Source organism: Moorena sp. SIO3I6 (assembly GCF_010672095.1).
Genome location: NZ_JAAHHU010000026.1, coordinates 1 through 57,671 on the forward strand (window position 1 = coordinate 1; position 57,671 = coordinate 57,671).

Annotated in this window: 52 protein-coding genes, 1 pseudogene and 1 riboswitch (1 of these 54 running past the window's edge); of the genes and pseudogenes, 34 read left to right on the top strand and 19 right to left on the bottom strand. The window is 44.0% G+C overall.

The window, feature by feature from the left end; translation table 11 throughout:
• Together F6K49_RS09625 and F6K49_RS09630 are read right to left on the bottom strand one after the other, a co-directional pair.
• Positions 1 to 116: pseudogene (locus F6K49_RS09625) on the bottom strand (tRNA guanosine(34) transglycosylase Tgt); the annotation flags it as partial.
• Between the two features lie 201 nt (positions 117 to 317).
• Positions 318 to 770, bottom strand: a complete 453-nt coding sequence (locus F6K49_RS09630; RefSeq protein ID WP_293024356.1) for a hypothetical protein — start codon at positions 768 to 770, stop codon at positions 318 to 320.
• Positions 771 to 1,384: 614 nt separating this feature from the next.
• Here F6K49_RS09630 and cobS point away from each other — a divergent pair.
• Complete coding sequence (cobS, locus tag F6K49_RS09635; RefSeq protein WP_293096134.1) at positions 1,385 to 2,179, top strand: adenosylcobinamide-GDP ribazoletransferase; 795 nt, start codon at positions 1,385 to 1,387, stop codon at positions 2,177 to 2,179.
• A 73-nt stretch (positions 2,180 to 2,252) separates the two neighbouring features.
• Here the strand turns inward: cobS and F6K49_RS09640 are convergent, their stop codons facing one another.
• Complete coding sequence (locus F6K49_RS09640) at positions 2,253 to 2,702, bottom strand: PPC domain-containing protein (RefSeq protein WP_293024360.1); 450 nt, start codon at positions 2,700 to 2,702, stop codon at positions 2,253 to 2,255.
• A 650-nt stretch (positions 2,703 to 3,352) separates the two neighbouring features.
• Between F6K49_RS09640 and F6K49_RS09645 the strand changes: the two genes are divergently transcribed.
• Positions 3,353 to 3,802, top strand: a complete 450-nt coding sequence (locus tag F6K49_RS09645; RefSeq protein WP_293037266.1) for a helix-turn-helix domain-containing protein — start codon at positions 3,353 to 3,355, stop codon at positions 3,800 to 3,802.
• Here F6K49_RS09645 and F6K49_RS09650 read toward each other — a convergent pair.
• The 3 genes from F6K49_RS09650 to F6K49_RS09660 form a co-directional block, all read right to left on the bottom strand.
• Positions 3,743 to 6,583 carry a family 10 glycosylhydrolase gene (locus F6K49_RS09650; RefSeq protein ID WP_293096139.1) on the bottom strand — a complete coding sequence of 947 codons (2,841 nt, stop codon included), beginning with the start codon at positions 6,581 to 6,583 and terminating at the stop codon, positions 3,743 to 3,745. The two genes, F6K49_RS09645 and F6K49_RS09650, sit on opposite strands and share 60 nt — an antisense overlap.
• Before the next feature lie 450 nt (positions 6,584 to 7,033).
• Complete coding sequence (locus tag F6K49_RS09655) at positions 7,034 to 7,294, bottom strand: BrnA antitoxin family protein (RefSeq protein ID WP_293024366.1); 261 nt, start codon at positions 7,292 to 7,294, stop codon at positions 7,034 to 7,036.
• Entirely contained in the window at positions 7,269 to 7,553 is a 285-nt protein-coding gene (locus F6K49_RS09660; protein ID WP_071106423.1) for a BrnT family toxin, read from the bottom strand. The genes F6K49_RS09655 and F6K49_RS09660 overlap by 26 nt, the downstream gene beginning before the upstream one ends.
• Before the next feature lie 434 nt (positions 7,554 to 7,987).
• Between F6K49_RS09660 and F6K49_RS09665 the strand changes: the two genes are divergently transcribed.
• The 3 genes from F6K49_RS09665 (at position 7,988) to F6K49_RS53270 (ending at position 14,917) form a co-directional block, all read left to right on the top strand.
• Complete coding sequence (locus F6K49_RS09665) at positions 7,988 to 10,042, top strand: AAA-like domain-containing protein (RefSeq protein ID WP_293096144.1); 2,055 nt, start codon at positions 7,988 to 7,990, stop codon at positions 10,040 to 10,042.
• Between the two features lie 98 nt (positions 10,043 to 10,140).
• Positions 10,141 to 10,320 (top strand): hypothetical protein, encoded by a 180-nt coding sequence (locus F6K49_RS09670; RefSeq protein ID WP_293096149.1) that lies wholly within the window; start codon positions 10,141 to 10,143, stop codon positions 10,318 to 10,320.
• Positions 10,274 to 14,917, top strand: coding sequence for an AAA-like domain-containing protein (locus tag F6K49_RS53270; RefSeq protein ID WP_366514155.1), 4,644 nt, complete (start codon positions 10,274 to 10,276; stop codon positions 14,915 to 14,917). Before F6K49_RS09670 ends, F6K49_RS53270 begins: the two co-directional genes overlap by 47 nt.
• On the opposite strand, the gene F6K49_RS09685 is transcribed toward F6K49_RS53270, so the two are convergent.
• Positions 14,903 to 15,052: a hypothetical protein gene (locus F6K49_RS09685; RefSeq protein WP_293096155.1), complete on the bottom strand. Its 150-nt coding sequence runs from the start codon at positions 15,050 to 15,052 to the stop codon at positions 14,903 to 14,905. The genes F6K49_RS53270 and F6K49_RS09685 overlap by 15 nt on opposite strands.
• A 178-nt stretch (positions 15,053 to 15,230) precedes the next feature.
• Between F6K49_RS09685 and F6K49_RS09690 the strand changes: the two genes are divergently transcribed.
• A complete protein-coding gene (locus F6K49_RS09690; protein WP_293029034.1) occupies positions 15,231 to 15,425 on the top strand; it encodes a hypothetical protein in 195 nt (64 codons plus the stop codon).
• A gap of 148 nt (positions 15,426 to 15,573) precedes the next feature.
• On the opposite strand, the gene F6K49_RS09695 is transcribed toward F6K49_RS09690, so the two are convergent.
• On the bottom strand, positions 15,574 to 18,321 hold the full coding sequence (locus F6K49_RS09695) for a DEAD/DEAH box helicase (protein WP_293096162.1): 2,748 nt from the start codon (positions 18,319 to 18,321) through the stop codon (positions 15,574 to 15,576).
• A 257-nt stretch (positions 18,322 to 18,578) separates the two neighbouring features.
• On the bottom strand, positions 18,579 to 18,914 hold the full coding sequence (locus tag F6K49_RS09700; protein WP_293029039.1) for a hypothetical protein: 336 nt from the start codon (positions 18,912 to 18,914) through the stop codon (positions 18,579 to 18,581).
• Between the two features lie 162 nt (positions 18,915 to 19,076).
• Between F6K49_RS09700 and F6K49_RS09705 the strand changes: the two genes are divergently transcribed.
• The 5 genes from F6K49_RS09705 to F6K49_RS09720 all read left to right on the top strand — a co-directional run bounded on the left by F6K49_RS09705 (position 19,077) and on the right by F6K49_RS09720 (position 23,954).
• Positions 19,077 to 19,268, top strand: a complete 192-nt coding sequence (locus F6K49_RS09705; RefSeq protein WP_293096170.1) for a hypothetical protein — start codon at positions 19,077 to 19,079, stop codon at positions 19,266 to 19,268.
• 1,472 nt (positions 19,269 to 20,740) lie between these two features.
• On the top strand, positions 20,741 to 20,980 hold the full coding sequence (locus F6K49_RS09710) for a hypothetical protein (RefSeq protein ID WP_293067711.1): 240 nt from the start codon (positions 20,741 to 20,743) through the stop codon (positions 20,978 to 20,980).
• Positions 20,981 to 21,023: 43 nt separating this feature from the next.
• A complete protein-coding gene (locus F6K49_RS53275) occupies positions 21,024 to 21,263 on the top strand; it encodes a hypothetical protein (protein ID WP_364302461.1) in 240 nt (79 codons plus the stop codon).
• A gap of 8 nt (positions 21,264 to 21,271) precedes the next feature.
• The gene (locus tag F6K49_RS53280; protein WP_364302408.1) at positions 21,272 to 21,829 is read left to right on the top strand and encodes an ISAs1 family transposase; all 558 of its coding nucleotides are present in this window, start codon (positions 21,272 to 21,274) and stop codon (positions 21,827 to 21,829) included.
• Positions 21,830 to 22,217: 388 nt separating this feature from the next.
• Positions 22,218 to 23,954, top strand: a complete 1,737-nt coding sequence (locus F6K49_RS09720; protein ID WP_293029379.1) for an EAL domain-containing response regulator — start codon at positions 22,218 to 22,220, stop codon at positions 23,952 to 23,954.
• Positions 23,955 to 24,259: 305 nt separating this feature from the next.
• Here the strand turns inward: F6K49_RS09720 and F6K49_RS09725 are convergent, their stop codons facing one another.
• Positions 24,260 to 24,490: a NifU family protein gene (locus tag F6K49_RS09725; RefSeq protein WP_075903514.1), complete on the bottom strand. Its 231-nt coding sequence runs from the start codon at positions 24,488 to 24,490 to the stop codon at positions 24,260 to 24,262.
• Between the two features lie 144 nt (positions 24,491 to 24,634).
• Here F6K49_RS09725 and F6K49_RS09730 point away from each other — a divergent pair, with 144 nt between their 5' ends.
• The 3 genes from F6K49_RS09730 (at position 24,635) to F6K49_RS09740 (ending at position 27,548) form a co-directional block, all read left to right on the top strand.
• Positions 24,635 to 26,344, top strand: a complete 1,710-nt coding sequence (locus F6K49_RS09730) for a glycoside hydrolase (protein ID WP_364302412.1) — start codon at positions 24,635 to 24,637, stop codon at positions 26,342 to 26,344.
• 151 nt (positions 26,345 to 26,495) lie between these two features.
• Entirely contained in the window at positions 26,496 to 27,242 is a 747-nt protein-coding gene (locus tag F6K49_RS09735; protein ID WP_293096266.1) for a 2-phosphosulfolactate phosphatase family protein, read from the top strand.
• 90 nt (positions 27,243 to 27,332) lie between these two features.
• Entirely contained in the window at positions 27,333 to 27,548 is a 216-nt protein-coding gene (locus F6K49_RS09740) for a hypothetical protein (protein WP_293096177.1), read from the top strand.
• Between the two features lie 74 nt (positions 27,549 to 27,622).
• Here the strand turns inward: F6K49_RS09740 and pheS are convergent, their stop codons facing one another.
• Positions 27,623 to 28,624: a phenylalanine--tRNA ligase subunit alpha gene (gene pheS, locus F6K49_RS09745; protein ID WP_366514156.1), complete on the bottom strand. Its 1,002-nt coding sequence runs from the start codon at positions 28,622 to 28,624 to the stop codon at positions 27,623 to 27,625.
• Between the two features lie 171 nt (positions 28,625 to 28,795).
• Here pheS and surE point away from each other — a divergent pair, with 171 nt between their 5' ends.
• Positions 28,796 to 29,608: a 5'/3'-nucleotidase SurE gene (surE, locus tag F6K49_RS09750; protein ID WP_293096184.1), complete on the top strand. Its 813-nt coding sequence runs from the start codon at positions 28,796 to 28,798 to the stop codon at positions 29,606 to 29,608.
• 430 nt (positions 29,609 to 30,038) lie between these two features.
• Here the strand turns inward: surE and F6K49_RS09755 are convergent, their stop codons facing one another.
• From F6K49_RS09755 to glp, 3 genes are all read right to left on the bottom strand, one after another.
• Entirely contained in the window at positions 30,039 to 30,644 is a 606-nt protein-coding gene (locus F6K49_RS09755; RefSeq protein WP_293029945.1) for an HD domain-containing phosphohydrolase, read from the bottom strand.
• Between the two features lie 245 nt (positions 30,645 to 30,889).
• Positions 30,890 to 32,518 (bottom strand): GTPase HflX, encoded by a 1,629-nt coding sequence (gene hflX / locus F6K49_RS09760; RefSeq protein WP_364302420.1) that lies wholly within the window; start codon positions 32,516 to 32,518, stop codon positions 30,890 to 30,892.
• A 511-nt stretch (positions 32,519 to 33,029) separates the two neighbouring features.
• Entirely contained in the window at positions 33,030 to 34,364 is a 1,335-nt protein-coding gene (gene glp, locus F6K49_RS09765) for a gephyrin-like molybdotransferase Glp (RefSeq protein ID WP_293079545.1), read from the bottom strand.
• Positions 34,365 to 34,573: 209 nt separating this feature from the next.
• Between glp and F6K49_RS09770 the strand changes: the two genes are divergently transcribed.
• From F6K49_RS09770 to F6K49_RS09815, 10 genes are all read left to right on the top strand, one after another.
• Complete coding sequence (locus F6K49_RS09770; RefSeq protein ID WP_293067628.1) at positions 34,574 to 35,929, top strand: Mur ligase family protein; 1,356 nt, start codon at positions 34,574 to 34,576, stop codon at positions 35,927 to 35,929.
• 101 nt (positions 35,930 to 36,030) lie between these two features.
• Positions 36,031 to 36,858, top strand: coding sequence for a Uma2 family endonuclease (locus F6K49_RS09775; RefSeq protein ID WP_293037222.1), 828 nt, complete (start codon positions 36,031 to 36,033; stop codon positions 36,856 to 36,858).
• A 16-nt stretch (positions 36,859 to 36,874) separates the two neighbouring features.
• Positions 36,875 to 38,044 carry a DUF58 domain-containing protein gene (locus F6K49_RS09780; protein WP_293096198.1) on the top strand — a complete coding sequence of 390 codons (1,170 nt, stop codon included), beginning with the start codon at positions 36,875 to 36,877 and terminating at the stop codon, positions 38,042 to 38,044.
• 240 nt (positions 38,045 to 38,284) lie between these two features.
• Positions 38,285 to 38,650 carry a ferredoxin-thioredoxin reductase catalytic domain-containing protein gene (locus F6K49_RS09785; RefSeq protein WP_070395220.1) on the top strand — a complete coding sequence of 122 codons (366 nt, stop codon included), beginning with the start codon at positions 38,285 to 38,287 and terminating at the stop codon, positions 38,648 to 38,650.
• Positions 38,647 to 39,078, top strand: coding sequence for a DUF309 domain-containing protein (locus tag F6K49_RS09790; protein WP_293037216.1), 432 nt, complete (start codon positions 38,647 to 38,649; stop codon positions 39,076 to 39,078). The genes F6K49_RS09785 and F6K49_RS09790 overlap by 4 nt, the downstream gene beginning before the upstream one ends.
• Before the next feature lie 198 nt (positions 39,079 to 39,276).
• The gene (locus tag F6K49_RS09795; protein ID WP_070395222.1) at positions 39,277 to 39,759 is read left to right on the top strand and encodes an LptA/OstA family protein; all 483 of its coding nucleotides are present in this window, start codon (positions 39,277 to 39,279) and stop codon (positions 39,757 to 39,759) included.
• Positions 39,760 to 39,918: 159 nt separating this feature from the next.
• A complete protein-coding gene (gene lptB / locus F6K49_RS09800) occupies positions 39,919 to 40,647 on the top strand; it encodes an LPS export ABC transporter ATP-binding protein (RefSeq protein WP_293028094.1) in 729 nt (242 codons plus the stop codon).
• 38 nt (positions 40,648 to 40,685) lie between these two features.
• Positions 40,686 to 41,852 (top strand): LptF/LptG family permease, encoded by a 1,167-nt coding sequence (locus F6K49_RS09805; protein ID WP_293028091.1) that lies wholly within the window; start codon positions 40,686 to 40,688, stop codon positions 41,850 to 41,852.
• Positions 41,853 to 42,008: 156 nt separating this feature from the next.
• Entirely contained in the window at positions 42,009 to 43,253 is a 1,245-nt protein-coding gene (locus F6K49_RS09810) for a hypothetical protein (protein ID WP_293096203.1), read from the top strand.
• Between the two features lie 34 nt (positions 43,254 to 43,287).
• Positions 43,288 to 43,440: a hypothetical protein gene (locus F6K49_RS09815; protein ID WP_293096206.1), complete on the top strand. Its 153-nt coding sequence runs from the start codon at positions 43,288 to 43,290 to the stop codon at positions 43,438 to 43,440.
• Between the two features lie 124 nt (positions 43,441 to 43,564).
• Here the strand turns inward: F6K49_RS09815 and F6K49_RS09820 are convergent, their stop codons facing one another.
• The gene (locus tag F6K49_RS09820) at positions 43,565 to 44,989 is read right to left on the bottom strand and encodes an NADP-dependent isocitrate dehydrogenase (RefSeq protein ID WP_293028086.1); all 1,425 of its coding nucleotides are present in this window, start codon (positions 44,987 to 44,989) and stop codon (positions 43,565 to 43,567) included.
• A 681-nt stretch (positions 44,990 to 45,670) separates the two neighbouring features.
• Between F6K49_RS09820 and F6K49_RS09825 the strand changes: the two genes are divergently transcribed.
• The 6 genes from F6K49_RS09825 to F6K49_RS09850 all read left to right on the top strand — a co-directional run bounded on the left by F6K49_RS09825 (position 45,671) and on the right by F6K49_RS09850 (position 52,229).
• On the top strand, positions 45,671 to 46,378 hold the full coding sequence (locus F6K49_RS09825) for a response regulator transcription factor (protein ID WP_293028083.1): 708 nt from the start codon (positions 45,671 to 45,673) through the stop codon (positions 46,376 to 46,378).
• A gap of 380 nt (positions 46,379 to 46,758) precedes the next feature.
• Complete coding sequence (locus F6K49_RS09830; RefSeq protein ID WP_071106454.1) at positions 46,759 to 47,247, top strand: adenylyltransferase/cytidyltransferase family protein; 489 nt, start codon at positions 46,759 to 46,761, stop codon at positions 47,245 to 47,247.
• A 523-nt stretch (positions 47,248 to 47,770) separates the two neighbouring features.
• Complete coding sequence (locus F6K49_RS09835) at positions 47,771 to 48,508, top strand: GUN4 domain-containing protein (protein ID WP_293028079.1); 738 nt, start codon at positions 47,771 to 47,773, stop codon at positions 48,506 to 48,508.
• 171 nt (positions 48,509 to 48,679) lie between these two features.
• Entirely contained in the window at positions 48,680 to 50,284 is a 1,605-nt protein-coding gene (locus tag F6K49_RS09840) for a GAF domain-containing sensor histidine kinase (protein WP_293067647.1), read from the top strand.
• A gap of 320 nt (positions 50,285 to 50,604) precedes the next feature.
• The gene (locus F6K49_RS09845; RefSeq protein WP_293037572.1) at positions 50,605 to 51,987 is read left to right on the top strand and encodes an IctB family putative bicarbonate transporter; all 1,383 of its coding nucleotides are present in this window, start codon (positions 50,605 to 50,607) and stop codon (positions 51,985 to 51,987) included.
• A gap of 71 nt (positions 51,988 to 52,058) precedes the next feature.
• A complete protein-coding gene (locus tag F6K49_RS09850) occupies positions 52,059 to 52,229 on the top strand; it encodes a hypothetical protein (RefSeq protein ID WP_293037574.1) in 171 nt (56 codons plus the stop codon).
• Here the strand turns inward: F6K49_RS09850 and smpB are convergent.
• Positions 52,216 to 52,683: an SsrA-binding protein SmpB gene (gene smpB, locus F6K49_RS09855; protein WP_075903642.1), complete on the bottom strand. Its 468-nt coding sequence runs from the start codon at positions 52,681 to 52,683 to the stop codon at positions 52,216 to 52,218. The genes F6K49_RS09850 and smpB overlap by 14 nt on opposite strands.
• Positions 52,684 to 52,823: 140 nt before the next feature.
• A riboswitch (Glutamine riboswitch) is annotated at positions 52,824 to 52,908 on the top strand.
• A 35-nt stretch (positions 52,909 to 52,943) separates the two neighbouring features.
• Between smpB and F6K49_RS09860 the strand changes: the two genes are divergently transcribed.
• Positions 52,944 to 53,117, top strand: a complete 174-nt coding sequence (locus F6K49_RS09860; protein WP_293026007.1) for a DUF4278 domain-containing protein — start codon at positions 52,944 to 52,946, stop codon at positions 53,115 to 53,117.
• Between the two features lie 339 nt (positions 53,118 to 53,456).
• Positions 53,457 to 53,858, top strand: coding sequence for a hypothetical protein (locus F6K49_RS09865; protein WP_293067652.1), 402 nt, complete (start codon positions 53,457 to 53,459; stop codon positions 53,856 to 53,858).
• A gap of 41 nt (positions 53,859 to 53,899) precedes the next feature.
• Here the strand turns inward: F6K49_RS09865 and F6K49_RS09870 are convergent, their stop codons facing one another.
• From F6K49_RS09870 to F6K49_RS09880, 3 genes are read right to left on the bottom strand one after another with little or no spacing between them, the layout of a single operon-like run.
• Entirely contained in the window at positions 53,900 to 55,090 is a 1,191-nt protein-coding gene (locus tag F6K49_RS09870; RefSeq protein WP_293026011.1) for a TRC40/GET3/ArsA family transport-energizing ATPase, read from the bottom strand.
• 53 nt (positions 55,091 to 55,143) lie between these two features.
• Positions 55,144 to 55,569, bottom strand: a complete 426-nt coding sequence (locus F6K49_RS09875; RefSeq protein WP_293037587.1) for a DUF2358 domain-containing protein — start codon at positions 55,567 to 55,569, stop codon at positions 55,144 to 55,146.
• A gap of 45 nt (positions 55,570 to 55,614) precedes the next feature.
• Positions 55,615 to 56,433, bottom strand: coding sequence for a DUF928 domain-containing protein (locus F6K49_RS09880; protein WP_293067659.1), 819 nt, complete (start codon positions 56,431 to 56,433; stop codon positions 55,615 to 55,617).
• Positions 56,434 to 56,658: 225 nt separating this feature from the next.
• Between F6K49_RS09880 and F6K49_RS09885 the strand changes: the two genes are divergently transcribed.
• Positions 56,659 to 57,671 carry the 5' portion of a transglutaminase family protein gene (locus tag F6K49_RS09885; protein ID WP_293096211.1) on the top strand. It continues 679 nt past the right edge of the window, so the window shows 1,013 of its 1,692 coding nt (coding positions 1-1,013); the start codon lies at positions 56,659 to 56,661; its stop codon lies off the right edge, out of view.

Here is a 57,671-nt window from a genome sequence, read left to right on the forward strand (position 1 = left end):
ATAAACCTGGGAGTTTCCACCACACCATGGGGGGTCACAAACACCCCAGCTCTTGCTTTAGTGTGGCTACAGGAAGCCTGACATTGAAATGAAAAATTAATTTTCTGTTGATTCAAGTTGATCTAGGTCTTGAAATATCGTTAACTAGACGATAGCGTCTAATTCAGTTAACCCAGGTGAAACTCTTGCGTCTTTGATATTGTGTATTCGATGCATCCAACTTGAAGCAAGCCAATACTTATACCCTTGAATTTCATTTATCAACCTGTAACCTGTAACCTATAACCTATAACCTTCTAACCTTCTAACCTTCTAACCTAAAAAGGACAATCTCCATCATCATCAATTTGCACATCCCATTTCGCGCTTAGAACCTGTGTGACCATAGCTTCAAGGGCTTCTGCCTGAAGTTGCTCAACACACTCTTGTTGTAAGGGATTCAACAGGGGAATTAGCCGCAACTGACGATTTTCGCTAATTAGGTCAAAGTAAGCTTCTTGCTCTGGAGACTGACTCAGTTGTAAATAGTCAAAACTATGGACATTGATGTAAAGTGTCCGATTGGCAATCAGGGTAGAGCAATGGGGATCAGCAAATACTTCCTGAACTAACCCTTCCCCCTGGTTTTTTAGTTGACCATCGAGAGTGTGGATGTAACGGACGCAACCTAAATCACCAAGCAAGCGTTTCATATCTCGCTTGTTGATGATAATGCCAGTTTCAATGATGCAAGGAGCTGGGAGTTGGTGTCTAGATTGGTGGTGACTCATGGATAAAAGCCTATAATGCTTTTCAGGGCTGATATTGACATGCAACTGGTTAATTTAATTGATTGGCGAGGCAAACCTAAAGGTGAAACCAATTGATGAGAACACAGCTACGGCAACGGGTTAAAACCAACAATAAAGGTGTTAGGTGTTGGGTTAATGGTTATCGTACTTAATACCTAATCTAAGCATGCTTAATTGTTAATACAAGGGTATAAGCGTATAAGCGTGCCTAGTAAGCAGCAACAGATAATTCCAATAGATGCAGGGAATAATCGCGTGTTAGGTGTTTATCCTTAAATAGTTCATAGTCAACTAGTCAAATCTAGACAACTAGATTACTACTTTTTAAGGGTTTACCCTTATTGAGTAAACACCAACAGCTTATACCCCAAATGGGATAAACCCATTGCCAACTACTTTTCGACCAAGGAATGTTGATTGAGCCGTTTTGGTCGGCACGAACTAACTAGATTAGCAGCCCGTTGCTGTTGAGACCTAAGCCATAGGGTGAGGTAACTTGCTGCTTATAACAACAGCTTATGACACAATACTATCTCAATCTTTCGATGGTGCTCAAAGGAAAATTCAATAAATTTCAGTAACACCAGTTACCCATGAAGTATTTCACTGGACAACAATTTAGGCAATGGGGACGTCAACTTTTCCGTTCTTTGAGGGATGCTGTAACTTTTTATACCAGCATACCTCTACCAGGTACCCAGGAGATGGAGTTTCGGGGGATTGCCCGTTGGGCACCGATCATCGGATTGCTGATTGGGGGAATACTGATAATATTAGACATCTTATTGCAACAGTTGGGGATGCCAGCACTTACTCGCTCTGTTGCAGTTGTGGTCAGCTGGCTTGCCCTGACTGGAGGATTACACTTAGATGGGGTGATAGACACAGCTGATGGTTTAGCAGTTCCAGATCCCCAGCGCCGTTTAGATGTAATGGCAGATAGTGCTACAGGAGCCTTTGGGGCAATGGCAGCCTGTACTCTATTACTGATCAAAACCGCTGCCCTAACTGATATCGGGGCTTATCGGTGGGCAGCTTTGATGGGAGCAGCTGCTTGGGGACGCTGGGGACAAGTAGTAGCGATCGCATTTTATCCCTATCTCAAACCCACCGGTAAAGGGGCATTTCACAAACCATGGATACGTATTCCCCAAGATATTCTCTTGGGATTATTCGTTGTCTTAAGTTTATCTCTAGTGCCAGTGTTGCTAGATCCCACAAATACTTGGTTATCCTTAACCATGGCCATCGGAGGATGTGCGATCGCTCTACTGACTGGCGGCTGGTTTCACCGCCAGCTGGGGGGACATACTGGAGACACTTACGGAGCAGTGGTGGAATGGACAGAAGCCCTGTTTCTGTGCTTACTGACCCTGATCCTTAACTAATTACTTTTACTAATTCTTTGTCAAAGACGACCTGTTAGTTTATCGAGTACTTACCGACTCGACCACTAACCCCCTAAATTGGTTTAAGTCTGGTTATCTTTAATCTGAACTTGCCACCGCCGGTTGAGCCAAAGGCACGCACCCTGATAATGTACTCATCTGTCTCAGTGATGCGAGCAAATAACAAGGAGTTAGTACTGCCATCGGGTCCATCATCATTTTCCGCTACCATAGAACCGTCAGAAGCTATCACAGAGATCATCGTGTCAAAGTTGTCTGAGATCAGGTCAATGGCAACTTGGTCTCCCGCATCAAGAGTTACTACATAGTCTCGGGCAAAGCCACCATCCCCGATCGGAATATCTTTCTGAGTCAGGGTGTCAACAATTTCTTTGCTATGAGAAATCGGCTGCGGATTGTACAGGTTTTGTGCTCTGACTACCGGTGCAGTTACGCTCGTTGCCAACAACGTTGCTGCCACAGGCATAACCCAGCTAAACCAAGCAGCAAAAGCTTTACTCATTTAAATATATCTTTACGTTAGTAACATTTCTAACACTGTACCCTAAGCCCCTTCAAAAATGAGGGTCGTGTCGAGTATGGGCTTGAAGCAGCCCAGGCTATACCCTGACGATATAGCGCTACGGGCAAGTCAGAAGTAAGAACTCAGAAGTCAGAAGTAAGCTAGACTCACGTTTCGGAGTTTAGTAGCGATGCAGAGGTGCGACCCGTGGCGAATTTAATTCTTAATGCGGAAAACGCACCATTACGGTCTTGGGGGTTTCCCCCACTCGCGCTTTGCATCAAGACAATGTCAAACATCTGAATGCGTAGTGCTATACAACCAGCTTACTCTACTGCTGACGGGATGTCTCACCGCCAAATTTCTGATATTTTCCCTACTTAACTATAGTCATTTTACTAGGACAAAAAAGCACAAATTGAATGCGATCGCTATTGCCACCTCACTTCGACATCACCAACTTTATCCAAGAATTAAAACCTTCGAGTCAGCTCTCCTCTCTCCTCAAAAAAACCGCCAATTTCTGACATCAAACTGAGGGTATTTAACTCAATAGTTACTTCGGAAGAGATTTTTTTAACTAGACCTTGTCAATGATTAATTTATCCTATATAATAGTGATATAGGAAGAGTTAAAACAAAAGAGAAAAATGAACAAGTGTGTTTGTACTACCGAAGCAGCATCTCTATTAGGTATTTCTTCTCGCCGATTGCGCCAACTTCTAGAGAAGGGTCGGGTTCGGGGTGCCTATAAAAGCGGGAAATTCTGGATTATTCCCTTGTTTAACAATCTCCCGCAAATCACCAAGGGCACTAGAGGACCAAAAGGGAAATGGCGCACTAATCGTGCTCCGGCTATAGCTAAGATCAATGTCAACCGCAATAACATTGGCTCGAATATCCACAAAAACCCCGAAGAACGGAAGCCAGTGATTTCCGTAAAACGCAGCGGCAACAATATATACGGCAACCAAGTAGAAATCCTTGGCCCGTGCCGCATTGTCTATAATCCCGATAACCCACTATCATGTGGTGCTCGTCTATGGATCGAGACCTTCAGTGATGTCCACTTCATTGGTGGCAGTTTCCCTGCCAGCTAATGATCGATTTTGGAGCGTCCGCTCACCATAGCGCAATAATCGTTGGATCGCTTCCAGACGGTTGTCCCATACCTGAACTTGATACGGTTGCTCAACCGATTGTCCAAACATCCACGTTTGAAAGCGAGTACGGAAGGATGACATGGACAATTGTGCTGATAGCAAGCTCATCATGGATGGCTTGTCCGCTAGTCGATTCAGCAACAGGGAAAGGGTATCGGCTTGTTGTCCCCACTCTGAAAGGTCTGGTTCCCCAATTACTATTTGATTATTTGCCAACATAAAACTCCATTCCTGTTGCAGAGCCTGATAACGTTCTGCTGCAGCTAGGAACGGTTGACGGTAAGGTACTTGTACTTCAGTGGTAGGCTCTTGTTGTCCTTGAGTGCGAGTCAAGATACCCCTGAGATTATCATTGAGATTTTCTACTGCAAATAGGGCATAGCCAGGAGCTGGTAAATCTCGCAGCAGTTGAATTTGGTCAACAGCTACAATATCGGGCAAATTCAATAGGCGAATTCCTGGCAAAACTAAGGCTGAGCTTAGGGAGGATTTAGTTAGCCATGGCTGGGCTAATTTTTGTAACTCTTCCGTTTCCAACGCATAAGTCATCGGTACCATCAGGTCAATCTCACCCCGAGACGCCCAATCTTCCCAGTTTTGTTGGATTTTTTGCAATCGGTCTTCCCTAGGCATGGGAAATACAGCAGCAGAGATAATCAACTCGGGACGTTTCTGCCGCAGCATTTGTGACACTGACTTGACTAAAGTGTCGATTTGCTCTATACGAAAATCTGTCCACTGTCGCCATAAGTTCTGATTCTTTGGGTCAATCTCAATGGGGTCAACACCGGTCAATTCCTGGAACTGTTCACGGGCGGCCTTACCATAGCCAAAGGTATGACCAGCTTTGGGGTCTTGAAACGGGTAGCGAATATAGTCGAGCTGAATCCCATCCACTTCATAGTTGCTGGCTATCTCTTCCAATAGCTTGGTTAGATAATCCCGCACTTCCGGATTAGCGGGGTCAAGAAATGCCTTTCTAGTTCTCTTGTGAAACACACGTTTTTCGTTATCCAAGATTGCCCAGTCTGGATTCTTCGATAGCACTGGTCCGAGATAGTCTGCTGGTTGATCCAAAACCGCATTGTGACGCTGGTTAGCTGCAGCAAACATCCAAACCCAAGCGTGCAATTCCATCCCTCGCTCATGGGCTAACTTCACTGCCGCTTTTAGAGGATCCCATCCCTCAACCAGGGGATTTTGCTCTGGTGCGATCGCACTCGGGTAAATCGTATAACTAGCGTTAACCGTTTCAAAAAAGATGGTGTGAAAACCAGCTGTAGCCAATTTGTCAAAAATCTTAGCTAAATCTTTTTCAGACTTGGCTTTAACAATAGTACCCCGGTCTAGCCAAATGGCTCGAATCTCTGACTGGGCTAGTTTACGATCAGTTGGGTAGTTTTCCCACAGAGTATTTCGTGCTGTCATCCACAGCTGACTTGCCTTTTGATACTCTCTGCGAGCCACTGCTCGACGGAAATTTTCCAAACCCACTCTGGCCTGATGCAATGCCTCAATAGCTGAGTCAGTAGCTGAATCAGTTTCATCCGTTTTACCCTCAGAGGTTTCCTCGGAAGTTTCCGACACTTGCTTAGTACCAGCAGTGACAAATTGTTCGATAGCAGCACCTGTAGATAAATTCAGATTACTGTTAGCTGCATCGGCTCTTAGCAAAGCACTTTCAAACCGACCAATCAGATTTTCTAACTCCATCTCCATTGCAGTAGCTTGCTTTAGGGTTCGAATTCGTCTTCTATATCGCGGTGGTGGGGCTTTTGCTGGCTTGGGTGACGGAGCTAATCGGGAATTAGTAGGCTTGGCTGAAGCATCTGTGTTATTGCCAGACTCTGCATCTTCTGTTTCCACCTGTTTCTGGGCAATAGTGGTGTCGATATCCCGACAATGTTGTGGAGAGTGATCAGAGGATTCAGACGATGTAGATGAATTAGTGATGAGTTGGACATCAGTGAGATTGACATCAGTGACTTGGACATCATAGCGACCAAGAGCCGCTCGTAACCAAGCACTATCGACCTCCGCCGGAGCTACCCGATCGATACCCCAGCGCCAACCAAAAAACGTAGCATTGTTAGAGGTTACTACAGCAGGGGGCTTGTCAACCTGACTCCAGACTGCAACAGTAGTGGAATTAAGATCAGCAGGAATAAGAGTGCCCCCCTGGATGATACCTGTAATTCCAGTATCCTGCACCCATGTTTGGTTACTGTCTGGGGAAGGATGGAGGATAGAGGGTTGGGTCATCGCAAACCCCCAATAGGCACCCAAAAGCTCACGCAATTGTTTGCGGATGTCAGGTTTGGAAAGTAACCCAGTAGGACCGCTAACAATAACTTTTCCTCCTTGTGCGATCCATTCCTGTAACGCTTGGAATTGTTTGGGGTGGAGGAACTCGACATTGGGCAAAAATAGCAAGTTAGTGTTCTCGAAGTCAGAGGCTTTCTTAACGTCAGTCAAGTCAACAATACAGTAGTTAACTCCAATTGAATGTAAGCGTTCGGTAATTCCAGACCAATGCCCTTGATTATCCAGACTCTTAACTACTCCCAGTTGCACCGTTTCAGCTCTAGCAGCTGGTAACCATGGTAGAGAATTGAGCAAAAGCCCGATCAAGGTACTAACTACAATAGTCTTGGGCTCGATAGGATTAGATTTGACTCTGGTTAAATCTCCGATCAAGGGGGTTAGCTGCTTGGACAAAGAGCACTGCCAATTGGAACTACTATCGCTACTCCTGAACACCGTTCACTCCTTAAAATTAGTTATCAAAATCTTAACCTCTGTTGGTAATTAACAAGGTTAGCGAGAAGTGGGGATTTAGATCACACAGATAGTGGCAGGTATTGGTTCAATTGTAGTTTATGACTGGTATATCCCATACGGGGTATCATGTCGGCTAGAATTAGCTGAGCTTGTAGGGTGGGCAAAAACCGTTTGATTGTTTTGAGTATTCTAGATTATATTGCTTTGCCCACCCTGAGCTTGTAGGGTGGGCAAAAACCGTTTGATTGTTTTGAGTATTCTAGATTATATTACTTTGCCCACCCTACTTTAATTCGTATGATAACTGTTCGCGTAGCGTGCGCGTAGCGCTTAAGCTGATAGCTGATAGCTTACGAATTAGCCGAGATGAAGGGAATAGTTTTACCATCAATGATTACTTTTCTTTAGTTGATGATTCACATAACTACGAAGAACGTTATTAATTGATGATTGATAGCCTTTTCCTTGACTTTTAAACCAGTCTATGATGTCACTATCTAAGCGAATAGAAATCGCTTTTTTAGTAATTGGTTTAACCATTTTGGCATTTTCCCAAAAATGATCGTCTAACTCAGGTATATCTGAAGTATCAATTTCAGAGTCAGGAATATTTTTGATTTCTTCAAGTCGTTTGGGCGAGATACTCATAATACTTTCTCTTTTCCTTAGGGGTAGCTTTTCGAGCAGAAATTAATCGAATTTTACTGTTTCTTTCGGTGTGGGCTACGGTGACAATGACAACGCCTTGTATGGCACCGATGCTGATTTCTCTGATTTCATCATAATCGTATCGTTCATCAATTGAAGTAAAAACGATTCCAAAGAATATTTCCTGTGCTTCTTCAAAGCTGATGCCATGTTTTCGCTGATTTTGTCGGTTTTTGTTTTCGTCCCATTCAAATTCCATTAAATTGTATATACGTTTTGTATATACAATAAATTTAACATAAAATTTAGTTTTTTTCTATCCTACTTTCCGGGAAATGGTATATGGACGCGATCGCATTCTAGGGTAAGCGCAAGAAAACATTGCCCATAGTCTGCATTGGCTAGATATGCTGATTGCTGATTGCTGATTGCTTACCTAGGGAGTAGGAGTATGAAGTAAGGTGAAGAAAATTGGATGGCTCTGATAATTATTAAAAACGCTATAATTACTGATAAGGAAATATATAGCGTTTGTGTTTGAGATGTAAATCTTTATGGTTTTTTTTCTTGGAAAATAAAACTCCGAATCTCTTTCCCCTTTTGCCTCTTTCAGCAATTCCTGTGTTTACAACCCAGATCCAAACGCTATAAACCCTACCGAAATTAATATCCTGGATAGGTTGGGTATCTCCCATGAAAACTAATAAGCATCGGTCAGTGTGTGGGAAATTAAAGCAGCAGTTAAATAACAGAGTTAAACGCTGGTTTAATTCCCCTAAAAATGGTCATAGCAGCACCACACAACCAATAGCTGTTAATGTGGCAGAGCCTTATGCTCCCTACAAACCTCCCTCAACTACTCAGCCACCTAACCACAGCAACGGCGTAGGTAATAATACCTGGCTCCCTGGTTATCGGCTACAAAACGGTAAGTACACTATCGAAAAAAAACTAGGAGAAGGTGGGCTGGGTATTACCTATTTAGCCCGAAATAATAAAACAGGCGATCGCATTGTTATCAAAACTATCGGTAATGATGCACTCCGCCAAAATAATTTATTAGAATATTGGAAAATTTTCGCCAACGAAGCGGTAAAGTTAGCCCAATGTAGCTGTGGGAATCCTCATCTAGTTAGCTTATGTGAAGAAATCATCCGAGAAGGTGAATTGCCTTGCCTAATCATGGAATACATCGAGGGGGAAACCTTGTCGGCTCTGGTGAAACGGCAGGGTGTGCTTTCGGAAGAGAAAGCCTTGCTTTACATCCAGCAAATTGGTAGCGCCCTGTGGGACATTCATCAGCAAGGGTTGCTCCATCGGGATGTTAAACCCAATAACATCATGGTTCGGAACGATGGTTCTGGTGCGGTGTTGATTGATTTGGGTATTGCTACTAAGTTTGTCCCTGGGGTTACCCAAACTCATCTGTGTGGGCGGACTCCAGGCTATGCTCCTCTGGAACAATATGAGTGGCGGTCGCAACAGGGTCCCTACACTGATGTTTATGCTTTGGCCGCTACCTTGTATGTGCTCTTAACTGGAAAGAAACCAGTATCAGCTGATGACCGGATTGAGGGAGCTGTATTACCACCACCAAAGGATTTGAATCCCAAGATTAGCGATCGCATAAATCAAGCCATTCTCCATGGTATGAATTTGGTGGCAAGGGATCGCCCTCAGTCTATACCAGAATTTTTCAACTTACTGGGTATTGAATTACCAAATAATAGTAGCACAAATACCACCAATAATCAAAAACAGACAACTGCTCAAGTTGGAGAATTTTATATACAACGTCCTCAAGATGCTGAGTGTTATCAAAAGATTGTACAACCAGGGGCACTAATTCGGATTAAAGCACCGAAGCTGATGGGTAAAACCTTACTCAGTCATCGGATTCTTGATTATGCTAAATCTAGGGATTATCGCACGGTTTATTTGAATCTGAATGAGTTTCCTTGCCATGACTTGGATATATTTTTACAGTCTTTTTGTGTGCGGGTTACTCAAAAATTGAAATTACCTAATGAGTTGCAAAATTATTGGGAGGATAGTTTTTTTACCAGTGAAGTCAAGTGTAGCACCTACTTTGAAGAGTATTTGTTGGTTTCTTCAGAGAGTCCTTTGGTTTTATGTCTCGATAACCTAGAGCGAGTTTTTCCTCATCAACACGTTGCTGAAGGGTTTCTTACTTTGCTGCGGAGTTGGCATGAAAATGGCCAGTTTTATGAGAGTTGGAAAAGACTGCGGTTGATAGTGGTTTATGCTACGGAAGTTTATATTGAATTGGCTATCAATAAGTCGCCTTTTAATGTAGGATATCCTATAGATTTAACTGATTTTACTTTGAATCAGGTTCAGGATTTGGCGAAATTTTATGGCTTCAATTTATCAGTTAATTTACTACATGAATTAATGAGTATGGTAGGAGGACATCCTTATTTATTACAGTTAGCTTTCTCTACTCTTAGCAAAAATCCCAACATCACCATCGAGCATCTTTTAGAAACAGCCCCGACAGAATCAGGGATTTATCGCCATCATTTGCGAGAGCTTTTAAATAATCTCATGCTCCATCCCAATTTACTAAACGCTTTCAAAAAATTACTGACAACTACTCAAGCAGTGCGCCTGGATTATAAAGAAACCTATCTGTTAGAAAGTCTGGGATTAGTCAGAGCAATCGGTAATGATTGTATTCCCAGATATAATTTGTATCGTGAGTATTTTAGTAACAGACTTTTTTAGTTAGGGAGCAGGGAGCAGGGAGCAGGGAGCAGGTAAGAGGAACCCACCCCTAACCCCTCCCAGGAGGGGAAGGCAAGAGGCAATAGGTAAAAAATCCTGTGTACCTCATAGCTATAATAAACGCTATAAAACCAAATCCTACTCGAATATCTTCACTACTGTTCCCTGTTCCCTATTCCCTATTCCCTATTCCCTATTCCCTATTCCCTACTCCCTACTCCCTTTCCTACCATGAGCAACCAACCAACAATCTATCAAGTTGGGGGAAGTTTACCTAACGATGCTGCTACTTATGCAGTCAGAAAAGCTGATACCGAGATTTTTGAGGCTTTGATGGCTGGGGAATTTTGTTATGTGCTCAACTCGCGACAGATGGGTAAATCTAGTTTGCGGGTAAAAACCATGCAAAGACTAATAGAGGCGGGAGTAGCTTGTGCTTCTGTGGATGTTACCCAAATTGGTAATTACGTAACGTCAGAGCAATGGTATGCTAGCTTAATTAAGAGTCTGGTAAATAGTTTTAAGCTATCAGATAAATTCAAGGTTTTACCTTGGTTACGAGAGCGTAAGCAACTCTCCCCAGTAATGTGGTTGGGTGAGTTTATTGAAGAGGTGCTGTTGTCAGAGATTCCAGAAAATCTTGTTATCTTTCTGGATGAGATTGATAGTATTATTAAGGTAGAGTTTAAAGATGATTTCTTTGCCTTTATTCGCAGTTGTTATAACCAAAGAGCAGAAAATCCTGTCTATAATCGGCTGAATTTTTGCTTGCTGGGAGTAGCAACTCCAGCGGATTTGATTCAGGATAAACAGCGCACTCCCTTTAATATTGGTCGGGATATTGAACTGACTGGCTTTACCTTTGAAGAAGCGAAAACACCACTGCTCCCTGGTTTGGTAGGGAAAGTGGATAATCCTGAACAGGTGTTAGCTGAGATATTGCACTGGACGGGGGGACAACCGTTTCTGACCCAGAAGTTGTGTAAGTTAATGGTGGAGCATTCTCAAGCTTCCCCCTTATTAAGGGGGACGGGAGGGGGATCCATCCACAGCAGTTCAAGATTGGGATCCCCCCTAACCCCCCTTAACAAGGGGGGAACTTCTGGAGGGGGATCTATCCATAGCACTTCTGGAGGGAGATCCCCCCTAACCCCCCTTAACAAGGGGGGAACTGGAGTTGAGGGCACTTCTGAAGGGAAATCAAACCATTCTCAAGCTTCCCCCTTATTAAGGGGGACGGGAGGGGGATCTATCGATAGCACTTCGGGATTGGGATCCCCCCTAACCCCCCTTAGCAAGGGGGGAACTGGAGTTGAGGGGACTGGAGTTGAGGGCACTTCTGGAGGCGAATCGAACCATGCTCAAGCTTCCCCCTTATTAAGGGGGACGGGAGGGGGATCTATCGATAACACTTCGGGATTGGGATCCCCCCTAACCCCCCTTAACAAGGGGGGAACTGGAGTTGGAGAAACTTCTGGAGGGGAATCGAACCTTAGCAAGGGGGGAACTGGAGTTGCACAGGTCGCCCGTAGCCAAATTATTGAGAATTGGGTATCTCAGGATAAACCAGAGCACTTGAAGACCATACGCGATCGCATTCTCAGACATGAGCAACGGGCGAGTAGGCTGTTGGGATTGTATCAGCAGGTATTAGATCAGGGTAGTATTGCCGCTGATGGCAGTGATGAACAGACAGAATTAAGGCTATCGGGGTTGGTAGTGGAGCGGGATGGCTCTTTGACCGTTAACAACCGGATTTATGGCAGTGTTTTTGATGGCGATTGGGTTAAGCAAGAATTGGCTAGACTGCGTCCCTATTCTGAAGCCTTTACCGCTTGGGTTGAGTCTGGCTGTCAGGAAGAATCGCGTTTGTTGCGAGGGGTGGCGTTAGAGAATGCTCAAGCTTGGGCTAAGGGTAAAAGTTTGAGCGATTTAGATTATCAGTTTTTGGCGGCTGGTCAGGAATTAGACCGTAGGGTATTGGCAGAAGAAAGTCGGATATTAGCTAAGGCCAATGATACCTTAACTGAAGCCCAACAGAAAGCCAAGAGAACTATACTGATAGGGGGTATTAGTCTAGGTTTGTTTTCAGTGGTAGCAATAATTATTGCTATGATAACTGCTAAAAACATAAAAGACGCTCAAACAGGTACCCGACTAGAACAACAAGGGATTACTATTTTACGGCGCTTACCAGAGGATAATGTTTACTATGGCAATCGAGAGCTTTTATACTCAGCCATGGAGACTGGGCAAGAGCTATTTAATATCGTTAAAGATGGTCGCCCCCTGGATAAATATCCTGCCATCAGTCCTGTCTATGCTCTACAGCAGAGTCTGAGCAAATTCAAAGAAAAGAGAAGATTTCAAGGACATCAAAACTCGGTAAACAGTGTAAGTTTTAGTCCCGATGGTAAAACCCTGGCTACGGCATCATCGGACAAAACTGTCAGAGTTTGGGATTTAGAAGGAAATCAATTAGCTCTGTTGACAGGACATCAAGGCTCGATAAGGAGTGTAAGATTTAGCCGAGATGGTAAAACCCTGGCTACCGCATCATCGGACCATACGGTCAGAATCTGGGATTTAGAAGGAAATCAATTAGCTATGTTGACAGGACATCAAGGCTCGGTAAATAGTGTAAGGTTTAGCCGAGATGGTAAAACCCTGGCTACCGCATCATCGGACCATACGGTCAGAGTTTGGGATTTACAGGGACAGCAATTAGCTATGTTGACAGGACATCAAGGCTCGGTAAATAGTGTAAATTTTAGCCGAGATGGTAAAACCCTCGCTACCGCATCATCGGACCATACGGTCAGAGTTTGGGATTTACAGGGACAGCAATTAGCTATGTTGACAGGACATCAAGGCTCGGTAAATAGTGTAAATTTTAGCCGAGATGGTAAAACCCTCGCTACCGCATCATCGGACCATACGGTCAGAGTTTGGGATTTACAGGGACAGCAATTAGCTCTGTTGACAGGACATCAAGGCTCGGTAAATAGTGTAAATTTTAGGCGAGATGGTAAAACCCTGGCTACGGCATCATCGGACCATACGGTCAGAGTTTGGGATTTAGAAGGAAATCAATTAGCTCTGTTTAAAGGACATCAAAGCTGGGTATCGAGTGTAAGTTTTAGCCGAGATGGTAAAACCCTCGCTACCGCATCATCCGACAATACTGCGAGACTGTGGGATTTACAGGGAAAGCAATTAGCTGTGTTGAGAGGACATCAAAGCTTGGTATCGAGTGTAAGTTTTAGCCGAGATGGTAAAACCCTCGCTACGGCATCAGACGACAAAACGGTCAGAGTTTGGGATTTAGAAGGAAATCCATTAGCACTGTTGAGAGGACATCAAGGCTCGGTAAATAGTGTAAGTTTTAGCCGAGATGGTAAAACCCTGGCTACCGCATCATGGGACAAAACGGTCAGACTCTGGGATTTACAGGGCAATCAATTAGCTCTGTTGAAAGGACATCAATCCCCGGTAGAAAGTGTAAGGTTTAGCCGAGATGGTAAGATGCTGGCTACAGCATCAAGGTACAATACTGTTGTCAGACTCTGGGATTTACAGGGCAATCAATTAGCTCTGTTGAAAGGACATCAAGACTCGGTATGGAGTATAAGTTTTAGCCGAGATGGTAAGATGCTGGCTACGGCATCATCGGACCATACGGTCAGACTCTGGGATTTACAGGGCAATCAATTAACACTGTTGAAAGGACATCAAGACTCGGTATGGAGTGTAAGGTTTAGCCGAGATGGTAAGATGCTGGCTACGGCATCATCGGACCATACGGTCAGAGTTTGGGATTTACAGGGAAATCAATTAGCACTGTTTCAAGGACATCAAGACTCGGTCAATAGTATAAGTTTTAGCCGAGATGGTAAGATGCTTGCTTCTGCATCAAGAGACAAAACGGTCAGAGTTTGGGATTTAGAAGGAAATCAATTAGCACTGTTTCAAGGACATCAAGACTCAGTCAATAGTATCAGTTTTAGCCGAGATGGTAAGATGCTGGCTACGGCATCATCGGACAATACTGCCAGACTCTGGGCCGTTGAAGATTTAGATGAGATGCTAGCTAGGGGCTGTAAGTTGCTTGAAAATTACTTTGTGGAATATCCTGAATCCCTAGATAGCTTAAAGAAATGCCAAAATTCAGATGGCAAAATAGCTGCAGCTTCTGGTTTTGTCAAACAAGGTGAAGAGTTAGCAAAACAGGGGGATGTGGATGGTGCTATTGCTAAGTTCCAAAAAGCCCAAGAATGGAATCCAGAGCTAGAATTCGACCCAGAGAAAAAAGCCAAACACCTTGCAGCACCCACTTTGGTTGAACAAGGAGAGGAATTGGCAAACCAGGGGGATGTGGATGGTGCTATTGCTAAGTTCCAAAAAGCCCAAGAATGGAATCCGGAGCTAGAATTACAGCCAGAGATAAAAGCCAAACAGCTAGCAGCACCCGCTAAAGTTAGACAAGGTGAGGAGTTAGCTCAAGAAGGTAAATTAACCAAAGCCCTATCTCTCTATAAAGAAGCACAACAACTAGATCCAAATCTAGAAATTTATGCTTATTCTTGGAATCAAATCTGTTGGTTTGGTAGCCTCCATGGATATGCTGCTGACGTGATGGATACCTGTGAAAAAGCAGTAGCAAAAGCACCTGAAGATGGAGGTATTCTCGATAGTCGTGGTTTGGCTAGGGCTCTGACTGGGGATACCGCAGGAGCGATATTAGATTTTCAGGCATTTGTAGACTGGACCGACAATGATAAGTGGAAAGCACAACGGCAACAATGGATAGATGAGCTCCGGGCTGGTAAGAATCCTTTTACGGAAGAGGTGTTGAAGGATTTACGTGGGGAGTAAGGGTAGGGAAGGCATGCTAGCAATAGGCATGCTAGCAATAGGCTGTAGAACTGGCATCTTGCCAGTTTCATGCTTATTGTCGGGCGGGCAGGATGCCCACTCTACTGATATTGAAACTGGCAGTAGAACTGGCATCTTGCCAGTTTCAATATATTTTTTGTAACAAAATTTTTCAAAATATGTTATAATAAAATATTTTTGTGCTATAGTATAACAGTGGGCGCTGAGACGCCCAGAGTCAAGAGCTAGCCCGGGGACAGTGCAATATCTACGGGCTAGCTCTGGCTCCCCTAAAAAAGGAGACAGTTTGATTATGAGTTATTCGGAACGCCTTCATCCATGGGTGGTCATTCGGCTATTACCGGAAATGCAGCGAGTAGTTGTTGCTCGCTTCCGCAATCGATCGGATGCCGAGGGACATTTGTGGGCTCTGAAACGATTAATGCCTGATGCGGAATTTATAATTGTTTTTGATGTTGGGAATAATCCAGTAGGGAATAGGGAATAGGGAACAGGGAACAGGGAACAGGGGTCAAGAGAGAGATTACCTAGGAAAATGTTGCTATGTTTGTTAATAACTGATTGTAGTGTTTCTCCTGACTCCTGACTCCTGACTCCTGACTCCTACCCTTACCAAACGACTTTTTCAGCAAACCCTACTTAACTCTTTCATTAACCGGAAAGCGGTCAAGTAACTGAGCAGCACGAATCGCATTAGCTTTTAAAGACTCTGATAGAGGCAACACATGGGGAATTTGGGATAATATATCTAAGGTTCGACGTAATATTCGCACTACGTCCCCTTCATCTAAGCTGCTATTACCGCATATCTCCCGCCAGGATTTGCCTAATGACCACTGCTCCACTAGACCAATTAACCTATCCTCTGACCAAACCGGTAAGGCGACATGATATCGACGCTGTAGCTGAAATACTTGACGCCGAATCCTCCTGAGGTTTGCCAATGCCTCTAGCACTTCCTCACTTGGTTGATAGTTTGTCCAACTATCCGGTCTAGGGGTTTCGGTAACTAAAGCAGAGCAAGCTGCTGCCAGTTGGTGGGGGTCTAAGTCATCTAATTCTCCCGACAGCATGGCTAAGGCTAGCCACAACTCATTTTCTCCCCGAAGCGAAGCAGCCGCTTGCCCCAGAACAGTGGGAGTTAAGTCCTCCAAAGAACCAGATGCTTTTAAAATTTCAATCAGGTTCAGAAATTCGTGCCAATGCTGAGCCTGGTATTCTCGGAATTTAGCTTGACGTTGGTTAATTTGCTCCTGCAAAAACAACCGTTTTTTGTGGCGTTTGATCAGTTGAGAAGGATTACCCCACTGACGAAGAGCATGGGTTTCCATTTGACCCTCTAGATCAGCAACAACACCTTCTTGCTCCCTGACTTCTGGAGCAACCCAGAGTTGAGCAATGGTGGGAACTTGGTTAGCCAAGGCTTCAGTATCTTCATTTCCGCTTTTGACTTGACCTGGTTTAATCTCAAGCCCCTCTAAAGGCTGGAGAGTTCCAATATCAAGGCATCGAAGATTAATAATGTCAGAGGATTCACCTTGAGTTGAGCCGGTTGAGTAATCTTCCGTAGAGCCATTGGATACTTGGTCATCGGCCACTTCAGGAAAGCCATCTAACCCCATCACATCAGCAGTTGTTGCCACATACCATCGGTTAGCAGCACTTAAGCACACCAGATAGGGGAATTGACCGGAACCCTTTTGTTTAGACACCAAAACAGCTGGAACAGGAGAAGACACTGGCACATTCTTGCCCTTCAAATAAAGAATGACTCCCGGTTGCACCTGTTGTAGTAATTGGGATACGGCTTTAGAAACAGATACCTCTGCTTGGTGTTGCAGGTCTTTAAGGATGCGGCGCTCTACTTTCAGGTGTTCCTTCAGTTTTTGATAGCCTTCCATTACTGCCACATCTACCGGTGCCAGTTGAAAATCAATTCTCGTCAGTTCCGCAGTCAGTTCAGTAATTGCCTGTTGTTGAGGTTTGAGGTACAAAGTAGCTAGATACTGAGCAAAGCTGCGTTCAACTAACTCCTTAGCTTGAGGCAGAGAGTGAGTTTGCAACAAATTCAGTACCATACCATAGGTAGGGGTAAACTGACTAACTAGGGGATCAGCACCAGCCGTTGCTAGATAAGCCGCCTCCTTAGCCCCTTCAAAGGGGGTTTGCACCGTCACCACATAGCCATTGGTATCCATCCCTCGCCTTCCTGCTCGTCCAGCCATCTGCAAAAATTCCGAGGCAGTCAGTAGCCGGTGTCCTCGGTCAGTACGCTTAGATAGACTGGAAATAACAGTGGTACGAGCAGGCATATTAATTCCTGCTGCTAGAGTTTCTGTAGCAAATACCACCTTCACTAGTCCTTGTTGGAATAGTTCTTCCACTAGACCTTTCCAAGCAGGTAAAATTCCAGCATGATGGGCAGCTATACCTCGGTAGAGGGGGTCAATTTGTTTCGTACGAGCTGCTTCTGGATTTTTACTGATAAATTCATCAATCCGTTTCTTGAGTTGAGCTGCTTCTTGTTCATTGACCAGGGATAGTGGACCCATCTCATCTACTGCCTTATCACAGCCTCGGCGGCTAAAGATGAAGTAGATAGCTGGTAACATCTCCCGTTTTTTTAGTTTGCTCACCACAGTGCTAATGCTGGGGCCTTCCGGACGTCCATGTTTGTCCTTGCTTTTAGGACGTCTGGTTTTGAGGGAGTTGTTAATCTTGGTGTGGTCGTCATTCAGCAGGGAGACAATTCCCTTGGGATGGGCAAAGTAAAACTCTAGAGGAACAGGTCGGAAGTCAGAGTAAATCAGCTGAGTGGAGCCATGAACTTGATTCAGCCAGTCGGTCAGCTGGTCAGAATTGGCAACGGTGGCGGAGAGGGCAACAATTTGAATATCTGGCGGACAATAGATAATTGATTCTTCCCAAACCGTGCCTCGTTGTCGGTCATTCATATAGTGACATTCGTCTAGGATCACCGCCTCAACCCCTAGCATAGAGGCTCCCACTTGACCAATTGGGGTACCATAGAGCATATTACGGAAGATTTCCGTAGTCATCACTAACACGGAAGCTTCCCGGTTGACCGAGGAATCACCGGTAACTAGACCGACTTTGTCTGCGCCAAATTTTGCCCGAAAATCCCTTAGTTTCTGGTTGGAGAGCGCTTTGAGGGGGGTTGTGTAGAAAACACGTCCTCCTTGAGACAAAGCACGATAAATGGTATATTCACCAATTAGGGTTTTCCCAGAACCAGTCGGAGCACAGACAACTACTGATTGACTATGATTGAGAGCCTCAATTGCCTGTTTTTGGAACTCGTCGAGTTCAAAGGGAAATAGGTTGTTCGGGTCAAGGTCTACTGATGAAGTAGCAATATTCACACAAGGTTTTTCCAATAAGGTATATGATCGTTAGGTGTTGCTTGTAATTACGTAGTCCTTTGGTTGTATATATTGTATGTTAGTTAATTAATTGAGAGGGTGTACACCATTTTACTCAAGATACCCCTGGTGTATTTATAGGGATTTGTTTCCTCTAACAAAGGGCGAGACAAACTTGAGGTGCTTTAGGGTAGGGTGTTTGAGGCTATTTCCAAAAACTATTCCGAAAGGGGTTCAGGTATTTGCGGGGAGTCTGGTCATAGGGGAACCCTGCCGACTGGACTGCTGGTACACTGGGGCTTTGCTGTGTTCGGTAGAGTTGTTGCTGACCATGTCTCGATACTATTCCCTTGATCATCAAGAGAACGCACCACCACAGTCACAGCTGGTTCCGAGGTACCGTAGTCTGGGTGAGTTGCGATCGCACTCAGGTAATCTCCAGGCTCGACATTACTAAGACTAATCCCAAACTTCCCGTCTTGATCTGCTTCGGCTGTAGCAATCTTCTTACTCAAGGGACCTATCCCATGGGTTTTTGGGGAAACCTGGTCTACAACATAGATATCTACCTCAGAACCAGGGTCAGGTGACATACTCCCACACTGACCTGACCATCCCGTTGGAAAAACTCTACCGCTAACCACTGAGGTGTATTTACAGCATTATTCCCAGTGTCTCGCCTACGGTTGGGAGAGTCTCGCTTAGGGTTTGGTCCATCACCTACTTGATAATGCCTTGCTCCGGTATGGTTTCTAGTGACTAGGTCAATGCTCAGCCGTCGAAGTATTCGTCCTTTAAGACTGGTTGGAGATAAAGGTTACACAGGTCGTAGAATCCGTAATTACCTCCGTCGTCGTGGTATCCGTCTTACCATACCACGACTTTCCAGCCGAACCACGTCGCGGTCGATAAAACCTTTGAAATCTATCGTCAACGCCACCTTGTAGAGCGTGCTATCAATCGAATCAAGCAATTTCGCTCCCTTCGCTACCCGATACGATTTGCTTGCTGAAAATTATACAGCCATGTTGACGATCGCATTAATTTTATTGTGGTTATAGTTTGAAAACACGCCCTAGAGTAGTCACTTTGAAGTGCATATGTAAAAATACTTAATAGGTCGTAAACTATCAGCCATAAGTACTAAATATTTCCTGTAGTTGCTTTTTTTTTCTAGTAGCAGGTTATAGTACTGGAGTCATTGCTATAACTAGCTAATCAAAGGGGGTTACAGCAGCAGATAGGTATGACTTCAGGGTCAAGGTCGGTGATGTTAGCTATATCGAAGGGCGTAAGTAAACTAACTATAACGTATCTAAGCTAAATTAAGTGATTATGCCCATACTTATTTAGTCATACCCTTGATGCGCTAATCCCCCACTTAGGGGACAATAGATTAATTAATAATTCATAAAGTGGTTTAGGTGTGATGAAAATTATAATGATTAACTCTATGAGTTATTGGGATAAAAATTACTTATTAAATAATTATATGGTAATAATAAATATGTTGTGAACGCTCAGGCGGACAAGATGCCCGCACTACAAATTTTTTTTGTCTGGATTTTTACAACTCGTTTATAAACGCGCTTAGTAAGTTGTTAACCATCTAATTGGCACAGGAAAAGTTACAGGTTGCGGTGGGACAAAGCGCGAGTTTTCCAACTCCTAGGTCGCCGCTCGGCGAACGCCAAGGGAACGCTCACCAAGAGATAATTTTGAGGGTTGACGGTTGAGGTTTGAAGGTTTACGGCCCCCCTAGCTTCGGGTGCGGAGCAATAAGGGTGGATCCCTGCTGACTGTTAAAGCCTATTAATCAGCCTCTACACCCAAAGCTATCAATTTAAATGTGCCATTTCAATGACTGTCATCTTAGTTATCTACCAAATTCAGCAAAATTACGCTGAATTACAGTCAAATTATCCCAAAAATAGGTTTTAGTAAAAATACCGCATGGATAGCTCATAAATCTTGACTGCTGATTAATCATAATCGAATTTAATTAAAATACCTACAAGTGCTTTAACACATTATCGCTTTCGTGTTTATTGACACAAGGTAGTGAGAATGTTCACTTTTTTAAAAGGGTGAAATCAACGCCATGCTACGGATAATTATTAATTATTGATATTTAAAAAAAACAATGTGAAGTTTTTGTGAACACAATGAAAAATGTTAAATATTATACAATTTTACCGCTATATTCCCCATTATTAATCAAAATTAAGCATGTTTTTTTTATTTGAATAAAGAAAATTTTCTAGTAAATTAATATCCCAATACAGTTAATATTTGCAAATAACTGAAGTATCTGCTTACCTCATTACTGATACCAAGTCTAGGTAACATACCAGGGTAAGCGCAAGAAAAATGAATTCATAATATGCTAGTGAAACCGATGTCACAATAAAGGTGTCCCATGGTGATTGGCTTCGATAAACCCACTAACTCAACTTACACCAGTAGTCCATCCTTACCACTACAACCAGCCCTTGATGTTCAACAGGTTCAGCAGCAAATGCTCGAGCATTTTGAACATCTATCAGATCCGCTCCGGAAACAAGGAGTGCTCCATCCATTTGTAAGTATAGTGATGATTGCACTGGAGCGCCACCATGGTCGGGGCAAGGGGCAACGGATGAGAAACTTATGGGATTAGCCACCAGCATTGGTTATCGACCTTTTTAGCATTACCAAATGGGATTCCCATTGCAGATACATATCGGCCAGTGTTTGAGCAGATATCCCCGAGAGCCTTTGAGAATAGTTTCGAGAGCTGGTTAATAATTTTTGTGATAGATAATGGAGCCGAGGTGATTCCTATTGATGGCAAACAAATCAAGGGTTCCTATGATCGCAACCAGGGAAAATCGGCTTTACATGTGGTTAGTGCCATAGCGAGTGAGCATCGGTTGTTTCGTAGGTCTTGTGAAAGTAGATGATAAAAGCAATGAAATTACAGCCATCAAGCGCCCTACTAGAATTACTCAACATCTCTGGATGCATCATTACCATTGATGCCATGGGGACTCAGCATCAAATAGCCGATGGTATTCGTGCTCTTGGTGCTGATTATGTTTTGGCGCTCAAAGGAAATCATCCTACTTTGTTCGAGCAGGTTAAGCAATGGTTTGAAACTGCTGTTGCTAATAAGTTTGAGGGTATCGAGTATAGCTATGATCTGCGGGTAGAATCAGGACATCATCGTACTGAAAAGCGTCAGGTTTGGGCAGTAACTCTTGCTGAAATAGACTTCGATTTGTACAAACAGTCGCAGTGGTCTAGATTACAGACCATTGTAATGGTTATTCGCACCCGCCATCATAGGAACAAGACTACCCGTGAGGTGATGTTTTACCTTACTTCTTTACCACCCCTCAACACGTCGGGCTTAGCAATCCGACAACACTGGTCCATTGAAAACCAACTGCACGCTCGTATTAGATTTCACCTTTGGGGAGGATGCGACGCGGATTCGTACAGGACATGCACCACAAAATATGGCTAATCTCAAGCGCGCTTAGTCTCAATCTACTAAATCTGGAAACGAGTTATAAACGCAGTACTCGTCAAAAAGTCAAACGATCCATTATGGTAGCAAGGTATATGCTTAAGGTTTTAAAAGCTTCGATTCCCCTACAGTCTAACTTATCTGAGCCATAATTTTTCGCCGCTGTACCCTGGGTAACATACCTCCCAATACTACTGAGTTAGTAGCGGACACCCGTAGATCGCGCAGCTACACCAACGAAACCTGCTTTCCCTACTTTGCTCCAACTGTGGCCGATCCCTTGCAGTATTGAAATAGGTGGTTATATCTTTACGCTGTTCCTTAGCAAAACCTTGTTCAAGATCACCTTCTATGTCCACTACACTTGATTTAAGTCCAAAGAACTATGAATAAGATTCTAGTAATCGAAGACGAGCCAATAATTCGGAAGAACCTACTCACCCTGCTCAGAGCAGAAGGGTTCGAGACGATTAGTAGTGACAACGGTAACAGTGGGGTCAAGCTTGCTCAAGAGGAGCAGCCTGATTTAATTATTTGTGATATAATAATCCCTCAGCTAGATGGTTATGGTGTTTTAAAGACTCTGCAGCAACATCCCGTAACTGCTGCGATTCCCTTTATTTTCCTCAGCTCCAAAGCTGACTGGTCAGATTGGCGTATGGGGATGAGGTTAGGGGCTGATGATTATCTGATCAAGCCTGTTAAGCGCGAGGAATTGCTAGATGCGATCGCGACTCGACTACAAAAACGACTTTATCAAACCAAGTGCCATCATCTTGAACTGAAAAAAGTTCAAGCTCAACTGGACTATCTACTCCGTTATGACCAGCTTACTAACTTACCGAACCGACTCTTGCTAGAAGAGCGATTTAATCAACTACTGATACAACGACAGGGACGTTATCGTCGTCTGCCAGTGCTGTCTTTAAGTTTTGACCAACTTAATCAGATCAACAATATCCTAGGCCCTGTTAGTGGTGATTTGTTACTTCAGGCAGTGGCCAAACGACTTCTTGGTAGGGTTGGACCTTTGGATACAGTGGCTCAGTTAGGGATAGATCAATTTGTGATCTTGCTAGCTACTACAATTAACCAGACAGAGATAGGGCAAATGGCGGAAACACTGATCGATGCTTTATCCTTACCCTTTACTATAGAAGAATATGAGATTGTCCTGACCCCTAGAATCGGCATTGCCTGCTTTGGTAGGGATGGTCTTGATCTAAATACCCTGATCACCCATGCCAACGGAGCCAGAGAAAATGCTGGACACAAAGGACAGAAGGCTTACGAATTTTATATTGCCTCGATTGGTGACAAATCCCAACAAGCCCTATTGCTAGAATTACAATTGCGCCAAGCATTGCAACAGGATGAACTTCAACTTTACTATCAGCCCAAAGTAAATCTTAGAACTGGAGAAATCGAGGGAGCAGAAGCCTTAATCCGTTGGCATCATCCAGAATTGGGAGCAATCTCTCCAGCTAAATTCATTCCCCTAGCCGAGAAAACTGGTTTGATTGTGCCTGTAGGAGAGTGGGTACTCCGAAAAGCCTGTACCGAAGCAAAACTCTGGCAAACTCAAGGGTTGTCCCCAGTACAAATCGCTGTAAATTTATCGGGACATCAGTTTAATCAACCCAATCTCAGTGACTCCATCGTAGCAATTCTGGAAGAAACCGAACTGGAAGCGAGATATTTGCAATTGGAATTAACCGAAAGTACCCTGATGGAGAATCCAGACCATGCGATCGCTACCTTAAAAGAGTTAAAGTCCTTTGGTATTCAGATCTCGATTGATGATTTTGGAACCGGTTACTCTTCTCTGAGCTACCTGAGACTATTTCCCTTTGATGTGTTAAAAATTGACCGTTCTTTCGTTTGCCAACTTACAGAGGATGTAAAAAACGAAGCCATTACTACTGCGATTTTGCAAATGGCTCACAGTCTCAACTTGAAGGTGGTGGCAGAAGGGGTGGAGACAGCTAGCCAACTAGCGTTCCTGTGTGGTCATAAGTGTGATGAAATTCAGGGTTATTGCTTCAGTCCTCCATTATCGGCTCCAACCTTCACAGAATTGCTTAGTACTGGTAAAAGGCTTTCAACCAATCATCTGGCTTAATTAATTTTTAATTATTGCTATAGGGTTTTACAATGAATTTTCAAAAATAATTACAGTTATTTTAATTTACCCAAAATACCTATATAATATAATATATCTCATCTCTTTGCTTTTGCATGGAAGCTTTTCCCTCAGGGATTATGTTATAAAATGTAAATGCTATAGCCATTATCAATGGTTTGAAAGACAGATATTTTGTAGGAACACGATCAGATCGTGCCCCTACTGTTTGCAATCGAGATCAGAGCAACTATAATAATCGGCTGAACACTCAGCACTCCCCACTCAGTAACTGAGTATTCAGCTTATATTACTTGCTCCACTTCAAGGATTTCAGGGATAAATTCCTTTAAGCGGCGCTCAATCCCCATTCTGAGGGTCATGGTAGAGCTAGGGCAAGACCCGCAGGCTCCCTGAAGTCTTAATTTAACAGTCGGACCATCTAACTCAACTAGCTCCACATTACCACCGTCAGCGATCAGGTAAGGACGCATCTCATCCAGGACTGTTTCAACATTTTCTGGAGTGAGTGCCATTGTTTCTGACATAATCAACCTCAGCTACATTGTAATTTTATGATAACTATGTTAATGGTAGCTTTCTGTGGGAAATGACCAATGACTAAAAACTGATGACCGATGATCGATATCATGGTTAAGGTTTAGGATAGCGATCGCACCATGTCTCATCCTCTATACGTTGCCTTTATCTGGCATCAGCACCAACCGATTTATAAATCCTACAACGGTGCCTCGGTGGCATCAGGCCAATATCATCTACCTTGGGTGCGCCTACATGGCACGAAAGATTACCTAGATTTGGTGCTGCTCCTAGAGAGCTACCCTAAGTTGCATCAAACGGTTAATCTAGTACCAACTCTAATTTTGCAACTGGAAGATTACATTGCTGGTACTGCTTTCGATCCTTATCTGACCCTAGCGCTAACCTCCACTGAACAACTGAATCAACACCAGAAGCAATTTATCATCGAACATTTCTTTGATGGCAATCACTACACCCTGATTGACCCCCATCCCCGTTATCGAGAACTGTATGAGAGCCGCCAGGATAAGGGTAAAGAGTGGTGCCTAAACAATTGGACACTAGAGGATTACAGCGACCTACTAGCATGGCATAACCTAGCGTGGATTGATCCGTTGTTTTGGGATGATCCCGATATTGCTAGATGGTTGGAGCAGGGGCGAAACTTCACTTTGTCAGACCGACAGCGCATTTACTCCAAGCAACGAGAAATCCTCAGCCGCATCATCCCCCAGCACCGGAAAATGCAAGATGCTGGTCAACTGGAAATAACTACAAGTCCCTATACTCACCCTATTCTACCGTTGTTAGTAGATACGAATTATGGTCATGTAGCTGTTCCTGAGATGAGTCTACCCCAACAGCGATTTCAGTGGGAGGAGGATATTCCCCGACACCTCCAGAAGGCTTGGCAGATGTATACAGAAAAATTTGGACGAGCTCCACGTGGGCTATGGCCTTCCGAACAGTCAGTCAGTCCTGAAATTTTACCTTACATTGCCGAAGCTGGGTTTAATTGGATTTGCTCTGATGAAATAGTATTGGGTTGCAGTATCAACCACTTTTTCCATCGGGATGAGAGAGGGAATGTTACCGAACCAGAGTTACTTTACCGCCCTTATCGTCTAGAAACAGATCACAAAGACCTAGCAATTGTGTTTCGAGACCACCACTTATCAGATTTGATTGGCTTTACCTATGGGTCAATGTCACCGACTAAGGCAACGGCTGATTTCCTGGGACATTTAGACGGGATTCGCGCTTCCCTTGCGATCGCAGAGTGTAACCCTGACACCTCGAAACCCCAGCAATCTGAGGCTTGCAGCGGTTTAGAACAGCCTTGGCTAGTCACGATTGCTTTAGATGGGGAGAATTGCTGGGAAAACTATTCCGAAGATGGTTTACCCTTCCTCCAATGCCTCTATCAAAGTCTGAGTGATCATCCTCATATCAAACTCGTAACGGTTTCTGAGTTTATCGAACCATTTTCCCCTACAGAAACTATTCCGATCAGTCAACTACATAGTGGTTCCTGGATAGATGGTAGCTTCACCACTTGGATTGGTGACCCAGTCAAGAATCAAGCTTGGGACTTACTAAGTGCAGCACGACAAACCTTAGCCAAGCATCCAGAAGCCACGGAAGAAAATAATCCAGAAGTTTGGGAAGCTTTGTATGCAGCAGAAGGTTCTGACTGGTTTTGGTGGTTTGGTGAGGGTCATTCGTCCAACCAAGATGCCGTCTTTGACCAGCTGTTCCGGGAACATTTGTCGGGGATTTACCGAGCACTGAATGAGCCAATGCCACCTAATCTCAAACACCCCTTAGTATCTCTTCAGGTACCTTGATTGAACCGGCTAACTAATATACTATTATTTGTGGCTGTCGTGCCCGATAAATTGGGCTGCCATTAGGCTGGCTGGTTTAATCGGCAAGATTAATCAGGCTAGTTATGTCAAGGAAAATTTCAGCAGTCCAGAAACCAACTATATCCAAGCCGTGAAGCTATCTATCTACCACACCCCGGAAGAAACTCCGAAAGACACCTTACCAGACTGTGCGATCGCAATTGATGTCCTGCGAGCCACGACGACCATGGCTACAGCTTTAAATGCTGGTGCTGAAGCGGTGCAAGTGTTCAGTGATATTGACCAGTTAATGGAAATCAGCGAACAATGGCCCACTGACAAACGGCTAAGAGCTGGGGAAAGGGGTGGTAAAATGGTAGAGGGCTGTGATATGGGTAATTCACCCTTGATTTGCACACCTGAGCGAGTAGAGGGAAGGCGACTATTCATCAGTACCACCAACGGTACCCGTGCCTTACAGCGTGTCCAAAATTCCCCGGTAGTCCTAGCCGCCGCCTTAGTCAATCGTCTGGCAGCAGTGGAGTATTTACTGACCCACAAACCAGATACTATTTGGCTAGTGGGGTCAGGTTGGGAAGGATCCTACTCCCTAGAAGACACGGTTTGTGCTGGGGCGATTAGTCAAAGGCTTATGGAAGAAACCGGAGACTCAGTGGATGACATTGCTGGTAATGATGAAGTAATTGGTGCGATCGCACTTTACTCCCAGTGGCAAGATAAATTACTAGAGATGTTCTATCACGCTAGTCACGGAAAACGCCTGCTGCGGCTCAATGGTCATGAAGATTTAAAGTATTGCGCTCAAACTGATGTATTAGACGCTTTACCGATTCAGAAAGAACCAGGGGTTTTGGTTAACAACCCAGTTAGCAGGTAACAGGCACGTAACTAAAGACAGCTTTTTAGCTGTTTTAGTTTACGTACGAAATTATTTTTTATTTTTTTAGCTTTCCTCTAATTTTTGGGAATGAACTCACCAGAATTTAATTCACTTAACCAACTTTTCGAAGGACTAAGTGAAGAAGAATTAGCTCAACGATTGGGAGTGGAACCAGCAACACTCCAACAATTAAGAGAGCAACCTAATTTTCAGCAGTGGAGTCAGGATAAAGACCCAGAATCAGTTTCCTGGCGATACCAGAAGGATAAGCAACGCTATATAGTAAACTTATCCTTTGGATGATTCTGGTTTACTTTGTAATTGTTTTTTTTGATTAATCATAGTTTCCTCGAATCTATCAGTAAGGCTAATCAAAACTAAAACTGCTTCAAAAAGCGCAAATCACTGTTATACAAGCGACGAATATCATCAATCTGATGCAGCACCATGGCAAATCGTTCTACTCCAAAACCAGCAGCGAAACCTGTAGAAATTTCAGGATCATAGCCTACAGCCTTGAGTACATTGGGGTCAACCATACCGCAACCCATCACTTCTAACCATTTCCCTTTCCACTGCACATCCACCTCTGCTGAAGGTTCAGTGAAAGGAAAATAACTGGCACGGAAACGCACTTCTAACTCTTCCCCAAACATTGCCTCCAAAAATTCCTTAAGGGTACCTTTGAGGTCCGTAAAGGTTATCCCTTCATCCACTGCCAACAGTTCTATCTGATGGAACACTGCCGAGTGGGTAGCATCTACCGTATCCCGTCGATAAACTCGACCAGGTGCCACAATCCGAATCGGTGGCTCATGGTTTTCCATGTAGCGAATCTGTACCGAAGAGGTATGGGTACGCAGCAAATTACCATCGGGCAAGTAGAATGTATCTTGCATATCCCGAGCCGGATGGTCAGGGGGAGTATTCAGGGACTCAAAGTTATAGTAATCTGTCTCCATCTCTGGGCCAGTAGCAATGGTGTAGCCTAAACCAACAAAAATATCTAATGCCCGATCAATGGTGCTATTGAGAGGGTGAATTCGACCTTGGGGACGATATACCCCTGGCATAGTCACATCCAGGGTTTCTGAACGCAATTTTGCCTGAATTTCAGCTGCTTTCAGCTCTTGCAGCCTCTGCTCTAGGTTCTGCTGGAGGGTTTCTTTGACAACATTTGCGATCGCACCAATCTTAGGTCGGTCTGCTGGTGCTAACTTACCCATTCCCCGCAATATCTGAGACAGTTGCCCTTTCTTGCCTAGGTAATTAATGCGCAACTGTTCCAAGTTTTCCAAGGTATCAGCAGAAGCGATCGCAATGGTTGCTTCTTCTTTGAGTGTAGCTAGTTGGGTCTCAATCTCGTTGAGGCTTGTCATCAGTAATTTTAGGTTAATAAGAGAAGAACCGGAAACCCCTGTCATTTATGCAGGACTGTTTCATTTTACTGAAAAAATTGTCAGGTGAGTGGGGTAGATGGTCTTAGAATATATCAATTTCAGATTAAAATCGAACAGCGACTTTTATCTTTAGCTGTAGCCTCATATCCTATGAAATTGCTGATCAGCAACGATGATGGTATCTTCGCCCTTGGTGTACGTACCCTTGCCAACACCCTCGCTGAAGCGGGGCACAATGTTACCGTAGTATGTCCTGACCGAGAGCGCTCAGCAACTGGTCACGGTTTGACCCTCCATGACCCGATCCGTGCTGAAATTATAGATGACATCTTTCATCCCAAGGTTACTGCTTGGTCTTGTTCTGGAACCCCTTCAGACTGTGTAAAACTGGCTTTGTGGGCATTAATGGATACCGCACCAGATTTAGTGCTTTCTGGGATTAACCATGGCTCTAACCTGGGTACTGATGTCCTCTACTCTGGCACTGTTTCAGCCGCTATGGAAGGGGTAATCGGAGGGATTCCCAGCATTGCCTTCAGTCTAGCTACCTACACCTCAAAGCAGTTTCAAGTAGCGGCTTCATTTGCGAAAACTCTACTAAATCAGCTGTCAGAGCAACCTTTACCAAAAACAACATTACTCAATGTGAACGTGCCAGCTGTTAAGCTCTCAGAAATAGCTGGTATTGCCATTACCCGTCAAGGGATTCGTCGTTATATCGAGAATTTTGAGAAACGAGTTGATCCCCGAGGTAAAATCTATTACTGGTTAGCTGGTGAAGTTATTGAGGATGTGGAACAACCCGATCATATTCACTTACCTCAAGATATCCCTACTGATGTTCAGGCAATTCGCAACAACTACATTACCATCACCCCTTTACAATATAACCTCACTGATACCGCTAGGGTGTATCACTTGAAGCAGTTGAAACTGGGTCAGGATGAAGGATGTTCGCCGTAGGCTTTCCTTGTAGGGTTTCATCAAGGAGGGAAAATAAAGGATGAAGGATAAAGTTTGGCAAAATTTACCTGAATTTATATTTAAAAATGAGGAGATTTACTGCTTTTATACAGAAATAAAATTGACCGTTTAATCCTCAAAAATAAGGTAAAAAGCACCCATGCTGCGACAACTTTAGTCAGCGGATTTCTATAACCATTGAAGCAGGCATTGATGAGATACTTCGTAATTGTAAGACCTGTTGGCAATAGCTTAAAAAAGAAAAAGGTGAAACCAACTAGTCAACTATTTTTTTATTCAACTTTCAACTTTCAACTTTCAACCTTAAGCATTCAACCTTCAAACTTCAACCTTCAACTTTCAACTTTAAACCTTCAACTTTCAACCTTCAATTTTAAACCTTCAACCTTAAACCTTCAACTTTAAACCTTCAACCACCGCCTCGATAGTACAGTTCAAGAAAGCGGAAAAACTTTTCACAGAGTTCTGGATCTCTTGCACCAACGTTTATTTCTTTGGTAATTTCTGCTACCGCCTGTTTCCAGTAGGGGCGAATGCCTGGGGGATCACTACGGTTACGATATAGCCGCTTGCTGATGATAGCATCTGCCGCATTCACCAGCTGAAAGACCTGAACAATGTAAGGAATTTTCTCACCACGCAACCCATCCGGATAACCAGTGCCATTCAGCCTCTCTTGGTGGGTACGCACTAAGAATGCAAACTCCTTCAGGAGTGGATGCTGGTTACAAATCAGTTCTGAAACTTCAGGATACTCCTTAACTTTTGTCCACTCCTTTTCTGTCAGCGGTCCTGTTTTGAACAGGATCTGATCGGGAATGCTAATTTTCCCTAAACCGTGGCAATAGCACAAAAAAACCAGCTGACGCATTGCTTCTGGCTCTAAGTTTAACCAGCGCCCAAAATGCATGCACATAGTTCGCAGACGATAGCACCTTAAGCCAATCGGGACGTTGCGAGCCAACTGGATTTGTTCAAGGAAATTTAGGATATCGGCGTCCCCAGAACGAAGCATCAAACTTTGAAGTTGGTTTTGGTTTTAACAATTAAATTATCCCTATCTATTAGCTTACAGTTGTGATTTTTTTATGAAGCTAACCCAGTTTATTAAGTCATTATATCATAATGGTAGTCCTCTAAAAGTAGTAATAGACTTTGGTGAAATCGACTCCTAGCAAGACATAAAACTGCCAAAATAACTACTTGTTTAGAACGAGCGAACTCACGATTTTAGTTATTTTTTTATGAAGCTGATTCACTTTATTGAGTTGCGATCGCATAGTGAACTAACTCAACTAGTTTCTGACGCAATGTCTCCAGTCCAAGACGTTTACTAGCAGAAATAAAGACTCCTTGAGGAAATTCTTCTTTCGCTAACGCTAGGGTATCACTATCTACTTGGTCGATTTTATTAAATACTACTAAAATCGGTCCTGGTGTAATGGGCATATCCCTCAGAATCCCCATTACAGAACGAATGTGACTAGCCCACGCTGAATGGGATAAATCCACTAAATGCAGCAAAGCATCTGCTTCTGTTACTTCTTCGAGGGTAGCCCGAAATGAATCTACTAAGGGTGGGGGTAACTCGTGAATAAACCCTACCGTATCGATCAATAGCATAGCGCTAGATTTCCCCGTTACTGAGTCAACAATAGGTAAGCGTCGGGTGGTGGGGTCAAGGGTAGCAAATAACTGGTCAGCGGTATAAACCTCAGCATTGGTTAGGGTATTCAACAGGGTAGATTTGCCAGCATTTGTATAACCAACGACCGCTACTGTCGGAACATCCTGTTGCTGACGCCGCTGCCTTAACCTTGACCGATGAGCCTGTAATTGGTTTACTTCTTGTTGAAGTCGGGCAATTCGACGCTGAATGGAGCGACGTTCGGTTTCCAGTTTGGTTTCACCCGGACCACGAGTACCAATGCCACCCCCTAACCGGGACATCGCCTGACCCCGACCAGTAAGGCGAGGCAACATATATTCTAGTTGTGCCAGTTCCACCTGCAATTTACCAGCACGGGACTGAGCTCTTTGGGCGAAAATATCGAGAATCACTTCAGTACGGTCTACAACCCGAACACCAATTTGGGATTCTAGGTTGCGAGCTTGTGCTGGTGATAGGTCGCGGTCAAATACTACCAGATTAGCGGCTAGAGTTTGGGTAGTCAGGGCAATTTCCTCTACTTTACCGCTACCAACTACTGTTTGGGGATGGGGATGCGATCGCTTTTGCTGGATTACCCCTAATACTTCTCCACCAGCGGTTTCCACCAACCGCCCAATTTCTGCTAAGCCATCTTCAAATCGCTCTGGGCTGATTTTTTCAGTCATTAACCCTATAATCAGCACCCTATCTTGGTCAACATCGACTTCCTGAGCCACAAATTGCCGTCGAAACTCAGCTTCTAGCTCTTCGACCAATTCCTGGAAATCCTGCTTGGTCAGAATATCCAGACTAATGGGTGATGATACACTCCAATTTAGGAGTTGAGAGTCTACCTTATTGTGTCCTTCTGAGTTACTAGGAGGGAGCAAATGTGCGAGATAGGTTTCTTTGATATAACCTGTTGCTCCACCACCCCGCCTTATCATACCTGACCCAGTAATCGTAAGTACCACCAATGCATCCAATCGCTGAATTGCCATAGCCGTGAGGGTAGATTCTCTAGGGGTTTCTGATTTGAGCTGAGTGGCGATACAGCGAATCCCGCACAATCGTTCAGCACCGTAACGGGGCAATTCCAGGGGAGGAATTTTGGTCTGAGTAGGGGTACCTACAGCCACACGAATCACTTGTCCCCGGCGATTGATGTAGGTGCATAGGGGCTGTTGAATGTCTGTGCTAATGGCTGCAACACGTTGAGCAAACTCCGGTGTAGTCAAGTTATCGCTAGGTAAGCGTTGGTGATACAGCCGTTTTAGTTGCTTGAGCTGGCTAGGCTTAAGACCTTGAAGATTACCGTAGATAGTATCGATAGGCGCTACTGACCAGTAACCTGGTTTCCAAGACTACTCTATCTATTTTAGGACTTACACAGTGAAACCAAAAATCCGGCTTTGCTACGGGTATAGGGTGATGGGGTGGGTGACCGGTTGACCGGGTGTGGCGAGCAAGGTATGACAACAAAGCGTTAGTCCACAGGAATTACGCACCAAGACCCTTAAAACCCAGTTTCTGGTTATAAATTAAAGATGCTTGCTTCCATGGCTTTTACCTTTTAGACATCTCCAGAAACTCGGTTTTGACCCAGGCAGTCCAAGGGTTTGAGGTTAATTTTTGGAGATGTCTATTATATCAAATCCGGATAATTGTCTACATTTACGATATCTAGACAAAATCTTTTTGCCCCTGCTCCCCTCCTACCCTGCTCGCCTCACCAGGAAGTATGGTTATTCAACCGGATTTCATATTACCTTTTGCCCTAGCCAAACCTTCCCCTACCTGTAAGACTAATACTGATTCACCAGCCCGAATCAAGGTTTTACCGATTGGCACCAGCGCTAGACCATTGGTATAAGCAAGATTAATCAAATTACCAGAACTATGACTACCACTGGCCAGATGAAATTCGTAGGCACCAGCTGCATCTAAACACAGTTGTCCCCACAGGTAAGTTTCCCGGCTTCCACCGGCATGTAAGTCATTAGATGCGATCGCTTTGACAAAAATTGGTTTCGAGACTTCCTCCGGTAAACCAGATAGTTTTAACAGTGCTGGTTTAACAAACCGCCAACAACTAACTAGTGCTGAAACGGGATTCCCAGGTAGACCAAAGTACAGTACTGGACGTTTTGAACAGGAGGGAGTGCTAGAAAGGTCACTGTCTTCTATGGAATTAGGCAAGGGGGAGGTAAAGGTAGCAACTGTTAGGGGTTTACCGGGTTTAACGGCAACCGAGTGGATGTGAATCTCTGCCCCGAGCTGGGCTAAGATTTTGTCTACATAGTCATAATCTCCCACTGATACACCGCCAGTAGATAGAACCATATCTGCTTCGGAGATAGCGTTTGCGATCGCATTTTTTAGATCGTCTGGCTGATCGCGCACAATCCCCATAGCTATGGGTACTCCCCCTAAGAGGGAGACAAAGGTAGCCAAGGCATACTGATTAGAATCGACAATTTGACCAGGTTTTAGGGGTTGGTCAGGGGTTACTAGCTCGTTGCCAGTGGAAAAAATTGCCACCCGAGGACGCCGATACACTGTCAATTGGTTACACTGAGCTGCAGCTAAAATGGCGATTTCTGGAGCACCAAGCCTAATTCCTGGTTTCATAAGACTGGTTTGGGCTTGGTAAAAAGATGCCCGATGACGGACAAAGGCTTGGGGTTGGGGAGCCTCCAAAATCACCACCTGGTTGTCCTGGAGCTTGGTGTTTTCTTGGATCACCACCGTATCAGCTCCTTTTGGCATACAACCTCCAGTAAAAATCCGTGACGCTTGTCCGGGTTTGACTTCACATTGGGGTTGATATCCAGCAGGGATTTCTTCTACTATAGTTAAAACTACTGGTTGTTCGCGATTGCAGGATTGGACATCGCTATAACGCACGGCATACCCATCCATGGCTGAATTATCCCAGTGGGGAAAATCTAAGTTACTGGTCACTGTTGCTGCCAGAATTCTATTAGTGGCAGCGGATAGCTCTACCACCTGTGTTTCCAGCCGTGGGTCAAAGGGTTGAACCAAATTGAGAATGATTGACTCTGCTTCTTGAACTGCTAGCATTGCCTATTAAGTATGAAAGATGAACGATGCAGCACTATTGCATGAAGGACACAGTGAAGTACTTGCGCTGTGGTGGGCGTGAAATCTTCCCTAATTATCCTCCACTTCATCAATGGTAGGTTTTTAGTTTTGATCGGAAGTTTCGATTCTGATCGGTTCATCTTTGGTTCCAACTCTTTAATCCACGAACAACTTGTAGCTTTCATCCCGTGACTAGATCAATTATCGATAGATTACGATTAGGGTTATCCGTAGGCATTGCCAAAACCGTCACCGCTCTGGTTCGGTTATTAAACCTAGGGGCAGCAAGTGTTCTGCCTGGAGCAATTGCCCGTCGTCTCCAGCCTCAAGTGCTTCCCTTACTCTTGGATCAGGTCAGACGAGGTGTGATTCTAATTGTTGGTACTAACGGTAAAACTACCACCTCTCTACTTCTATGCACTATCCTGGAAGACCTTGGTTGGCAAGTTGCTCACAATAGTACTGGGGCAAATTTGATTAATGGCTTAGTGACCGCACTCCTAGTTAATACCAATGGCATTGGTCAGTTGGATGCTGACTACGCCCTTTTGGAAGTAGATGAAAATGTGCTGCCCTTGCTATTGCTTGATTGTCAGCCTAAATTTATTTTGGGCTTAAACCTGTTTCGTGACCAGCTGGATCGTTATGGGGAAGTGGATACTATTAGCCGTCGCTGGCAAAATGCGATCGCTCCCTTACCTGAGGAAACCGTTGTAGTTTTAAACGGCGATGACCCTACCCTGTCTTACCTCGGTCAACAGTTACCCCAGAGAGTCCTTTTCTTTGGGTTAAGTGAGCCAGATCTCTATCTTGATGAAATTCCCCATGCCGTTGACTCAATTTACTGCCCCAGTTGTGGACATCCCCTGGACTATGAGGGGGTTTATCTGTCCCATCTAGGAGACTATCACTGTCCTCAATGTGGCTTTAGTAAACCTCAACTCGGAGTCAATAGTAGCCAGTGGCCACAAATATTAATTGGTATCTATAACAAATACAATACATTGGCAGCGGGATTACTAGCCATAGAGATGGGAATTGACCGGGATACCATCTACAACAGTATTAAAACCTTCCGCGCTGCCTTTGGACGAGCAGAAGAATTAGTTGTGGATGGGAAGCGGGTTCGGATTCTGTTGTCCAAAAATCCAGTAGGGATGAATGAAACGATTCGAGCTGTTAATGACTTGCAAAAACAAGGTGGAGCATCCACTAAGCTAGTGGTACTCAATGACCGAACCCCCGATGGCACAGATGTGTCTTGGATTTGGGATGTGGATACAGAGAAATTAGTGAACTCAGGGGGAACTGTGGTAGTCAGTGGCGATCGCGTTTATGATATGGCACTCCGTCTACAATACAGCCAGAATCAAGACCAGAATCAAGACCAGACTAATTGCCAATTGATTATTAAAGAAGATTTATCAGACGCGATCGCTACCGCTTTGGACGAAACTCCAGCTGACGAAACCCTTCATATTTTGCCTACTTATTCTGCCATGTTGGAAGTGCGGGGACTTTTGACTGGGCGCAAAATTTTGTAGGTATTTTTAAGGGAGATAATTGGAAATTTTATTAAGTCCTGACTCATGAAAAATTATGCCAAAATAAATCTATACCCCCAGCAGTAGCCGATCAGGAAACCATGACTCAAAGTATTGACCGGGTTGTTTTACCTCCTCCTTTCCCAGATCACACCCAACTACCAGAATCAGATGGAAGTTTTGTGAAAAATTTTCAGGAACACCCCCAAAGCATATTACTGACAGATTCGATTGGACCAGTTTTACAGCAAATCCATCCTGATGGACACTATGCCATTGGGCAAGACTGTGGTATTTATTGGCGAGAAACTGACCCACCCGAAAAAGGAGCAGAAGCTCCTGACTGGTTTTATGTTCCCAATGTTCCCCCTAAGTTAGATGGTGAAATTCGCCGTTCCTACGTTATATGGCGAGAATATATCGCTCCTTTAATTGCTCTTGAATTTGCCAGTGGGAACGGGGAAGAAGAACGAGACCAAACTCCTCTATCCCGAAGTGAGGAAGGAAAAGTAACTAAACCAGGCAAATTTTGGGTTTATGAGCAGATTATACGCATTGCCTATTACGGTATTTATGAAATCAAAACTGGTAACTTGGAGGTCTATGAATTCCTTAAAGGTTTCTATCACAAAATGAAGCCCAACGAGCGAGGTCATTATCCCATTGAACCATTAGGAATCGAATTGGGACTGTGGCAGGGAACCTATCAAAATCAAAACCAACTCTGGTTAAGGTGGTGGGATAACCAAGGTAATCTATTGCTGATTGGTAATGAGCGGGCGGAAGTAGAACATGCACGAGCTCAAAAAGCTGAACAGGCAATCTTCGAGGCTGTGCCCCGTTTCCTGAAGATGGGACTAACAGTGGAACAGGTAGCAGAAGCCCTTAGCTTGAGTGTAGAACAGGTACGAGAACAAGTTGAGGGTTGAATAACTGTAAAAAGTCATGAGCATTATCAAACAAACCACCGAATGGTTAGAAACCAACTGGGTTAATCCCGCCTATGGAGGTTTGCTTTTAGCAGGAATTGCCATTTGTTTCTTTGGCGCTGCCACCAATACCATGGCAGGATGGCTCTATGTGATCAGTGCAATTATTTTTGCCCTACTGGTAATTGCCGCTATCTTGCCAGTGCGATCGCTTAACCATCTATCAGTACGCCGACGTCCGATCTCACCAGTCAGTGTGGGAGACCAGTTAACCATTGAACTAGAAATCGAAAACCCCACCCTCGGACCTCAAACCCTATTACAAGTTCAGGATATGCTCCCACCGGAACTGGGAGCTATGACCAAAACACCAGTAGCTAGCATTCCAGCCCAAAGTGTCCATCGCTGGGTTTATTACCATCCCACCCCCAAACGAGGAGTCTATCGTTGGCACCAGGTACAATTGAGAACTGCCACACCCTTGGGATTATTTTGGTGCCGTCGCCGTCGATATGTCAGCGCTAGGGCAGTAGTTTATCCCACTGTACTCCCCCTTACTTGCTGTCCCCTAGTGGATGAAATCGGTGAAGAGGACAGTATGCAAGTCCAAAGCGATCGCAAATCTCAATCACTTAGCCAAGACCTTACCAAAGCACTACGACCTTACCGAGTTGGTGACCCTACCCGTCTGATTCACTGGCGCACCAGTGCTCGTTACGGTGAATTACTGGTACGGGAGTTAGAAGTATTGACTGGTTCTCAAGAAATTATCATATGCCTCGATAGCTCCAGTCAATGGCATCCCGAAGACTTTGAACAAGCCGTGATTGCTGCTGCTTCTATGTACTCCTATGCTTGTCGGACTCAGCCAAATGTGAAATTATGGACACCAATAACAGGGTTATTGCACGGCAGTTCAGTAGTGTTAGAAGCCCTTGCTGCCACCCAAGCCGGAGTTGATGGGAAAGCTGAAGAGCAACCCTATTTACCCCCCTATCTACCCTTGATCTGGCTGACTCAAAATCCTGTTAGTCTTAACTCCCTACCCCCTGGAAGTCGTTGCTTACTTTGGCCAAAAGATGTATCCGTGGGGAAGCCAGTCCAACAACTTAAGCGCGATAGTTTGGGAATTGTAATTAATACGACTGAGCCCCTAAAACCCCAGTTACAGCAACCGATACGATAGCAAATAAGCTGTGGAACGCAACGGATTATGACGGAGCTAAGGTCAGGTTGTTTGCAGTCTGGTCTGCTGATTTAGGGTAGAGCAGAAGGTTTTGGTATTTCTTAACACCAATTCAACCGATCAAGCAATTATCCTAAACTATGTTATGTATCGCTATCCCAACGATCAACAAATATCCGATTTACCTGTAAGACAGTACGATACAATTCTAAGAACTCTTTCATAACTGAATTTTACTAAATGACTACATCACCAATAGCTAATCAAGCCAGTGATAGTAAACTGGAGGCGATGCAAAACTTTGCTCAGACTTATGCTCAGCGGACTGATACTTACTTCTGTGTTGACCCAAGCGTAACTGCTGTGGTTATTGAGGGACTTGCCAAAAACAAAGAAGAACTCGGTGCTCCCTTATGCCCTTGCCGCCATTATGAAGACAAAGAAGCAGAGGTGAAAGCTACCTTCTGGAATTGCCCTTGTGTCCCAATGCGGGAACGCAAGGAGTGCCACTGTATGTTATTTTTGACCCCGGATAACGATTTTGCGGGTGATAAGCAAGAAATTTCCCTAGACGAAATTAAAGCTGCGCGAGATAGCATGGCATGACAGCCATAGTACTACCTGAAGAATTTTGGCAGGGTGTCGATCAATTTAATCAGCAAGAGTTTTACGCTTGTCACGACACCCTTGAAGCTTTATGGATAGAAGCAGTTGAGCCGCAAAAGCGGTTTTATCAAGGCATTTTACAAATAGCTGTTGGCTGCTACCACCTAGGTAATCTAAACTGGCGTGGTGCAGTGGTTTTACTCGGTGAAGGGATTGGACGTCTCAGTAACTATCAACCGGACTATGGGGGGATTGATGTCACTGAGCTACTATCTCAAAGTGTTAATCTCCTACAGGCATTGCAAAACGTTGGCTCAGAGCAAGTTGCTGATTTTGTTAGACAGTTAGAGGCGGCTGACAGCAATGATGTTGTAGTTGGTGGCGAAGGGGTTAGGGGTTTTCCAAAACTCAAAGGAGTTGATGGTTAACCATTAACTTGTTAACCATTAGTTGTTAGCACATGCTTTGAAGGGATGAGAAACTTTGTTGGTGCCTAGTCGTCAAAACTAAAACACGTGCCTTAGAGCAAAAAGCCCATTTTAATTCCCAAGCTATGGCTGGATTTGCTTAAACTAGTAGGCAGAACAGCTTATTGGTATTCGAGATCAGTCATCACACACAACAGCATGAAGTCCGACCTTAAATATACTAACCGATTAAGGCATAATCTAGGTCTAAGATTATTCTTGCCAGTTACCTTGGTAGGTGCGATCGCATTACCAACTTTCCTTAACATCCCCCAAGCACAAGCCCAAAATAAACCATCAGCTGCTGATGGAAGTGCCTTGACGGTTCGCTCTGATGTCCAGGAAGCTAACTCCAAAACTGGCGTAGTCACAGCCCGTGGCAATGTCCAAATTAACTATCCCGCTCGCCAAATACAAGCAACTGCAGCCCAAGCCCAATACTTCAGCCGTGAGCGTCGTCTGGTTCTCAATGGCAATGTTTTTGTGTTGCAGGAGGGCAATAGTATTCAGGGTGAAACCATTACCTATTTGATTGATGAAGGACGCTTTGTAGCCCTGCCTCAACAGAACCAACAGGTAGAATCAATTTACATCGTTACAGACTCAGACAGCACCACATCACCGGCTCCAGGGCTTCCCTAGCTAAATCAACCCCTACCATCAGTCATTATGGCTTAAAAACTAGATCTTAATTGATAGAATAGCCTGCAACCACTTATGGTCATTTCCTGGTCATTAGTTAATTACCAAGTATATAAAGATTATGGACTATTGACTAATGACCGATTAAAGGTGCTATCTGTGAAAATATTATTAGATAATATCCATAAGTCCTATGGCAGGCGCAGTGTTGTCAGTCGTGTTCATCTTTCCGTTGCCCAAGGAGAAGTTGTAGGGTTGCTTGGTCCTAATGGTGCTGGTAAAACTACAACCTTCTACATTGCCACTGGTCTAGAAAAACCCAATCTGGGTACAGTTTGGCTAGATGATCAAGATATCACTGCCATGCCGATTAATCGGCGAGCCCAGCTAGGTATTGGTTACCTGGCTCAGGAAGCTAGTATTTTCCGCCACCTTAGTGTTCGGGACAATATTCAATTAGTCTTAGAACAAACTGGTGTGCCTCGTAGTGAGTGGCGATTAAGAATGCATTACTTACTCCAAGAGTTTCGTTTGGAAAAAGTCGCCAATACCTTAGGTAATCAAGTGTCTGGAGGAGAGAGACGTCGAACAGAACTGGCAAGAGCGTTAGCTGTTGGTTCACTTGGACCGAAGTTCTTATTCTTGGATGAGCCATTTGCTGGTGTCGATCCCATTGCTGTCTCAGAGATTCAAAAAATTATGGCTCGATTACGCGATCGCCAAATGGGAATTCTGGTGACTGACCACAATGTAAGAGAAACCCTAGCGATTACTGACCGCGCCTACATTATGCGAGAAGGACAAATCCTGGCTGCCGGAAGTGCTGAAGAACTTTATGATAATCCTCTAGTACGTAAGTATTACTTAGGGACAGGGTTTCAACGATAACAGAAGCTATTAAAAATTAATTTAGTGATTAGCAAATCATGAAATTTGGTAAATCCAAGTCCATCATTGCACTAATGCCTGGCTTATCAGTGATGGATCGGTACATCGTATTTGAGCTAATCCCACCACTGCTGTTTGGTATTGGTGCTTTTTCATCACTGGGTGTAGCTATTGGAACCCTATTTGAGTTGGTTCGCAAAGTTACTGAAGCAGGACTACCATTGGGAATTGCACTTCAAGTGCTACTGTTGCAGATACCCCAGTTTATTTCCTATGCTTTACCAATGTCCATGCTCCTAGCTGCTCTGATGGCATACTCTCGCCTCAGCAGCGATAGTGAGTTGATTGCCATGCGCAGCTTTGGGGTAAGCATCTACCGACTCGTAATACCTGCTGTAGTGGTGAGTTTGCTCGTTACAAGTCTGACATTTGTATTTAATGAATTAGTGGTTCCTGCGGCTAACTACCAGTCCAAAATCACCTTAGACAAAGCGCTTAAAAAAGAAAGACCATCCTTTCAGGAAAGGAACATCTTTTATCCCGAATATCAAAAAGTAAAGCTACCCAATGGCAAAAAAGTTAACAAAATTAAGCGTTGGTTCTACGCCGAGCAATTTGATGGTAAGCAGATGAGGGGCTTGACAATTTTAGACTTTTCTCAGACCGGTCTAGAACAAATTGTAACCTCTCAATCTGCCGTTTGGAACCCAACTGAAAATCTCTGGGATTTTATAGATGGCACGATCTATATTATATCTCCCGATGCTTCTTACCGCAATATCCTTAGATTTGAAAAACAAAAGCTACAACTTCCTAGAACACCTTTGGATTTGGCCAAAAAAAATCGTGACTATGGTGAAATGAACATTGCTCAGTCTCTAGAGCGTTTGGAGGTATTACGCCATAGTGGTAATGCTAAAAAAATTCGTAAACTTAGGATCAGAATTCAACAAAAAATTTCTTTTCCCTTTGTTTGTCTAGTTTTTGGTTTAGTGGGAGCTTCCTTGGGAACTCGTCCTCAACGTACAGGTAAAGCAACCAGTTTCGGAATTAGTGTTTTAGTAATTTTTTCTTACTACTTATTAGGGTTTATCACCAATGCCCTAGGTCTAGTTAACATTTTCTCTCCTGTTATGGCAGCCTGGTTGCCCAATTTATTTGGACTAGGTGCTGGAGGATTGTTGTTATATAGAGCTGCGCGATAAGTAGGCTAGATAGACAGGTGGTTATTGTTGCTAATTGTAAATTGCTAATTGTAAATTGCTAATTGTAAATTGCTAATTGTAAACCTGAATCGGTTGATTAGAGGCTAGCATCAAGTTACAGCGAAGCTGAAATGTCTAACATCGTTGAAACGTGCCATGTCTTCTCGTCATCAACCTCCTGCCTACCTCCGCTATTGGAAAGCTCAACTACAACCTTTGGGACGACCAGCATTTTGGGGAGCAGCTGTCTTGTTATCCCTAATGTTGTGGTTTCTCCGGGAATACTGGAACCATCCAGAATTGTTAAGGGCAATTGGGATCAATCAAGTGGCTGAAACTGATACTCCCACCGTTGAACCAACCCTGTCTTCTGAAGATGATGAACTAGCGGCAAGGTTAGCTGATATTGATAATTCTGCCGTGCTATTAGCAGAGCTCGAAGCCCTAAGTGCTATATCAGTACCACCACAGCAAACCAAGAAAGGCAAAAAGTCTAAAACCAAAAATTCAGAAGGGTTATTTACTCAAGTTATTCAGCAGACAAAAGCTAACTCCCAAGCAAAATCACCTTTGCTAAACCCAAACTTCCAACCTCAGCAGTCCTCAAAAGCCAGAAATCCCTTTGCTACATCTACAAACGATTTGTTTAATATCCCTCCCGTTCCTGGGAGTGACTTACTGAGCAATCCTAACTCTGTTAATCAGAGATCTTTATCCTCAAGCACACTGAACCAGACTAATTCTGTGTTGGGGTTGGGTTCCCTCAATTCCCTCTACACTAATCCAACACAGTTACCAGTCAGCCCTTTACAGGAAGCCTTGAATAGGCTTAATGCTGCTAAGTCTGTTACCGGTAATAGCAAAGCTCAACTACCTGCTAACATCTTTCCTTCAAATATCTCCTATGGAAACAGGGGAGTTCTCGAACAACGGAACTCAGGAACTCAGGAAATTAAAGCTAGGGGGGGAATACCGTTGACGGCAACTGGGAATCAAGCATTACCGACTCCCTCCTATCCAGGACAAATTACCTATCCTGGGGTAACAACACCAGGTGTAACCGGCAACAGGACTTTCTCGACCACACCCACAACAGCTCCTTCTCCAGGACAAATTAATTATCCTGGAGTCAATCTACCTCGAACAAGGAACGATAGAACTTTTCCGACAACACCTACAGTTCCTCTTAATTCCAACACCTACTCTACTCCATTCCGGCAAGCTACCGGTGTACCAACGGCAGCACCTCTTAGACCAGTAGCACCGCAAGGAACAAGTAAATTGGGGCAATTTTCTACCCAGTCTACTAGTCAAAATCAGTTTTTCAATCAGCGTCGCTTAAAGTCTAAGCTTGAACCAAGTCAGCTGAGGCGACGTGACATACTCCCGAAGCTGCCCTAACGGGACAGCGCGGGCTTCTTACCAACTCCAGCTATTGCCATCGGGCTCTGCCCGACGCTACGCGAACGGATACAAGGCCTTTGGCCACGCTACGCGAACGATAAGCTTTATTAACGACACGGGATGCCCCGACCCGCCGGAACAATACAAAAAAAAGTTCTATTTTCAGTTGGTAGGTGGCGATTAGCTCTTAATTTGTTTTCCCTACCATTGTTAATATATCACATTGGCATTTCGACGTTCCGACCCTTGTCCCGCGCTTCCCATACGACACTTACCCAATGAAGGAAAAGTGCGGGGCTTCTCGAGGTTTAGCTAAAATATTTAATGATTGCCTCAGCAAACTCAGAACACTTCAGGGGAGGTTCTACGGGTGGAGTCATCATCCGGGCTAGGTCATAAGTAACTTCCCGGTTAGCGATCGCATCTGATATCCCCTTCTTAATCAAATCAGCAGCTTCTTGCCAACCCATATACTCTAGCATCATCACTCCTGATAAAATCACAGAGCCTGGATTTACCCGGTCTAGACCCGCATGTTTGGGAGCTGTGCCATGGGTGGCTTCAAAAATCGCACACGTGTCACCAATATTCGCTCCTGGACCCATACCTAATCCACCAACCATAGCAGCAGCAGCATCGGATAGGTAATCACCATTAAGATTCATTGTGGCCAAAATAGAGTATTCCGCTGGTCGAGTCTGGATTTGTTGGAAAATGCTGTCCGCAATCCGGTCATTGACCATCACCTTATCTTGCCATTGACCTTGCCCATGGGTGTCCCAGATGGAATTAAGGACATTTTCCACTTCCTGGATCACTTTCCCCTGTTTTTCTGGGGTCAAGGCATCATAACCCGGTTCAATCGCGCGAGCATTCTCTTCCAGGGTAATATCAGGATTTTGCTCTTTGTTGCTCAGAATCCAAGATTCCCGTTCAGTTACAGATTCTGCTCGAAACTCTGTGGTTGCTAGTTCATAACCCCAGTCCCGGAACGCGCCTTCGGTGTACTTCATAATATTCCCCTTATGTACCAAAGTCACCATCTGCTTAGGCTTAGGTAGCCTGAGGGCATGTTGGATGGCGCGGCGCACTAAACGCTGGGAGCCAGTTTTACTGATGGGTTTAATGCCAATACCAGCATCTAAGGGAATCTGTTTTGTGCCATGTTCTGGAGTCGCTGGGATTAGATCCTGATTGAGTAAAGTAATCAATTTTTCAGCAACTTCGCTTCCTTTGGGCCATTCAATACCCAAGTAGATATCTTCTGTATTTTCCCGATAGACAATCACATCCAGTTTCTCTGGAGTTTTGTGGGGAGAGGGGGTTCCTGGGTAGTACTTACAGGGACGCACACAGGCATAAAGGTCATTAATTTGCCGCAGGGCGACATTGAGAGAGCGTATACCACCACCCACAGGAGTTGTCAAGGGTCCTTTGATAGCAATGCCGTATTCTTTGATGGCATTTAGGGTGTCTTGGGGTAAATACTGATAAGTACCGTACTTTTCGCAAGCTTCGTCACCGGCGTAGATTTTAAACCAGCTGATGCTGCGCTTGGCACCATAGGCGCATTGGACCGATGCATCAATTACCTTCTGGGCAGCTGGCCAGATATCAACGCCAGTACCATCTCCGCGAATAAACGGAATAATTGGGTTGTCAGGAACAATGGGTTGACCATCCTTGTAGGTAATGGCAGAACCAGTCTGGCAAGGGGAAATTTTCTCGTACATAAAGTAGTTTTAATGAATTTCAGATGGAAGTTGGCAATAGACTTATAGTCAGAAAACTACCAGATCTACTGCACTGGGGTTGAGACATTAAGCTTTTTTGCTGATTAACCCCAGGTAAATGGTAGTTTACGTAAGTTCTATCCATAGGGGGATGGCAAAAACTATACTATAGTTAAGCTTCTCATTAAGATAATTACTACTTGACAGGACAAGAGTGGCAGAAAGAGCAGGTAGTTGTTGAGCTTTCTTCCCGAAAATTCCCATTTCTGGGTATTAGCATGAGTGAACGTAGTTCAAGTTCAAAGCTTTGATGAAGTTATTACACCATGGCTCAACTGTTTTAAATCAGCCTTTATGCTGAAATAGGGGTTCTATAGCTTAAGTTCTCCTGTAATAGGAAGGTGTTCAACTGTTTTACAACAGTCAGCCAAGGCTGCTTTGTGCAGCGCCATCGCTCCTAAAAAATTGCTTGGGTGATGTGTCAATAGTTAGGGCTTCAACACCGAAACTTACAGTGTTATTAGCATAGATTCTGCCTATGGTCAATCGAATTACGATCAAAAGATATGGTGTATTGTTTGTCTGAGTGGGCCTTTCACAGACTTCCAGCCAGATGGCAGCAGCATCAATTCATGACCAATTGGCAGGAGTGTTTGTATAAAAGGTGGCTCCAGAAAGAATATGAAAAAGATTTTAGTTGTTGACGATGATAAAACCCTGCTAACTCTTTTGAAGCGCTACCTGGAACATCGAGGATACCAGGTAGAACAAGTGTGTTCGGGAACTGAAGCCTTGGAAGCTTGTCTCAAAAATCCACCGGATTTGGTAGTTTCTGATGTGCTGATGCCGGAGATGGATGGGCTAGAGTTTTGCCGTCGTCTGAGAAACATTCCCAATGGTAGGCTGATGCCATTTATTTTTTTGTCTAGCAAAGCAGAATTAGAAGACCGTATTAATGGTCATTCTATGGGAGCAGATGATTACTTAACTAAACCCGTTGCTCCCAGAGAACTAGAGGCAAAAATCGAAGCACTGCTAGAGCGCTCGCACCGTATCCATGCTGAAATTGTTCGGTTGATGCAAGCTACTGCGATAGCTCCTGGCCATCTAGCTAACCAATTATCAACACCAACAGCTGTTGATAATTCTAAGACTTTTGCTCAGGTAGGGGCAAAACCTCAACCTCTACCCTTGACACCAGCAGAAGAACGAGTATTTTGGCAAGTTATTCAGGGGCTAACCAACAAAGAAATAAGCGATCGCCTATTTATCAGCCCTCGTACTGTTCAGACTCACCTCAGTAGCATACTCCATAAGTTGAAACTACATAATCGTAGCCAATTGGTGCGCTTTGCCTATGAGCAGGGATACAAAAGGCCTAAGGAGTAGACATGGGGCAAAATCGGGTTTATTGGTCAATCTTCGATTTTGACAGAGCTGCCTTGTATTTATACTTCCAACAGACATCAACTGAGCTTTTATTTAAGTATCAGCTATCACCAATGAGTATAATAGTATTGATAGTATTGGTAGTTGAGCTTCCCAGCTTAATAAATCCCTCAAAAGATACACTAGCATAGCTTGGGGAATCTGTAAACCTCCCTGACCCTCTTGGTAAAAAATCCAATCAACATGGTAAACAGTAAAGTATAAATCAACTACTTTGGGGCGAGGGAGGTAGCCTTGGTAGTAGGTAAACCTACTACTGGAGTAAGTCCTTTTAACTCAGCACTGTCTGGCTGATGCACTCAGAAATATTTTCAAGTTAGATGACTGGAATCTACACTGCCGATGAATTACAACAGCTGATCACCCACGAGTCAGAGCGATGGCGACCACTGGTATTTACTAATGGGTGTTTTGATCTACTACACATTGGTCATGTGCGTTACTTAAAGATTGCCAAATCCTTGGGTTCATCTCTAGTGGTGGGGCTAAATAGTGATCAATCAGTAAACCGCATTAAACCATCACAGCCAGGATATCCTCCCCGACCACTGGTTCCTGAAATACAGAGGGCAGAAATTCTGGCAACTCTCAAACCCGTAGATGGGGTAGTGATTTTTGCTGAAACCACAGCTACTCGTTTAATTGAAGCATTGCAACCAGAGGTGTATGTTAAAGGGGGTGACTACAGTCTATCGACTTTACCAGAAGCCCCGATTGTTCAATCCTACGGGGGGCGGATTGAGTTAGTCCAGGTTGAATTTCCTACCTCCACTACTCAAATCATTAACCGCATTCTTCAGGCTCGATAAGCACGTGAGAATAGAGAATGGTTGAAATTTGATAAGTTGTTGTGGGTGTAAATTGATTATTTGTCAATTTTGGAAAAAACTTTTCATACCCTCGGGTGTTGTCTCTTCGTCGCGGGTGTCTCCCTATCTACTTCAGTATAGGCACCCTTAAATTAGCCATGATAGCACGCTTACATTAGGTACTAAGCACGCTTACACCCTTAACTATTAACCATTAACCATTAACCATTAAACCAACACCTAACCCCTAACCCCTAACAATTAACCTGCAAGTTAATTGTTCGAGCAGCTTAGGAGTAAAGCACCGAAGCGAGACAATTGACGGACTACGATCGGTGAAATTTTGGCAAAAGTTCTTCATCGTAAAAGGTTTAAGGTTAGACAATTATAAGCTTGAAGGTTGTATACAAGCGGTCCGGTGCCGTAGTCTAGGTTAAAAGCATGAACTTGCTTGACTCTCGACTTTAAAACCTATCATATTCAACTTCAACCTTCTTGAGTGCAACCTCAAACCCTACCCTTCATGAGCGATCAAACGGCCCCTTTCCCAGCAGAAGTCTCTAACACAGTTGCCGAACTCCAGCGCCAGCTAAAGTCTAGTTCTGAAAAAAAACAACAGGCTTTGATTCAGGAACTTGCCAGCACTGGCACTGCCGGGTTAGACGTGTTAATGGAATTTTTACAGGAGCAACGTGCCAACCCGACTATCCTCAGTGCTGGTTTTGCCTATCAAGCCCTCCATCAAGCCAATATCCCCAAAACCAATGAATTTCTGCAAACCTATTTTCCTACTGGGGTTGTACCCCTACGTTCTGAAGCAGGCATTGATTACACACCCGTGCAACAGCTGCTAGTTAAACAAGACTTTCTCGCAGCTGACCGTCTTACTCTCGAAAAACTCTGTGAGTTAGCAGGAGCTGCTGCTCTACAGAGAAGATGGCTGTATTTTTCGGAAGTAGACAATTTCCCGATTACGGATTTGCAAACTATTGATATCTTGTGGCTTATTCACTCTCAAGGCAAATTTGGATTTTCTGTGCAGCGGGAGCTTTGGTTGTCTTTGGGCAAGAACTGGGAAAAACTTTGGCCAAAAATTGGTTGGAAAACTGGCAATCGCTGGACCCGATATCCCCATGAGTTTATCTGGGATCTCAGTGCACCAAAAGGTCATTTGCCTCTTTCCAATCAGCTCAGAGGTGTTCGGGTATTTTCCTCTTTGCTTTCTCATCCAGCTTGGTCTACTCGGACATCACTCCCATAAGCGGTCAGGAACGAAAAAAACACAAAAATGCTTCTGATACCGAAAAATTTGGCATTATTTAAGCATTTATTTTCCTGAGAATTTGTTTACTTCACTACTCTATCTGGGAACCTTAAGTGTTGTGGGTAGCACTACAGTCGCCAGTGGACTGTGGTGCTACCAAAGGTAACCATGGGGAATGGGTTGGTTATGGGAAAAGAAAATCAACTTTTTTGTACTCTGGATGGTTTGAATCCTAAAGAACGGGAAAAAAAACGACTGAAAACTCTTCGGGATTTAGGTCTACTCGAAGCAGAAACAGTACCAGTTTTCGACGAGGCAACTCAGACTACTGCCCGATTTTTAGATGTGCCTATCTGCATTTTGGGCTTTATGGTACAAATGCAACAGCACATCAAATCAGCTGTGGGATTATCTAGAATCGGGCTAATGAATCGAGTGGCACAGTCCCGTCAGTTGCCCCGTAGTGAATGCTTTTGTAGCTATGTAGTAGATAGTCATCAAATGTTGGCGATTAATGATACAGTCACCAACCCTGTCTTTGCTAGTAGTGTACTGGTTCACCACTACGGTATCCGTTCTTACTTAGGTGCACCACTGTTAACTGCTGATGGAGAGTGTTTAGGTACCCTAGCAGTTATGGATTTAGTACCTCGCAATTTTACCACCAAAGATTATGAGTTTTTGGCAATTACGGCTCGTTGGAGTCTCAGTGAATTTGAGCGGAATCATTTTTTGAAAAAAGAGCGTGACCGCTTTGTTCACTGGCTACCCAACTCTTCAACAGAGCCTCAGCACTCTCAGGAATTCGAGTCTGATCCGGAAACTTCTAGCCCTAGGAATCTCTCTCTAGATGGGATAGCTGGTTTTAACTCAGTTCACACCATTAAGTACAAATTACTAACTCAGCTGACACAGGAATTGCGCACACCTCTAACATCGATTATGGGAATGGCTAGTGTATTAAGTCGCCAAGTTTATGGGTCTTTGACTGATAAACAAAAAGAATATCTAGAAATTGTTTATTGCAGTGGTCGTCAGCTGGTATTGATGGTTGATGAAATTCTTTGCTTGGGAATTTTTGAGGAAAACAGCGAACAACTAAATTTAACTGCTGTAGATATTGAAATGCTCTGTCAACAAGCAATTAACAATTTAGCACAGATAGCGCAGCAACATCAACAAAAGTTGCATCTATCTGTAGAGCCAGGTAATCGCATCTGGTTTCTGGATAAAGAAAAGGTGCGACAAATGCTATATTACCTTATATTCAGTGTGATTTACTCGGCTGAGGCAGGGGGTGAAGTACGCATCCATGTCTCTCGAAAAACTGATTTGGAGAGGGCTAATGTCGTGTCTTTGAAAATCGCGGTTTGGGTTTCTCACCCCTGGCTCGGAGATGGTCTACCTCAGATGTACGGACAAATTTCTGAGTTACCGTTACAATCCCCCTCAGCAGCAGCAGCGGTTGCTAATGCTTTAGAAACCCCATTCATTACTGAAGCACTGGGAATCAGTGAACTACCTTCGAGTTCTAACTTCCTCTGTGACAATCAGTTTTTATCCAGTTCTTTTGATCCAGAAACTACTAGTTGGGGTTCTGAATCGGAAAAAAGACCTCAGAATAGTGAATCTCGTGAAAGTTTAGGGCTATTACTAAGCTGCCATTTAGCTAAACGCCATAGAGGAAAAATTTCTGTTCAAGGTTTGCCAGAGTTAGGGTATCGCTACGTGATTACTTTACCTAAATTAGAGTCTCCTGATCAAAACTGTTAAACCACTGTTCCGATTCATTGACTCCTATGTTAAACTAATATAGGCAACGGTACTGTCAAGGTGATATAGCCATCAGACCTAGACCGTATTTCTCAAAAAAACTCATAAGTAGAAGACTAACGGCTGATCAGGGTTGCTCAGTTAATAAATTGTTTAATTTTGCTTAGTCTTTGTGAAGTGGTCGATAGCAAAAGTGCTAAAGACCCCCTGAGAACACCAGCTTTTCGGGAAGCGTCGAAAAGTTTTTTAGTATTTGGTGAATGAATCCTGATCTAAAATCAAAGATTATAGATAGGGTGGGTTCAAATAAAAAATAGACAATGAATTCAGCATGGGCTAAGTTTACTCTCTCAAATTTACAGCTGTATCGGTGGCGAGGCACTAGCTATTTGTATCGCCTGGTGGGACTCCTAGATGCTTGGCGTCAGAGTAGCTTGCTCCTACAGTGGTCTGACGCAATAGGAGCGATGATAGTTGCTCTGGTGTTCAGTTTAGCTCCTTTTGTGTCCAATGCTCTAGTAGGCATCTTGTTAATTGCAAGTGCAGGGTTCTGGGTATTGCTAACCCTATCTGATGATACAGGAAAGCCCAAGGTAAGCCCCATTCATCTGTTAGTTTTCTTCTACTGGAGTGTTGCCACTATAGCCACCGCACTCTCTCCGGTGAAAGGTGCTGCCTGTAGTGGTTTGGTGAAATTAACCCTTTATTTGTTGTTTTTTGCCCTGATGGCAAGGGTATTGCGTTCCGGTCGGCTTCGTAGCTGGATTATTACCCTGTTTCTCCATATATCACTCATTGTCAGTATTTACGGCTTGCGGCAGTGGTTTTTTGGGGCTGAAGCATTAGCTACCTGGGTAGACCCCACTTCAGCAGCAGCAAAACTGACGCGGGTCTATAGTTATCTGGGCAACCCGAATTTACTAGCTGGTTATCTGATCCCAGCAGTAGCATTGAGTTTGGCAGCAGTATTTGTCTGGCAGGGTTTGCTCCCCAAAGCCTTAGCACTGACGATGGTGGTCGTGAATTCAGTTTGTCTAGTGCTAACCTTTAGTCGGGGTGGATGGATTGGTTTTGTTGTTTGTATTTTCGTCTTCTTGATCCTGCTGGTGTATTGGTACAGTGTACAGTTGCCCCCTAAATTACGCCCTTGGGCAATGCCAGCGCTATTAAGCAGTTGTGCTGGGGTGATGCTTCTCGCAGTCATGTTTGTTCCAGCTATACGCGATCGCATTGCTAGTATTTTTGTTGGTCGGGAAGATAGTAGTAACAACTTCCGCATGAATGTTTGGTCTGCTGTGGTGGACATGATTCGTGACCGACCCATCATTGGCATTGGTCCAGGGAACAACGCCTTCAACAAAATCTATCCCCTTTTCCAACGCCCGAAATATACCGCCCTCAGTGCCTATTCCATTTTCTTAGAAACTGCCGTAGAAATGGGTTTGATCGGGATGTTATGTTTCTTGTGGTTGCTAATGGTCACTATCAACCAAGGTATGCAACAACTGAGTCGTCTGAGAAATTTAGCTAACCGTCAGGGATTTTGGCTGATGGGAGCCATTGCTACCATGTCAGGAATGCTCGCCCATGGTCTGGTAGATACCGTTTGGTACCGTCCTCAAGTACAGACCCTATGGTGGCTAGTCGTCGCCATTATTGCCAGTTTCTATGTCAATCCCAATTCTGAGTCCTCAAAAGTTTAAAATTTGCAGGTTGCTTTGAAGGTTGCAGGTTACAAGTTACCAAGTTACCAAGGTTGAAGGTTGCTAGTTTTGTGCTAAACAAACAACTTTCAACCCTCCAACCTCCAACCTGCCCTACGGGAACGCCAAAGGCGAACAACCTCCAACCTGCCCTACGGGAACGCCAAAGGCGAACAACCCTCCAACCTACCAATCTACCCTTCACCGAAAGCCAAAGGGCAACAACCTTCAATAACGTTTGATAGCCCGTGCCATATCTCGCTGATCCTGACGCCTCTTGATCGTCTCGCGCTTATCATGGAGCTTTTTCCCTCTGCCTAAACCAATGCTGACTTTAACTAAGCCGCGCTTCAAATAAATCTTTAAGGGGACAAGGGTTAAACCTTGCTGTTCTAATTTACCGGTGAGCTTATTGATTTCCTTACGGTGCAGCAGTAGTTTTCGGCTGCGACGGGGGTCATGATTAAAATATTCGTTGATATTTTGGTACGGAGAGATATGGACATTGAGCAGCCAAGCTTCCCCACCACGAATCAACCCATAGCCATCCCGCAAGTTGACCTTGCCAACTCGGATAGACTTCACCTCCGTTCCCTTTAACTCAATCCCCGCCTCGTAAGTCTCTAAAATTTGGTAGAGAAAACGAGCTTGTCGATTATCACTAATAACTTTATAACTTTCACCTTTATCACTCATAGTCTTGCCACTCCCACAAGCTTGCAGTTATTTAACTGTAGCGCCTGAGGTTAGAACTGGCGACAACGGGAAACTATTAACTTTTATGAAGATATTGAGATTTACGGGCAAAACGGTTACAATAGATACAGAAACAGAAAATCGTTCATCTCTTCATGACTTGAGCATGGGTGATCAAGCTTCATGGAGAGACGGAAGTAAGGATAAATCCTGAAGGAACGCGCCTCTTATCACTACACTGACATTATGAGGCGAAGACTATGAAACTTTCTTATCGCGGTGTTAGCTACCAATACTATCCTTGCACAGTTTCCACCACAGCAGTTGACTTGATTGGCAAGTACCGGGGACTGAATTGCCGATTGGGTAGTGCCCATCCTTTACCAATTGGCCAACACAAAGTAAACCTCAAATATCGTGGCGTTTCTTATTAACTAAATATTAGCTAAGCATTATAGCCAGTGGTGGCGATATGCCTAGGCATGTGCCCTATCAGCAATAACTCTCTTGGTGCGGGTTCCCTACCGCTTTGAATAAGCGCGGGGTTCCACCCCATCTTTAATTTGGCTTCCTGATTGGATTACAACCCAGCTGGATACAGAAGTACTAGATGCACCCTGACTAATTCCCTCAGCCACTAACAGAGTATATCCTCTGTAAGTGGCTGAGGTTTTTTTTGTGTTGATATCAGTTTTTGCAGATTTATGATATAAATATTTATGATAGTTAACATAAAATAACAATAGATTACCTAGAGGCAGGAAAAATTAACTATGGGACTCTTTAATTTGTTAAACTCTCAGACCAAGTACGTTGATGAGGACAGCCAGGACATGGCACAGTCTATAGAAGCTAACCAGTCCCAAGAGTATTTCTTGGACACAGATGAAGCCAAAACAATGGGAAACATTGACTACATGCGCAGCAGCGTTAAGGTCAAGAAATCCTATCCCAAGACCAAAACTGCTATTTTAAGCGGTGAAGTGGTAGAGCAGATCTCTGCTACGGATAAAGCAACCCTTTCCCAAAATGAGACACCTATAGCCACCTCTGAGCCTGCTTACCAGTCTGGAGGGACATTAGAACAAAACGGTCAGGTAAGCTCTAAACCCCGTCGCCCTGACTCAAGCCTGGATCCGTTCCTCAAAATGGCTCAGGATCTAAGAAAGGGTTAATTTACTGCTGTGTAGATTGACTCCAATTCTACAAGGCATGATCAAATCTTAACTGCACCAGTGGCAAATTTGATTTTTAGATAATCCTCTTCCATCTTGGCTCCTGAAGGTTTTAGGGCTGCTAAAGCTTGGGGGAGGACTAAATTGCGGCGATGGTTACCAATGCGAACATTCAATTCATCTCCTGTTTGAGTAAGCTGTATTTTGTCTTTGGGTATACCAGGTAGATAGAGTTCTAGGCTGTACTCATTTTTATGCTGTATTACTCTAATGGTGTTTTCTTGGTAATACACTTGAGTGGGATCTTCTGAACCATAGAGGGTTTCTTTGAGACGCTCCAACGCCTCAATACCGCACATCTCTTGGGAATAGAGGGGAACTTCTTTAATGGGTAAAGGGCGGAAATTGTCGTGAATTTCCTGGCGGTACTGTTGCTGATTTTCTTTCCAGCGTTGGAAAAATGGGTCAGTTACTTGGTCAGGAATGATCCGATTGGCAACAACTAGATCAGTGGCAACGTTGTATAGGCTTAAGTAAGCATGAGCTCGTAAGGACTCCTTAATCACCATTCTCTCAGGATTAGTCACCAGACGCACTGATGTTTGTTGGTTGTCAGTGAGTACCTTCTCTAGGGCTTCAATTTGTTCATAAAACTCATAAGGAGCATCCATGACCTCTTTATCTGGTAAAGAAAAGCCAGCAATGGGTTTGAATAATGGTTCAACCAAAGGTCTCAGAGCAACTGACATAGTTTGTAGTGGCTTATAAAAACGGCGCATATACCAGCCACTTACTTCTGGTAAGCTCAGTAACCGTAGCGCAGTACCAGTGGGAGCTGAATCAATAACCAGAACATCGTACTCGTCTTCATCGTAGTGGCGTTTCATGCGGACGAGACCGAAAATTTCATCCATACCAGGAAGAACGGCTAATTCTTCTGCCTGTACCCCATCTAAGCCCCTAGCTTGCAGCACTTGGGTAATGTAACGCTTAACCGCTCCCCAGTTTCCTTCCAATTCCATCAGAGCGTCAAGTTCTGCTCCCCAAAGGTTGGGACGGACTAATCGGGGTTCGTGACTGAGTTCAATATCGAAACTATCTGCTAGGGAGTGAGCTGGGTCAGTACTCAGAACTAGGGTTTTGTAGCCTAACTCGGCACAACGCAAGCCAGTTGCAGCGGCTACAGAGGTTTTTCCTACTCCTCCTTTACCGGTCATCAAAATTACGCGCATGGTATGCTCCAGCTGTTCTGAGAAAAGTTTACATTTATTTACTTTACATTACTCTACAAAAGCTGCTTAATTACGTCCAGGCGTGAACAGTCCCAATAATCTATATGAGAAACAATTAATCCCTCAGGATTCAGCTTTAACTCGCTCCAGCCAGGAATAGTAATTCGAGGTTTCCAGGGTAATGGCGTAGTCCAGCTCAGAGTCCAGCGGGTTTTAATTGTATCTCCTGACTGGGAAATGTGTTGCAAATCTAGATGGGGCTCAAGGAACCAGCGATTGATAAAGGCAATCATTTGTTTGTAACGCTCAAGCCCGCGAAACTGGTTGAGGGGGTCTTTAAAATAGACGTCTGAGGCGTAGATGCTATAAGTTTGGTCAGCTGGGAACCTTTGATAGTCTTGTTGGAGAATTTGGGCTATAGGACTGAGAATCTCTTGTTCTTCAGGGTCTTGAGTGTTATTATACCGATTTGTATTCATACGTTGTATTCATACAGGTATTAATAACCTAATATATTTCGTTATTTAGTTGTTAGTCCTACTGGCTTGTTCAAACAAGGTTTTTTTGGCAATTCCACCTAACCCGACGGAAGCCAGGAGTTTGTTCCAAGCTTCTTCCAAGTTCTCGTCTTTGGGGCTCTGCCTTCGCAACTCTAACAGAGTCGTTAATGTTTCGTACCAAAGCCGATCATTTGCGTAGATCGCAACACGCTGTTGGAGGGTTGCTTGCTTTAGACTTTGCCCTAGGTTTGGATCTTCTTCAACTCGCTTGACCCCACCATCAATATAGATATTGTTTGACGAGTCGCCGGGATCAATCAATCCTACCTGCCAGTCATACTTCTGATTAACTTCTAACGGAGGTAGGTTCACAAAGGGAGGAAGCGTTATACTCCTAAATCCAGGATATACCGTATCGGGTAAGGGATACTTGACTGAGTAAAGCTCCTTTCCATTGGCATCTTTCAGCACAAACTTTAAATCATGCCCTGATGCATATTTTATACAGGGCATATACCAAGAGAAAGTGGGGTATTCAGAAACCGTTGTTCCCATCCCAGAAATCGGAACCAAGGCTACAACAGGAATGTTGCGGTTTGATATATAGTAGCAATCCCCCCTAGTTCCTCCAGGACGTCCGACATCCGAGGGTGTACCATTTTCGCCGTCTGAAGGTGGATTATATTCAGATAATTCCCAGTGGTTCGGTATCTTCTCAATCAGTTCCCTCCCTAGGGAAAAACTCGCCTGAGCTTGTACCTGGGCTGGAAGATTGACTGCCAGAGTAAAAGCCAAAGCAACCATTAAGAGCGTAAATTTTGATGAACGTGTTAACCAAGCCATGATAAAACTATTCCCTGGTAGAGCCAAGTTTCTCTTAAGTAAGCAGGATAAGTAACAAGTATGGCAGAACAACAGCCCTTCGAGGAACCCGTAACCCCTCTAAGAGGATCAGGTTTTCAGACCTTACCTGCATCATTTTAACAATAACTTCAGGTATTTGAGACATCGCCACTATAAGCTTATAATCTTGTCGAAATCTTTATCTGTTCTTCATCTGATTTCCTCATGATTCTGAATTCAGCTTCATTTTTTAAAGAGCGACAAAAATTCGACAAAACTATCCGACCAATTGGAGCATCTTCCTTGCAAGGGATAGCATTTTGGAAAGAAAAAATAATTGCTATCGACTCGATTAAGGGTTATCTCCTACAAATTGATCCCTTCACGGATAACACAACAATTTTGAATCCAGAACGGGACTCGGATTTGGTCGGTGTGACTGGTTTAGCCCTGGCAGGAGAAACCCTATGGTTAACACTACAATCTAGTGTATATTTTTGCCAGATAAATGATAATTTAAACCTACAACACTTTGTTGATTTGCCTTACACCGCTAACGGAATCGCTGTTAAAGATTCAACTGTTTATGTTACCTGTAAAAAAGTTGGATATATTATTATTTATAGCAGCAATACAGGTCATGAGATTACCCGGTTGCGTTCTCCCGGAGTTGGCATTGAACATATAACAATCCGCGATGAAGAACTGTGGGTATCGGATGACCAAGAACAGACAGTTTACTGTCTTGATCGAGCAACTGGCGAAATTCAGTTCAGTGTACTCACCCCCTTTGAAAATCCTACTGGCTTAGCGTTTTGTTCTGACCCCCAGACGGGAGACGATACCCTCTATGTTGCTTATGCAACTGAGGAGGCTTACATCCGGGATAACCCTAACGCTGATCCTAATTATGAATTGCAGTATCGCGATCGCACTTTTATTCATCCGTTACACTTTACCTACAATCCGGAAGGTCGCTACGCACTCTCCAATGGCTATTTAATCGAAATGTCCTACGTGGAGGAACTTGATCCCCTCAAGGATATCGAGTTGAATGATTTGGAATGGCGAATTGCCTTGCCATCGGAAACTGACCGACAAAAGGTCTCAAAAGTCGAACCCGTGGGTATACCCTTTACTATAGACGTTCAAGATGGTCAGCAAGTTGCCGTCTTTAAGTTTGACAACCTCAAGCCAGGGGAACGCCATATCTTTGGTTGGAAGGCACTCCTAGAAGT

Excerpts from the sequence above, each read along its gene's own strand:
- F6K49_RS09630 (WP_293024356.1), bottom strand. The coding sequence starts at position 770 with ATGAGTCACCACCAATCTAGACACCAACTCCCAGCTCCTTGCATCATT.
- cobS (WP_293096134.1), top strand. The coding sequence starts at position 1,385 with ATGAAGTATTTCACTGGACAACAATTTAGGCAATGGGGACGTCAACTT.
- F6K49_RS09640 (WP_293024360.1), bottom strand. The coding sequence starts at position 2,702 with ATGAGTAAAGCTTTTGCTGCTTGGTTTAGCTGGGTTATGCCTGTGGCA.
- F6K49_RS09645 (WP_293037266.1), top strand. The coding sequence starts at position 3,353 with ATGAACAAGTGTGTTTGTACTACCGAAGCAGCATCTCTATTAGGTATT.
- F6K49_RS09655 (WP_293024366.1), bottom strand. The coding sequence starts at position 7,294 with ATGAGTATCTCGCCCAAACGACTTGAAGAAATCAAAAATATTCCTGAC.
- F6K49_RS09660 (WP_071106423.1), bottom strand. The coding sequence starts at position 7,553 with ATGGAATTTGAATGGGACGAAAACAAAAACCGACAAAATCAGCGAAAA.
- F6K49_RS09665 (WP_293096144.1), top strand. The coding sequence starts at position 7,988 with ATGAAAACTAATAAGCATCGGTCAGTGTGTGGGAAATTAAAGCAGCAG.
- F6K49_RS53270 (WP_366514155.1), top strand. The coding sequence starts at position 10,274 with ATGAGCAACCAACCAACAATCTATCAAGTTGGGGGAAGTTTACCTAAC.
- F6K49_RS09685 (WP_293096155.1), bottom strand. The coding sequence starts at position 15,052 with ATGCCAGTTCTACTGCCAGTTTCAATATCAGTAGAGTGGGCATCCTGC.
- F6K49_RS09690 (WP_293029034.1), top strand. The coding sequence starts at position 15,231 with ATGAGTTATTCGGAACGCCTTCATCCATGGGTGGTCATTCGGCTATTA.
- F6K49_RS09700 (WP_293029039.1), bottom strand. The coding sequence starts at position 18,914 with ATGTCACCTGACCCTGGTTCTGAGGTAGATATCTATGTTGTAGACCAG.
- F6K49_RS09710 (WP_293067711.1), top strand. The coding sequence starts at position 20,741 with ATGGTGATTGGCTTCGATAAACCCACTAACTCAACTTACACCAGTAGT.
- F6K49_RS53280 (WP_364302408.1), top strand. The coding sequence starts at position 21,272 with ATGAAATTACAGCCATCAAGCGCCCTACTAGAATTACTCAACATCTCT.
- F6K49_RS09720 (WP_293029379.1), top strand. The coding sequence starts at position 22,218 with ATGAATAAGATTCTAGTAATCGAAGACGAGCCAATAATTCGGAAGAAC.
- F6K49_RS09725 (WP_075903514.1), bottom strand. The coding sequence starts at position 24,490 with ATGGCACTCACTCCAGAAAATGTTGAAACAGTCCTGGATGAGATGCGT.
- F6K49_RS09730 (WP_364302412.1), top strand. The coding sequence starts at position 24,635 with ATGTCTCATCCTCTATACGTTGCCTTTATCTGGCATCAGCACCAACCG.
- F6K49_RS09740 (WP_293096177.1), top strand. The coding sequence starts at position 27,333 with ATGAACTCACCAGAATTTAATTCACTTAACCAACTTTTCGAAGGACTA.
- pheS (WP_366514156.1), bottom strand. The coding sequence starts at position 28,624 with ATGACAAGCCTCAACGAGATTGAGACCCAACTAGCTACACTCAAAGAA.
- surE (WP_293096184.1), top strand. The coding sequence starts at position 28,796 with ATGAAATTGCTGATCAGCAACGATGATGGTATCTTCGCCCTTGGTGTA.
- F6K49_RS09755 (WP_293029945.1), bottom strand. The coding sequence starts at position 30,644 with ATGCTTCGTTCTGGGGACGCCGATATCCTAAATTTCCTTGAACAAATC.
- glp (WP_293079545.1), bottom strand. The coding sequence starts at position 34,364 with ATGCTAGCAGTTCAAGAAGCAGAGTCAATCATTCTCAATTTGGTTCAA.
- F6K49_RS09775 (WP_293037222.1), top strand. The coding sequence starts at position 36,031 with ATGACTCAAAGTATTGACCGGGTTGTTTTACCTCCTCCTTTCCCAGAT.
- F6K49_RS09780 (WP_293096198.1), top strand. The coding sequence starts at position 36,875 with ATGAGCATTATCAAACAAACCACCGAATGGTTAGAAACCAACTGGGTT.
- F6K49_RS09785 (WP_070395220.1), top strand. The coding sequence starts at position 38,285 with ATGACTACATCACCAATAGCTAATCAAGCCAGTGATAGTAAACTGGAG.
- F6K49_RS09790 (WP_293037216.1), top strand. The coding sequence starts at position 38,647 with ATGACAGCCATAGTACTACCTGAAGAATTTTGGCAGGGTGTCGATCAA.
- F6K49_RS09795 (WP_070395222.1), top strand. The coding sequence starts at position 39,277 with ATGAAGTCCGACCTTAAATATACTAACCGATTAAGGCATAATCTAGGT.
- F6K49_RS09805 (WP_293028091.1), top strand. The coding sequence starts at position 40,686 with ATGAAATTTGGTAAATCCAAGTCCATCATTGCACTAATGCCTGGCTTA.
- F6K49_RS09810 (WP_293096203.1), top strand. The coding sequence starts at position 42,009 with ATGTCTTCTCGTCATCAACCTCCTGCCTACCTCCGCTATTGGAAAGCT.
- F6K49_RS09820 (WP_293028086.1), bottom strand. The coding sequence starts at position 44,989 with ATGTACGAGAAAATTTCCCCTTGCCAGACTGGTTCTGCCATTACCTAC.
- F6K49_RS09825 (WP_293028083.1), top strand. The coding sequence starts at position 45,671 with ATGAAAAAGATTTTAGTTGTTGACGATGATAAAACCCTGCTAACTCTT.
- F6K49_RS09830 (WP_071106454.1), top strand. The coding sequence starts at position 46,759 with ATGACTGGAATCTACACTGCCGATGAATTACAACAGCTGATCACCCAC.
- F6K49_RS09835 (WP_293028079.1), top strand. The coding sequence starts at position 47,771 with ATGAGCGATCAAACGGCCCCTTTCCCAGCAGAAGTCTCTAACACAGTT.
- F6K49_RS09840 (WP_293067647.1), top strand. The coding sequence starts at position 48,680 with ATGGGGAATGGGTTGGTTATGGGAAAAGAAAATCAACTTTTTTGTACT.
- F6K49_RS09845 (WP_293037572.1), top strand. The coding sequence starts at position 50,605 with ATGAATTCAGCATGGGCTAAGTTTACTCTCTCAAATTTACAGCTGTAT.
- smpB (WP_075903642.1), bottom strand. The coding sequence starts at position 52,683 with ATGAGTGATAAAGGTGAAAGTTATAAAGTTATTAGTGATAATCGACAA.
- F6K49_RS09860 (WP_293026007.1), top strand. The coding sequence starts at position 52,944 with ATGAAACTTTCTTATCGCGGTGTTAGCTACCAATACTATCCTTGCACA.
- F6K49_RS09865 (WP_293067652.1), top strand. The coding sequence starts at position 53,457 with ATGGGACTCTTTAATTTGTTAAACTCTCAGACCAAGTACGTTGATGAG.
- F6K49_RS09870 (WP_293026011.1), bottom strand. The coding sequence starts at position 55,090 with ATGCGCGTAATTTTGATGACCGGTAAAGGAGGAGTAGGAAAAACCTCT.
- F6K49_RS09875 (WP_293037587.1), bottom strand. The coding sequence starts at position 55,569 with ATGAATACAAATCGGTATAATAACACTCAAGACCCTGAAGAACAAGAG.
- F6K49_RS09880 (WP_293067659.1), bottom strand. The coding sequence starts at position 56,433 with ATGGCTTGGTTAACACGTTCATCAAAATTTACGCTCTTAATGGTTGCT.